This window comes from Thiocystis violacea (assembly GCF_016583575.1).
GTDB lineage: Bacteria > Pseudomonadota > Gammaproteobacteria > Chromatiales > Chromatiaceae > Thiocystis > Thiocystis violacea.
Window position 1 is genome coordinate 1 of record NZ_NRRG01000031.1, and the last position, 57,671, is coordinate 57,671.

Genomic DNA, 57,671 nt, shown 5'->3' on the forward strand with positions numbered 1-57,671 from the left:
CCAAATCAGGTGGACTTTCAAGTCATGAACAGTGTGCGATGCTTTTCTGTAAGACCTCATAAATGAGAGTATACTAAAAGTCTTGCACTAAAGTGCATAGTTTTTACTAACGAATTGATACAATAAAACGAGATTGCGCCCTCCTTTTTGAACGGCGCTTGGATAGATCATGCCTTGGACCTTTGCTGCGGAACCTTCGAAAACAGTCATGGCAAAGAATTCAGAGATGATCTGTGACGGCACATAATCGATGTGTTCATTGCCGTCTTTTTTTGTCGGCGTACTGATGTCTTTCACAAACTTGCTTATAAAAATTAGCTCTTCACGTTCCCGCTTGCGGTCATGATCGAAGATTGATGGCAAATCAGGGGGTCGGGAAAAATCAATGACCGTAAGATCGCGGTTGGTCACGAATTCTGCATAAGCTGCATCACAGGGCGGGCGAGGTAGAACTTCAGCCAATGCGGTTTCAAGGTCAAAGGAAAGGTACAGGTAGCTGATGCCAGCGGGATTCATTCTTCCGGCGCGTGCCTTGTTATTTGGTGGCGCGCCCATTTCCTTGGGGCAAATCTCCCAATTGGCATGATTTTCACGTGGCCGTACCCGATAGAATTTTGATTCCTCTGGCAATTTAAATAACAGACCATGCTCTTCTACCAAGGCACCAACACTTCTCAGGATTGCTTGCGGCGGATATTCCCACGGCTCTTTTTGATCAAGGTCATGAAAAAAATAGCGCGTTTGATGTTTGACGATGCGAGTGAATTCGTTCCAGGACCAGGATAGTTCCTCGTGCGGATGCAGCGATGACCAATTCCCCTCTACGGATGGCACCCAATCTTGGTTTATGAATGCCTCCGCAAGATCCTCGAAGAGATCTTCATTACACTCGAGCCCTAAGTGAAAGAGCGCCTCTCTTGTCTCGATGGGATCGACAAGCCAACCGCCACCATCCCGAGGTACGCCTGCGTCAGCGGGCTCTTTGAAGTAAGCTGAGATGGTTCTTGCTATGACTGGCAGTATTACATTGATTGGTGCCACGATAGGGCTTTCTGAGTTACACGTACAGTAAGAGCAAGCGCCAGGCTCGCTACTATGTTCAATCAACGATTTAAGAAACACATCTTGAACGCAATCGGAGCAGACTTTGGTGTCTAATTCATACCAGCCACGCTCCATCGTCTCGATCAGTTCGTCTTTAGCTCTTCCCATAATGATTCTCAAAGGATTATGCGTTTGATGCCAGGTGTGATTTCAACATATACAAAAATCATTCGATCTTAGCCGCATCCCGAGCGGATGAATGGAAATTGATTAGCAGTCGCTATTGATGAACGCATTCGACTCTGGCTGGGCTCGGCTAAAGAAAATCGTCTTCTAAATCAGTCAGTTCGCTAGTGGAACCAGATGGTTTTGGCTGATTTTCTTGATTCGGAAGGGCAGGCAGTGCGTCCATGAGTTCGATGATGTCTTGACGGCGCAGAAGACGCCAAATTGGCAGGTCCAGAAAAAGCAAACCTTCAAAATCCCAACGATCCTCGAAGCGCTCGATGAGATCCAGGCTCCAAGGTAAAGCTGGGTTATGGGATAGCCCATATTCTCCCCATTCCCACCGATCAGCGAAGCGTTCGATAAGATCCAGGCTCCAAGGCAAAGCTGGGTTAGTGGACAGCCCAAGTACTCCCCACTCCCACCGATCGGCGAAGCGTTCGATGAGATCCAGGCTCCAGGGCAAAGCTGGGTTATCGGACAGCCCAGGCCATCCCCACTGCCATCGATCAGCAAAGCGCTCAATGAGATCCAGGCTCCAGGGCAAAGCTTTATTACAGGAAAGTCCGTTTTTCCACATATTCCATTGATGATAAAAAAGATCCTGACCGAGAGGGTCGGTATACGAATACTCAATATCACGATCCCATCGATTAGTGAGGCGCTCGATCAACTCGGCATCAAGTGGGTGGTAATCTGATAGGTGCCTCACCAAAAACTCCGGATGCCTCCGCAGCAACGCCTTGAACCGCTCGCGCTCGGCCTCGTCCTTGGCAGCGGTTGCGACTGCGAGTATTCGATCCGTGACCTGCGCCAGAGCCCGGCCAGTGGCGGGCAATAGGGCGCGTGGGGGATGGGGTAAGTCGTCACTCATTGCATGGATTCTCCTGATCGATTCTGCTCGTCAGTCGGTGGACAGGGGCGGCTGATCCGTCGCCAGCATGATTATCGTCTCGGCCAGGTCGCAACCGATGCGCCGCGATGGACTGGGGCGTTCTGTCGATCGATCATCAATTGGTCAGGCACGTCAGAACGGGCATTCGTCATCATCCGGAAACCCGTCGGCGTCGTCCGGGTCTTCTTCCAGCGGGTCGGACAAGCTGTCCATCAACTCCACGATGTCCTGCCGGTGCAGGCGCTGCCAGAGCGCCGCGAGATGCCGCGCGACACTCGGTTGCCAGCGGTCGGCATAGCATTCGATCAGCTCCAGACTCCAGGGGAGTGCGGCATTGTCGGAGAGCGCGTCCCAGTCCCAGCGATTCGCAAAGCGTTCGATCAACTCCGGAGTCCAGGGCAGCGCTGGATTGGCGGACAGGGCTGACCAGTCCCAGCGATCGGTCAGGTGTGCAAGCAGCGCCGCGCTCCACGGCAGGGTCTGGTTGGCGGAGAGCGCCTGCCAATCCCAGCGCTGCGGATAGCGTTTGAGCAGCGCGAAACCGAGGGGGGCATGACCGGACAGGCCCGATATCAGAAACTGTGGGTGCGCGTGCAGGAAGGCTTTGAACCGGGCGCGTTCGGCCATGTCCTGACCCTCCGGATCCGCGTCCCGCCATCCCATCCGGGCCAGTTCCGCTTCGAGCTGGAAGACGGTTTCTTCGAGCGTGAGGCGCTGTTCGTCGAAATAGGCGTCCCAGTCTGTCAGCGCCTTGAGCGTCTGATAGGTGTCGGTGCGGCGCAGCGCCAGAAGCTCGGCCATGAGCTGGTCGAGGTCGTGGCGCAGCACCACAATGGCGTGTTGCAGCGTCTCGGCATCGGTCAGGGGCGCGCCGTGCGCAACGAACAGTTGCCCTTCGCGCACCCTGGCATGGATGGCCTGCACGGTGGCGAGATCGTTGTTGCGATACGCGGCCTGGAGCTGGATGAAAAGCTCGCCGGCGCGCGCCTGATCTTCCGCATGCACCTTGTCCGGGTGACAACGCTGGCTGGCCTCGCGATAGAGGCGTTTCAGTTCGCCCAGGTCTTCGGCCTTGAGCGGCGGGGGCGGCGGTGTCTCGTGGGCGCGGGCGTTGGCGTCGCGATATTGCGCGTAGTCGGCTTGGGCGCGGTCAGCCTCCGCTTGGAGGGTCGGATTAGCCGCGGCCTGTCGGCGCTGTTTCTCGGCTTGCAGCTCCAGATAACGGCTGGTCAGGTCGCCGAGCGCGTGGCTGGCGCGGAGCGAGAAGGCGTGGATCTGACGCTCGATCTCGGCCTGCTCGTCGCGCAGGGCGTTGCGTTGCAGATCCAGGGCGCGCAGGGCGAGATGCAGCAGGGCGGTCTGTTGATGTTTGACGGGCGCGCGTTCGGCGCTGCCGGTGAGATAGTCATCGATCCAGGTCAGGGCATCGTCGCTGTGCTGGTCTTGCAGGGCGGCGAACAGCGGGTCGAGCCCCAGCGCGTGGCGGGCGGGTTGGAGCTTGTCGAGCTGGGCGTTCAAGGTGTCCCAGTCTTCCAGCAGCAGAAGGTTGCGGACGATTTCCAGGCGGCGGCGGACTTCGGCGGGGTCGATGCCCTGGAAGCCGAGACCGTGGTCGCGTAGCAAGGTTTGGAAGGCGTCGAGATAGTCGGCGGCGATGGCGCGGCTGAGATCGTTGTCGCTGCCGGAACCCTTGGGGGTGTCATCCGTGATGACGAGGACGAGCCCATCCGGGTTGTCCTGTGCCGGCTGGGTCCAGGGGTAAGAGCCGGTGATGACGGTGGCCTGGTCGATGACACAGAAGTTGTGATCGAGCGTCGGGGCACGGTTGTCGTCCACGGGGAGCAGGAAGACCTCGCCGCCGCTGTCCTGCAAACGCTGGAAATTGAGGCGTCCAGGGCCGACGTTGTGCGGATCGTTCGGCACGGCCAGTTGTACCTGGAGACCACGACCGGCCTGTTTGCACAGCAGATCGAACAGGTCGCGGTCGGTGAAGCCTGCGACGGCGGCGACGATGTGAGCGGTTGCCGCGGTTAGCCGCTTGGCGATCTCTTGGGGGATGTTCTCGAAGTGGGCCGTGGTGTCCATGTTCGCTCCTTGATGACGTAACTTTCAGGCGATCGCCCGGGCCAGGATGTTCGTTAGGTCGCCGTAGTGAGGTTCTCCCGAAGTATTGTCCTCCGATCGATGGGCCTTGGGATCGCGAATCGAAAAGCCATCGGCGCCCCGGAGACCTTCAGACCTGACGATTGCGCCGATCGACGAAGCTCAATTGATCCGCGATGGTCTCGACCGCCGCGAGCCGGATGCCCCGTTTGGCCACTTCCCGCAAGGGTCGGCGGTACATGTATTCGATCTCGAGCGCGCGCCTGGCCAGGTAATCCAGCCGCATGCTGGGGGCATAGGGCTTCATGCGTTCCGTCATCGCCAGCAGCCTGGCGGTGAAGTCCGGGTCGAAGGGCACGCCACAGACCGCCGCGCCGACCGCGACTTCCTCCATCAACCGCTCCGCGACGCGCCTGGCCTGCGGGTCCGCCATGATGAGGTCGGTATTGGCGCCGAGCAGGACGGAGAGCCCGTTGAAGGGGATGTTCCAGGCCAGTTTGCGCCAGCGCGCCTGCGGCAGGGACGGCCAGGTCTCGACCTCGATGCCGCCGGCGGCGAAGGCGTCCATCAGACGCGGGATCCATTCCCGGCCCCGGTCGTCGAAGGGCGCGAAGCTCACGCGCCCATAGTCGAGGTGCGCGATCCGTCCGGGGCCGATCTTGTTCGAGCACAGGAAGCAGAGGCCGGCGATGACGATCGCCTGGGGGAAGGCGTCGGCCAGTTCGTCCTCCATGGTGAGTCCGTTCTGGAAGTTAAGGATGACCGTGCCTTCCTGGACCAGGGGACCGAGCAGCTCGACCAGTCGGTGGTTCTGGGTGGTCTTGAGCGCGACACAGAGGATATCGCTGGGAGGGATCGGATCGGAGGCGGCATGGACCTCGACCGGGAAGTGATGCTGGTCTCCGAGCGGAGACTCGACCCGCAGTCCGCGTTCGCGGATCAGGTCCAGATCGCTACGGGCGACGAAACGGACGGTCGATCCGCCCACAAGCAGTCTGGATCCATAGAAACCGCCCAGGGCGCCGGTGCCGAGAATGGTGAAGCTCGGGTGTGTCGGATGCATGGATGTGTGCCTTGCGTGCATGGCCAGTGGCCGATGAGCCCACTGTAACGGACGTCGCCGGGGATTCGCCAAGGCTTGTGAGCCAGCCCGAAACTGGCCGAGGCCGGCACCTGGAACGCCCCTTCCGGACCATCAGGACGCGAGCGCCAGCCGGCGGACGGCGCCGAAATCCGTCTTGCCGCTGCCGAGCTTGGGAATCGCCTCCACCCGCACGACCTGGGAGGGGATGCCGAGCGGGTTCACGCCCGCGTCCAGCAGCTTGCGGCGCAGCGCGTCCGCATCGATCTCCTCGACGACCAGCAGCAGGATGCGCTCGCCCTTGCGCTCGTCGGGCAGGTTCACCGCCGCGACCTCCAGATCCGCCCGGCCGAGCGCCCGGCGCACCTGCTCCTCGACCGCGCCGAGGCTGATCATCTCGCCGCCCAGCTTGGCGAAGCGCGAGTAGCGATCGACGATGGAGAGGAAGCCGTCCGTGTCCAGATGGCCCTTGTCGCCGGTCTTGTACCAGCGCGTCCCATCCAGCTCGACGATCGCCTCGGCGGTCTTCCCGGGCGCTTTCAGATAACCCTTCATGACCTGCACCCCGCCGATCAGGATGAGACCATCCTCGCCCGGCGGCAGCGCCTCCAGGCTCACCGGGTCCACCACCCGGAAGCTGGTCCCCGGCAGGGGCAGCCCGACGGAGCCCGGACGCGAGCCGGACTGGATCTTCCAGGTGGTGGTCTCCAGCGCGTCGGGCACGTTGACGCTCGCCACCGGCGTGGTCTCGGTGGCCCCGTAGCCCTCCAGGATTTCTTTATGGAACTTGAGCGCGAAGGCCTCGCGGACATCGGGGCCGAGCCGCTCCGCGCCCGCCACGACGATCCGCAGCGACTGGAGCATGAGCGGATGCACCTTGCGATTGCGGGTGTAGAGCCGCAGAAAGGTCGAGGTGCTGCACAGCACGGTGGCGCGATAACGGGCGATCGCCTTGGCGGCGCCGACCGCGTCGGTCGGATCCGGATGGCAGACCATGGGGACGCCTTCCAGCAGCGGCATGAAGGTGGTCGCGGTGAGCCCGAAGGCGTGGAACAGCGGCAGGTTGGACAGCACGACGTCGTCGCGCTCGGTGTTGAGCACATCCGAGATCTGGCGCACGTTGGCCATGATGTTGCGGTGGGTCAGCTCGATGCCCTTGGGCGCTCCCTCGCTGCCGCTGGAGAAGAGGATGGCCGCCGTGTCCTCGGGGTGGCTTGGCCGGCCGAACAGCCGCGCCAGCCAGGCTGCGGGCAGCAGCGACGCCAGCGCCAGCATGGCAAGCGCGCCGAGACGACCGATCCCGGCGCGGATCCCCTCCATCGGATGCAGGGTCACGCCCGGCAAGGCGGCGGCCATATCGATCCCGCGCGATTCCAGCTTGCGCAGAAAGCGGTCGGCGGTGATGACGTGGCGCACGCCGGCCAACTCGACGCCGGCCCGCAAAGCCTCCGCGCTGGCGGTGTAATTGAGGTTGACGACCGTCTTGCCGGCCAGCAGCGCGGCCAGATTGGCGATGGCCCCGGCGCTGCTCGCGGGCAGCAGGATACCGACGGCGGACTCGGGCGCGAGACGACGGATCCGGCCGGCGAAGAGGAGCACGGCGGTGATGAGTCGGCGATTGGAGAGACTGGTCCCGATGGAATCGGTGATGGCGACGGCGCCTGGATCGCGCTTGGCGGTCGCGAGCCAGGCGCTCGGCAGCGTCGGCAGGGTCTCGACATAGTTCCGCCAGGAGGTCACCGACAGCTCGAACACCGCCTGCTTGACCCGCTCCGCGCTGGCCTCCAGCGGCAGGGTCGGCCCGAAGGCCACGATCACCTCGCGCGCCCGGCCGTCGCGGCGGTTCAGGCGCAGCTTCTCGCTCGCGTTGGAGAAGCGGCTGCCCCAGAGCCCGCGCTGATAGAAGGGCAGGATGACACCCGCGCCGGCCGCGCGCGCCGACAGCTCGAAGCCGCGCTTGAACTCGGAGAGCTGGCCGTTCTTGCTGAGCGTCCCCTCGGGGAAAAGACAGACGACCTCGCCCGCGTCGAGCAGCCCCGTCACGATCTGGATCGCCTGACGGCTGCGTCCGCGCGAGATCGGCACCACGCCGAAGAAGTCCAGGAACCAGCGCAGATACCAGCGCTCGTAGATCCAGCGCTCCATGACGAAGCGCACCGGACGCGGGCTGGCCATCTGGATCATGGCCCAGTCGATCCAGCTCACATGATTGCCGAGCATCAGCACCCCACCCTGGGCCGGCATGTTCTCCAGTCCGATCACGCTCAGTCGATAGCGGGCCGACATGACCCGCGCGATCAGGAAGCGCAGCAGCGACTGAGGCAACTGATAGAGGGTGTAGATGGCTCCGGCCAGGGCGATCACGGCCAGCGCCAGCATCAGGAAGAGACCGCCGACCTCCAGGAAGGCGGCCACGACCGTGAGCCCGAGAAAGGCCAGCATCACCAGGTTCTGGACGAAATTGTTGGCCGCCAGCACCCGTCCGAGCCCGCTCTCTCCCGCGTTGAACTGGATCAGGGCATTGAGCGGCACTAGGAAGAGCCCGGCCAGGAAACCGAGCAGCAGGAAGTTGGCCGCGTGCGCCCAGGCCGATTCGAGCCCCGGCAGGAGAAAAAGCGCGACCGCGATGCCGATCGCCCCGATGGGGATCAGGCCGGTCTCGATGTGTTGGCGCGAGACGCGCCCGGCGACGATGGAACCGAGGATGATGCCCAGGCCCGAGCAGGCCAGCATTCCCTGGATGACCACCGTGTTGGTCTCGCCCAGGGTCTCCTTGGCGAAGGCGGGAAAGGCGGCCAGGATCACCTGCGAGATGGCCCAGAAGACCGAGAGCCCCACGATCGAGAGCCAGATCACCTGGTTGTCCCAGGCCGCGCCCAGGTTGTGCCTCAGATAGCGCCCAGTCCGGTACCGACCCCAGTCGAAGCGCAGTGCGTTGCCCTCGTTGATCCCCGGCAGACGATAGGCGACGAAGACCTCCAGGAGCGAGCAGAGCACCAGCACCCAGCCCAGTGGGGCGATCAGGTGCATGATCTCGCCCGGTGAGCCCAGGGCGACGTTGGCGAGTCGCCCCTCGAAGAGGACGGAGAAAAAGAAGATGCCGGCTAGGATGGCGGTGGTGGTGGTCGCCTGGACCCAGCCATTGGCGGACGCCAGCGCCTCCTTGCCGACCAGTTCCTTGATATAGCCGTACTTGGCGGGCGAGTAGAAGGCGCTCTGCGCCGCCAGCAGGAAGGTCATGGCGAAGGCGGGCCAGAACCAGCCCAGGTAATAAAAAAGCGTGATGCAGAGCGTCAGGCCGACCGCGACCCAGGCGCTCGCGCGCATGACGCGGTTCTTCGGAAAGCGGTCGGCCATGAAGCCCGAGGGCGTGAAGAGCAGAACGAAGGGCAGCAAGATCAGGGCGTTGACGATGGCCGTCAGCAGGATCTGGATATCCCCGTCGTAGGTTTTGAAGAGCGTGTTCTGGATGACGATCTTGTGCCCCAAGTCCACGAAGGCATTGAGGAAGATCATCAGGATATAGGGGAGAAACCCCGTGATGCGAAACAGTTGACCCATGAACCTTATCCTCGTTCGTCGCCAATCGAGCACGCCGCCCCAATGCCACGCGCTCGGGAACCGCTCGTGCGCCTATTAGGTGATTGCCTGAACACTCCGCGCCCAGTGAAAGGTCGTCAATGGACAGGATTTACAGGATTTACAGGATTTACAGGATTTACAGGATTAAAAACAGTACGTTAAAAAATCCTGTCCATCCTGTGAAATCCTGTTAATCCTGTCTATTCGACTCGGACACAGGCATGAACTTTTCAGGAAACGGCCTTGGCAATCAACGCCTCGTCGCCGTCCCGATCCCGAACCGCGACCCCAAGCGCCTCCAGATAGGCGCGCGCGCTCCGCCCCTGCTCGTATTCCGCCACCGCTTCCTGGAGCGCGGCCGGGGATGGGGGGCGATCCAGGGTCGCCAGCATGGCCTCGGCCAGCGCCTCGGCGTCGCCCACCGGAACCAGCGGCCCATGCCGGCCGCCATCCAGGATCTCGACGGGACCGCTCGGACAGTCGGTCGAGGCGACCGGGATCCCCAACGCCATCGCCTCCGTCAACACGTTCGGCGAGCCTTCCCAGGCGGACGAGAGAACGAACAGGGACGCGCGCGCGAGGTAGCGATACGGATTGGCCTGGAAGCCCGGTAGCGCTACGCTCCCGGTCAATCCCAATTCGGCGATTAGCGCCTCCAGCCTGGGGCGCGCCGACCCTTCGCCCAGGATCATCAGACGAGAGTCGCGCGCGGCGCGGACCCTGGCGAAGGCGCGGATCAGGGTCGGGAAATCCTTCTGGCGCTGCAACCGCCCCGCGCCCATAAGGACCGGCGGCTGGCCGGGCTCCAGCCAGGGGTGAGGACAGGGCTCGGCCGCCCGCGCGAAGAGTTCGGGCGTGATTACCGGGTTGCGGATGACGTCGATGCGCTCGCGCGGGATCCGCGCGACCAGCGCCGTGTCATCCGCCACGCCCCCGGAGACCGCCACGATGCGGTCGATCGCCGGATACAGCCGTCGGATCGGCAGGTAGCGCAGCCAGCGTTCGACGCCGCGGCGCTCCGCCATCGCGGTCGAGAGATTGGTTCCGAGTCGCAGCACCAGACGGGTGTCGACGCCGCTCAGGGCGCGCGCCAGGACGGCGGCGCGTCCGGCGCGATCCTTGGCCGCCAGCAGGGCGACCGGCCGGCGCTCACGCAGATAACTGGCCAGCTCGGGCACGGCCAGAAAGGTATGGCTGGCGCGCAAGCGGACAGGATTCACCCCCGCCGGCAGATGCGCCAGGTGGGGGCTGTCGGCGCGCACCAGGACCAGATCGACCGCCTGACCCAGTTCGACGAAACCGCGCAGCAGATTGACCAGCATCCGCTCGACACCGCCGGCGCCGGAGAAGGAGGCGAAGACGGCGATCGGGCGCTGTCCGGCCGACATGGCTAGCGCGACCCCATCCGACGCCTGGCGGCGCGATCGGGGAAACGCGGTTGGGCGTCGTCGCGCCGTTCGGCGAATCGGAACCCATGGCCGCCAACATCTTCCTGGATATGCATTAGAATCAGCCTGCAAGGGTTCCACGCATCGCACAGGCTCGAGAAGAAGCGGTATGCTCTCCGGCGGACGCCCGTCAAGGGATCTCGTTTCCAATGGCACACTATCGTTCACCCGGCTCAATTGCTCAAGCAGGCTACTCGAATGGCGGGCGATATCGATCGACCCGTCTCATGATTCATCGAAACCCAATGTACATGGTCGTTTTGCAGGAGTCATCGCGATGGATAGAAACCGTCTGACCGGAAGACTGATTCCGATCGTCTTACTGGTCGTTTCCGGCGCCACCCCGGCGGCCGGGGTCTTTCCGGAACAGCCACCCGCGGGCGTGGCGCAACCGGCCCTACAGCTTGCCCACCAAGCCTCGATCGAGCGACTCGACGCCATGGTCGGGCAGCGTCCGGAAAAACCCGCGACGTCCGTGGGACTGACCTCGGAAGACCGGGAGCGGATCGCCAAGCTCAACGAATCAGCCGCTTCGGGCAAGCCGCTGATCGCCGGCGCGGTCAAATCGATGGAGATCGGCATCGACTTGCGCCCGGTCGATGTCTCGGCCATGTCCGATCAGACCTATGGCTTCCAGGATGGCACGGTGCGCCGTGTGGATGGACGCCTGAACTGGGTGATTGGGATCGATGCCCCCGAATCCGCCGGCCTGAGATTGCGCCTCGACGACGTGAATCTACCCAATGACGCGAGCATCTATATCCACAATGGCGCCGGTGAAGTCCATGGACCCTATCAGGGGAATCGCACCAGCTTCTGGACCAACACCATTACGGGCAACCGTATCTATGTCCAGGTCGATGTAGCCGAGGCGGCTTCCGACGATGTCCGCTTCCGCATTGGCGCGGCGCTGCTCTTCGACCCCCGCTCCAAGGCGTTCTGCCCGACCAACGCGCCCTGCATCGAGGATGGTTCCTGCCACACCGCCGCGGAATGGAGCGAGATCGACAAGGTTCGCAAGGCCATCGCGCACATCAACTTCATCGACGACGGCTGGAGCTATGTCTGTAGCGGCGGTCTCCTGGCCGACACGGATCCCAACACGACCATTCCCTATTTCCTGACGGCGAACCACTGCATCAGCGACCCGAAAACCGCCGCGACAGTCGAAACCTGGTTCAACTATCAAACCCCCCACTGCAACGCCGCCTGCCTTCCCATTCAGCCGGGCACCCATTCCACGCTCGGAGCCACGCTGCTCCAGAACTCGGCGGTCGACGATCACAGTCTGATGGTCCTGGACGAGGCGCCACCCGCCGAGGCTTGGTACCTGGGCTGGAGCAACACGCCGATCGCCGATACCGATGGCACCATACTTTTCCGCCTCAGCCATCCGCAAGGCTCGCCCCAAGCCTATTCCGCGCACCGCATCGATCGGTCGGTCAACCCGGCCGATTACTGCGGCACATTGACGCTGCCCCGTGGGGCGTACATCTTCAGCCGCAATGTCATGGGCTCGACCGAGGGCGGCAGCAGCGGGGCACCCGTGCTGACGGCGGCGGGGCAAGTCGTGGGGCAACTCTTCGGGGTGTGCGGCTACAGTATCGACGACGTGTGCGACGCCAGCAGCAACAGCACGGTCGATGGCGCCTTCGCCAATTATTACAAGGACGTAGCGCCCTGGCTGAGCCCGGATCCGCTGCAACTCCCCGTGACCGTGCAAAAATTCGGAACCGGCGATGGACGCGTCGTCTCCTCGCTGGAGACCGACCTGTCGGCGGCCTCGCAATCGGCCGGCGCGGTCAATCCGATGTTGCTTGGCGGCACCCCGGTGGCGCAAACCGAGTGGCCGTGGCAGGCCGCGCTGGAAGTCACCACATGGCGGATCAATGACAAGTGGAAGTGTGGCGGCTCGGTGATCCATCCCAACTGGATCCTCACCGCCGCGCATTGCGTCATCGACGCTATCGACGAGCGCTACACGACGGTCTCGCCATCCAGCATCAAGGTCCGCACCGGATCCACCCGCTTCGAGTACGGCGGTCAGGAATCCAAGGTCAAGCGCATCGTCAAACATCCGGAATTCGATCCCATCAGCGGCGATCACGATATCGCGCTCCTGGAGCTCAAGAGCCCGGTCTTCGCCGATCCCATCCGCCCCGTGACCTGGGAGTACGAACCAAGCCTGGCCTGCCCCGGTACCAGCGGCTCGATCACGGGCTGGACCACCACGGAGCTTTGCGGAAACCCGGCCGTCGTGCTTTCCAAGGTGAATGCCGCCATCGTTGACCCGGATCGATGCCGTTCAACCGAGGACGCCACCATCACCAGTAACATGATCTGCTCGACCTCCACGGCTGGAAACGATGATGTTCAGTTGGACAATGGAAGCCCTCTGGTCGTCGGCAATGGACGGGGCGGTTACGTGCAGGCTGGCATCGTGAGTTGCGGCACGGCCAATCAACGCTGCGAATCGGCCACCTCGCCGACCACCCATACCCGCCTGGCCAGCCACGTCGAATGGATGGAGTCGGTGACGGGCAAGGACTTCACGTCGGCCGTTGGTCCGAACGTCATCGACTGCGGCAGCACCTGTCGCGGCCAGTTCGCCAAGGACAGCCTCGTCACCCTGACCGCCATCGCCAGCCCCGGCTCGACCTTCGGCGGCTGGGAAGGCGCCTGCGATAGCACGGAGGACACCTGTGAGTTGACCGTGACCCAGGCGCTCAACGTCAAGGCGGTGTTCAATTCCGCTCGGCTCAGCGCGCTATCCTGTAGCGGCGGTACGCGCTAAACCCTGGTCCCAAGCGAGTCAGCCCGAGCCGCCGAAAGGCGGCTCGGGCTTTTTTGTGTCCCGGACGCAGGACGCATCGCGTACCATTTCCGCTCGGGATCAAGAAAGAAGATCGGAAGGTGGATGCCCCAGTCGAGAGGATCGGCGCGTGGAGGATGAACACGTCCGGCCAACATTGGCGCCAGTCCAAACCTGGGAGCAGAGGCTTTGCCCCATTATCCTTGTATCTTGAGCCCCGGAGCGTACAGGATGGGCATCGCTCTCCCCATCCTACGAATTGGAACACTGCCGATCGAAAAGCTGGGTCCGCGCATCGGGCACCGGCACGGAGTACCAACAGGCGCGCATGAAAAAACCGCCCCGGTTTCCCGAGGGCGGTTTGGAATAGTGCTCAGACGAGGGTACGCGGCGCGTACCCTACTAGATTAATAAGGACTCGGGCGGTTCAGATAGTCCTCGTAGGCATCCGTGTCGATGGTGTTGGTCGGCAGTTGAGTCCCGTGCCAGGTGAAGTTGTAGGGACTGGAGTACTCGTTTTCCGGAACCTCCACGACTCCACCATACTGACTACAACTGCATAGAGCCTGGCTTTGATAGGTATCGCACGGCGTAACCTCGGCTTCCGGATCAGTGGGCAAGGTGCCACCAGACCAACAACCCGGAGGGGAATTTTCTATGTATTTGCAGCCCGCCTCGATACCAACCACGCAACTCACCGGAACGTTGTTGCAAAACAATCCATTCTCAGAATCACAATCGTTCGGGAGATAGCAAGAGCTTCCACTTTCACACTCGCAAAACCCCGTGAAGCCACCCTCGGCGGTGCTGGAAACAAATTGTTTAAGCAGGCAAGGCGCCGTAAAGAGCCGCTTGTGGTTTACCTTCATAAAGTAGTAACCAGGATCCTTCAGGCCAATCCTGAACGTGGCCGTGGGATCGTTCACCGTGTCCGTATTCACCGAGAATAGAGGAGTCAAGGTCTCTCGCGATTCGCCAGCCGCCCAGCGATCTGCCATCGGTTTATCGTAGACCTCCACGAACCAATTGCCGGGACCGCAAGCCTCCTTGGCACAGAACGTGAGTGTCACGATTTCATTCCCTTTCGTCTCGTAGACAAACCAGTCGTTTTCACCCTGCCCCCACACAAAGGTGTCTTCCTCATCCCCAACGCCAGGTAAGGCGACGTTAAAGGTCAGATTGATTAATCCATACATGCTAACCCCCGTGGCCAATGGGTTAGCGCGTCCCGGCACATCGTTCGGCTCCACCTCGGCGTCATAGAAACCGACGACAGGCTGCTTGTTGACAAGATCCGAGTCCTGAAGAAAGGCCGCGATCGAATAGGGATAGGCGTTGCTGGCGGTCTTGTCGGCCGGCTGAACGACGACATAATAGGTGCCCACCAGACCAAGGGTCACGCTATAGGTTACCGAGGTAGCGGTCGCTTGAATTCCGCCCACGACATTGGTGTTGACGTTCGCGAAGACGTTTCCGGCGGCATCCCGAACCGAGAGATTCCAAACGGCGGGGGATCCTCCCGGCAGATTCGCTCCTTCGATCCAATCCGCGACCGAGAAGTTGATCAGCAGGTTCTGGTTGGGTGATGTACTCGCGGTATAGAACCAATCCTGATCGGCTGGGCTGTAGAGCTGACCCCAGAAATTCACCCCCAGCGTCAGCGGATCACCGGTGATGAAGCTGTCGTTCGGCTCGGTCTCGCCGTAGGTAGCGTCCGGGATGCATGAAGCGAGCGTGATGCCACAGCTCCGCGGATCCGCGACACACTGGGCGATCTGAGCGGCGGTTCCATCACCGTAGCCAAGGCTGTAACCAAGGCTGTAGCCCCGGTTGAAGCCGTTCTCGTCGCCCGCGGCGAATCCCTGGGCGTAGCTCGCGTTCCGCTCGTCCTCGCAGGTCTTGTCCGAGGGGTATCCGCCCAGGCCGACCGCGCCAGCCGCGGCCGGGAGCAGCAGGGCGAACCCCAGGAGAGAGTAAAGGAGAGGCTTCATATCATCGTCCTTTGTACAAAGTTCTGGAAGCGAACCGCGCTCATCGACACAAGAGTGTGGCATCTAAGCGTATGATGTGAGTGCTCCCAAGTTTAGCCGAACGCGAGGGTCGATCAAGGGATCGTTCGCGGATCAAGATCGTTATTTGGTGATTCGTGTCTAGTTTTCGTTTATCCAAACCCTTTATCGGTGACCCGCGCGAGGGCCGGCTCGAAGCGCATTCCGGGCCTGACATCCGGACCTTTCGCCATCGCTTCGCGCCACGATGAAAACGCCTGAAAATTCATCCATCGCGGTCTTGATACCCGCTCACAACGAGGCCGCGACCCTGGGCGCGATCGTGCGCGACGTGCGTTGCCTCTGGGGTCATCCGGTGGTCGTGATCGACGATTGCAGTTCGGACGCGACCGCCGAGGTCGCGCTCGCGGCCGGGGCTACCCTGCTGCCGCTCCCGCTGCGGCTGGGCGCCTGGGGCGCGATTCAAACCGGCTTGCGATACGCGCGGCGCCAGGGTTACCGCCTGGCCATTACGCTGGATGCCGATGGGCAGCATGAGCCGGCCTATCTCGGTGCGCTCGTCGCCCCGGTGCGCGATGGACAGGCCAATGTCGTGATCGGCGCCTTCCCCGCGCGCGCCAGCCCCGCGCGACGAATCGCCTGGCGTTATTTTCGCTGGCTGACCGGGCTGGATCTGGAAGACATCACCTCCGGTTTTCGCGCCTACGACCAAGCCGCCATGAGACTGCTCGCCTCCAGCGAGGCCACCCTGCTCGATTACCAGGATGTCGGTGTCCTCCTGACGCTGCATCGACACGGCCTGCGCGTCATCGAGGTGCCGGCGCCAATGCAACCGCGCGCCCAGGGCGTCTCCAGGGTGTTCAAGTCCTGGTGGTCGGTGGGAAACTATATGTTGCAAACCAGTGTACTTTGCCTCGCGCGGGTCGGTCACGGCCGCGCCAAGGTATCCGCCCAAGACAGCTAACGCCCCCATCATGACCTATCAAATGACCTCGATGGTGATCGGGCTCCTGCTCGCCGCCGTGATTCTGTGGCTGGTGCGCCGCGACCATCTGCATGGCCCCTATGCCATCTGGTGGATCGGCGCGGCGGCGACGGTGTGCATCCTGGGCTTCTTTCCCAGCGTCTTCGACAGGATCGCCGTGCCTCTGGGCGTGGCTTATCCGCCGATGCTGGCCATTGTCCTCGGTTTCGCCCTGCTCCTGGTCAAGATCCTGACCATGGATCTGGAGCGCTCGCGCCAGGAGCGTCAGATTCGGAGGCTCGCCCAGCAACTCGCCATGCTGGAGGCACGCACACCCTCCCCGCCCGCTCCGGACAGACCGGGCCTCGACACCCAGGACGGTCTGGTCGAGTAGGCGACGTGCGCGTCCTGCATATAGGGAAATATTTTCCGCCCTTCGCGGGCGGCATGGAGTACTTCCTCGCCGACCTGCTTCCAGCGCTCGCGGCCCAGGGCGTTTCGGCCTCGGCGCTGGTCCATTCCGAGCAGCCTGGCTGGCGCGGATCGCGACCCGCGCCCCCGGAGGCGCCCCAGGTCCATCGGGCACCGACCCACGGGCGTCTCCTCTACGCCCCGATCAGTCCGTCCTTCCCGACCTGGCTGAATCGGATCATCCGCGAGTTCCGGCCCGACCTGCTGCACCTTCATCTACCCAACACCTCGGCCTTTTGGGCGCTGGCGCTGCCATCGGCGCGGCGTCTCCCCTGGGTGATCCATTGGCATTCGGACGTGGTCGCCTCGACGCTCGATCCGCGCCTGCGACTGGCCTATCGCCTCTATCGGCCCTTCGAGCAGCGATTGCTCGCCACGAGCCGCAAGATCATCGCCACCTCCCCGCCCTATCTGCATTCCAGCCCCGCGCTCGCGCCATGGCTGGAGCGTTGCGAGGTCGTCCCGCTTGGCTTGGATCCCGCCCGAATCCCGGAGCCCGCGCCCGAGGCGCGAAATCGCGCGGAGACCATCTGGGGCGACGGGCGTTTTCGCGTCCTCGCGATCGGGCGACTCACCTATTACAAGGGGCACGAGATTCTGATCCAGGCCGCGTCGGCGCTACCCGATACCCGCGTCCTCATTGTCGGCACGGGGGATCTGGGCGAGCGGCTGGCGGCGCTGATTCGCTCGCTCGGTCTGCAAGGACGTGTCGATCTCCTGGGGTATCAACCCGAACCGATGCTCAATGCCCTGCTCGCCAGTTGCGATCTCCTGTGCCTGCCCTCGATCGAGCGCACCGAGGCCTTCGGTCTGGTGCTGCTGGAGGCGATGCGTTTCGGCAAACCCGTAGTGGTGAGCGACATCCCAGGCTCGGGGACGGGCTGGGTTGTCGATCAGGCCGCCAACGGCTTGCTGACGCCGCCCGGCGATCCGACCTCACTGGCGGAGAGGCTCGGGCGGCTTGGCGAGCATCCGGAGCAACGGCGGCGGTTCGGCGAGGCTGGCGCGCGGGCGCTGCGGCGGACCTTTGGGATCGGCGCGATCGCCGGGGAGATGGCCAGGATTTATGCCGAGACGATCGACTCCTTCGAGCCCTCCTGATGGATTCCGGACCTGGCGTTAGGCAGGGATCCACCCTTCCACGCGGTCGCCGCCCCGAAACGCAGCCAGAGCGTCAGCAGGAAGAAGACGTACAGGGGCATGAAATGCAGGAGCAATCGACCGAGACTGGTCGCTTGCTCCGCCCAGCGGGAGGCGTCGGTGAAGAAAAAGAGCAGGAACAGCATCAGGAAGCTGCCGAATACGAAGGTCAGCGCCGCGAGCCGCCAAGGCTCTTTCACGCCCCGGATCACCAGCCCGAGCGCGATCGGACTGGCCAGGACGAGAAGATAGCCGAGCAGATGCCAGTTTTCCTGGGCGAAGAGCGCGCGCCCGAAAGCTCCCCAATTGTCGTGATAACCCAGCTCGAATCGCCCTAAAAAAGGTAATTGAAGAGCGGCCGTGGAGAACTCGATCATCCCGATGAGCGGGAGATCGATCCGCGCCCCACCCAGGACGAGCACTCCAATCCCAAGGCCAACCAAGGCGAGCAGCGCCAGGATCATCCAACGCCCACCCAGGCGGGCCGCGAGGAACGCGGGCACGAAGAGCCACAGCCAGGCGCCCCCCTCCAGCTTCAGGAACGGACAGGCCGCGGCCAACAGCAGGAATAGCACGCCCTGTCGCCGGTCGCCGTCGCCTAACCAATGCAGGAAGGCGATCGCGCTCAACCCAAGCGCGCTGGCCAGCCAGAGATCGGCGTATCCCGCCAACGCGACATGGGTGTTCAACAAAGGAAGCGACAGCAGCAACCAGAGACCGACCAGGCTCGTGAGTGGCGAGGCACCCCAGCGGCGCGCCTGGCCATAAAAGCCGAAGGCCAGCGCGATGGCGCATCCCAGCCAAGGCAGATTGGCCGCGCTCTCGTTCCATCCGCCATAGGCCAGTGTCGGCCAGAGCGCCAGGAGCGAAACGGCCTTCGGGTAGTTCCAGGCGGCGAGGCCGTAGACCGATCCGGAAGCGTCGGCCAGCCAATCAGGCGGCGCGACGAACGGCACCAATTGATGCCATTCGGACCAGACACGCGCCCTGACGGCCCAGGTTGTCCAGGCATCCCAGGGAAACAGCGGTTGCCACCAGATTTCGAGCGCCAAACCCGTGAGTCGCAGAACGATCCAGCACAGCAGGAGCACGAACAGGAGGCGCGACCCGAGCGGCATGTCGTCTCGAACGGCTAGACCCTTGGGTTCGAGGCGCCGGTCGGACAGCCGGCGAACGCCCACCACCGTCAACAAGGCGAACACCAGCATCAGGAGCCAGAACGCGGCGATCAAGCCCAGGGGAGACAGCAGATACAGCGCCAGGACACCGCCCAGCATCGCCAGCGGATAGCCGTAGCCAAGGGCCAGGGGCCAGGCGCCCGGCGAATCGCTTGGCCAGAACACTTTGAGCGTCAAGGTTCCAGCGAGCCAGGGAAGAATCAAGGCCAATCCGACGCCAAACCAACCCATGCTCAAACGCCTCCACCGACTTTGAACAACACGCCCAGGCCCGGTCTCGCCAACTCCAGGGATACAGGCAACCGATAGCCGTCGAACGACAGCGTCGACGACCCACGTTCGTAGGACACTTGATCCAGGGGCATCAGCATCAGAACGTAATCCCCGGCCTTGACTCCCATCCCTTGATCGAGCGAGGCGGCGAGATAGGCGTTATGAGGCAGGAGGTGGTACCGCGCACGGGCGGGGCCGTAACCCGCCGGATCGGGGGAGACGATGAAGAGCCTGACGACCTTGTCCGCGAGATGTCCGCGGATTTCGTGCAGAAAAGGAAAGAAGTCGCGATCAGGCCCCGCTTTCTGACGCGCGACCTCATCCAGGCCGTCGTAGAGCGATCGCGTCTGGTCGAGCCGCTGAATCAGCAGCCACTGCCAACGCGCATCCAGCATCAGCCAGCCCAGCAGAAGAATGGCGACATAGGGAGCGCTGCCCCTGAACCCGCGCCAGGGCGGATTCAGGAGGAGATACAGCAGGCCGGCCATCGCGCACCAGATGGCCACCAGAAGCGTCGGCGTCAAATGAACCGCGCTTGAGGCGGAATCGGTGAAGTTGATCGAACGTCCGGACCACCCCTCGTCGTGCATCCAATCGCGCCAGGCCTTCGGGAGGATTTCCCGAAGCATCGGGATCTTTGGCTGCAACATCATTTCCTGGAGCAGGAGCGGCTCGCTCAGTGGACCAACGATGGCCAGACCGACACCGACAACCAAGCCGTCCCAATTCGGATCGGCGGTCAAATCCAGGAAACCGGATTCGCGCTCTCCGGCGGACACCACTCGGTCGAATGGCTTTCTGGTGTTGGCGGCCGTCGCCCAGATGATCCGCAGCTCCTGGTCGGTACTCAATCCATCCAAACGCCAGCCGATGCCCTGATAATCCTTGGCCTCGAAGGCGCGAATCGCGCCCTGAATCACGATGGTGGCATTGGCCCCGGATCGAACGACCGAAATCCCACCATCGGCAGGCCCGCCCTCGCCATTGACGAGTTGGAGATCCTGACCCTGCAACCGGACCCTCGGCGCGGCCGGATCATCGACCCAGCGGCCGATCACGCCCAACAACAGGATCAGACCAAGAAACCCGCCGAGAACCGCGAGCACCAGGCCGATCGGTCGACGCCAGCGAGATGTCAGTCGTCGATGTTCCATCAGAGGATTCCTCGTCAACGCCAGGAGGCGCTTGGTCGTCGCTCAACCGCGCGCGGCCAGCTCCATGAAAACCGCCTCGTAGCCCCGCGCCATGCGCTCGATCGAAAGTTGCTCGGAGCGTTCCAGCCCCAGGGCGACGAATGACTGCCTTCGACCCCGGTCGGCCAACAATCCGGCGATCGCCGAGGCGAGCGATTCGGCATCGTCCATGGGCACGAGCAACCCGTACCGGCCGTTGCCGAGCACCTCCCGCGGCCCATGGGGACAGTCGGTCGCGACCACCGGCGTGCCGCAGGCCATGGCCTCCAGCATGGTATAGCCAAACCCCTCGAACTGGCAGGTATGGACATAGAGATCGGCGCGACGGATGTAAGGATAGACATTCTCCCGATGCCCCACGAAGAGGACGCGATCATTCAGATCCCATTCGGCGACCTGGCGCTCAAGCGCGCCCCGATCAGGCCCGTCGCCAACGACGATCAGGGACGCGGGATAGCGATCCTGAAGGCGACGAAAGGCCGACAGCAGCAATCCGAGATCCTTCTCCGGCGAAAGACGCGCCGCGACGCACAGACAAGGCCGGTCGCCCGGGAGTCGCTCCAAGCCCGGCGCGGGCTCTTGCGCGGCCAGGATCACGCTGGCGCGATCGATTCCGTTTGGAATGACCCTGGTTCGATCAAAGGGGCCGAGAAAGCGTCGCCGCAGCTCAAGCGCCGTGCCGTGCGAGGGCACGATCATCCGATCGGCCAGCCGAGCGGTGCCCCCGACGGCCAGGCGCAGGAAGAGGTGTCGCCCGAGGCCATGCTCGTAGCGGCGCATATGCTCGTACACCGGCCCACGAAAACTTCCGACCGTCTTGATCGGCAGGCGAGCGAGCCGGACGCCGAACACGGCTAGGGCGGACGGATAGTGCATCATGCCTAGGACCAGATCCGGACTCGTCTCTTGGATCAGCGCGCCGGTGACACGGGCGTCCTTCAACAACCCGTTCGGCGTACTGAACCAGCCGCGCGACAGGTGGGAAGAGGTGTCGATGAATGAATCGAAGGCTTGGGGCAGAAGACCGCGAAGCGCGGCGGGCGCGGCCAGGGTAATACGACGAACGAGACCCCGGTCGAGATGAGAGAGCAGGTTGCTCGTGGTTCGTTCGGCGCCACCGAAAACAGTCGCGAGATGCAGAATCAGTAGATGCATGAGCCGATGGAGTCGCGCGAACGGCCTGTAAAAATAAGGGAATCGGGGGATTCAGCCGGAGGCGATCTCCAACGCTGGATCCTCATGCCGGTCGTGGCGCGCGCGAACGGGTTGCCCACGCCATACAAGCCGCCGGCGATGATTCATGGAATCACCGCCGGCCAATGGACTCCTGGATCCAGGGAGTCGAATCAATAGCGTGTAAAGACGATGTCCTGCGATTCGATGACGAACTCGCTCACCCATTCGCCATCCAGCCACAGCCACCGATTCGTCACCGGAACCTCGCGCTCGGGTTGGCTGACGATCTCGCCGGTTGTCGGCACCTTGAATTCCGGCACCGAGGCCCGGATCGTCGTGATCACTTCCGCGATGGGGCCTTTGATCTTGATCGAATCGACCTTGGCTTCGCTGTACTTGATCTTCCCCATATTGGAAAGGTAGATATTGAGCGGCATGCGCGCCCTGAAGAAGGGGTCAAGATAGGCATATGCCTTGGTGAAGTCCGCCTGCGTCATCGCGCTCCAGTATTCCTCGGCGCGCTTGCGCAGGACATCCTCTCGAGTCTCCATCTCCTGCGAGCGCCGCGCTTTGGCCGCGTCCGCGAGATCGGCCAGAGCCTCTCCACCGATGTCCAACTGGATCAGTTGCTTGGATTCCAGACTGTCATCCGTGTATTGCTCGGCGATCACATGAAAGGTATCACCCGACGCATAAACGGCATTGGGCTCATACCTCAAGCCAAGATTGATCCCGCGCGGACGTGGCAGAGGCACATCGCTGAGCGCCCAAGTCTGACCATAGTCGTTCGATAGACTGGCGAACAGACCGGAGCGGATTTCACGCCAATCCTCCCAGACAACCAGCACCTGACCCGGTTTTCCGCCGAAGGCCACCGACGGATTGCGAGCATGGAAAAGAGCCAGTGGATCCTCTCGACCGTCCCCGGCATCCGCGCGGGCACGCAGCGGAGCGGCCTTCGACCAGCTATCGCCGCGATCGGCGGAACGGATCAGGTAGACATCCTGTTTGGCCTTGTCGTTCGTCCGACGATCACGCCCACTGACAGCGATCAGGATGTGACCCTCGTCATTGGCCGCCAGTTGCAGGCTCGAAATGTCGAAGCCACGAAGATCATCGAATGAAAAGCGAGTCCAGGTCCGACCATTATCGTCCGAGCGTACCCCTTCGAGACGGAAATCACGTCGGTCGGCACCGTACTGGCCGAGCCAGACAGCGAACCATCGCGAACCCGAATGGAAGGCTTGAAAAATTGGCGTGACCTCGGGAACCTCGGCGATTTCAACCAGATCGTTAAAGCTACTCGCGGAACTTCCCGAAGCCGTCTCGGCCGAGCGAAAACGCGAAACGATCTGTTTAGTCTCACCGCTCGACCGCCAACTGAAGGCAATCAGATTACCCTTGGCATCGGTCGCCATGACCGGATAGATCCCGGCCATCACCAACTCAGTCGGAGAGAGTTCCTGGGTGGCTCGATTCAGGTTCCTGTAATAGAGGTTATGCACCTCGCCTGTCGGCTGACCGGATTTTTCGCCATACCACAGCAGGTGGGTCCGACCGCTGTCGTCGGTATCCGCCAGGAATCGGGCCAGGGGCTCCGTATCGCCGCCGATTTCCAATGGCTTGATGGTCGCGGTGTCGGCCGCCAGTGACTCCGTATCCAGCAGGTAAAGTCCTTTCGCGGGATGTTTATCGCGCCATAGAGCAATGGCACCCTTGCTAGATGCCGCTATCGCAAGCCCCGAGGGAGCCTGGGCGCGCCCTTCGGGAACCAAAAGGCGCTCCAAGCCCTCGGGATCGAGCAAGCGGAGCAGACGGTTCTTGTCATAGTAGGCTAGCCAACGTCCGCCAGCCGTATCCAGTCTGTACTCCCAGGCACCGGTAGCCTCCATAACCGCGGATGTCACGGGCTTAAAGGAAGCGGATTTCTCTTCCTGACCCACCGCATACAGCGGATTAGAAGCTAGAAGAGCGCCGAGTGCGCAGCCCCAAACAAGGCTTTTGAACCTTTTTAAATTCACTGAAATCCTCGACATCAACTCTGAGTTCAGACGACCCAACTGAATAGACTGGGCGATCAATCAACACACATGCGCAAAAAAGCCGCCCGGAGGCGGCCTTTTTGCGTGTGACTCTTTGGCTACGACTAGGAAGCCAAAGTATCACATCCGATGCGGAAATTGCTCAAAGAGCAAACGCATCAATCACTCAGGAGCGAACATGATGGCGTTGTTGTAGGTGCCACCGACGGCCTCGCCATTGATGGTCGCGCCAGCGTTGTACTCAAGCTTGATCACCACGGCGCCGTCATCCCAGTCGCTCCTAATCGCGCTAGCAGATGGAACCGCACTGTTGGTTGCGTCGAATACAGCGGGAACCCAAGCCGTAGCGGTCGCGTTAGGCACGACTCGATAGTTATGGACCTTAGCCCAGCCACCGTCACCGAGGCGCGCCAAGGTGCCATCACTCAACATATCCGCCGCGTTAACACGAGCGACACAAACCACATCCTGAGGAAGCGTGCCGGAAATCAGATTCTCATCACGGTCGAACATATCCCCACGACTGGAGGTCACGAACTCAACGCGCGCGCGATAATTATTCTGGAAGTCAGGGGCCTGCTCGCCATCCACAGGCGTCACGAAAAACGCGGTCGTCACCTCGGTGAAAGGCATGATGGCGACATTCGACGGACTTTCGGAGGCTTTGGTGATGTAGTTCTGATCGTTCGAGTCATGCGCTTGATAACCCCAAGCCGCACCACTTCCGAATTCAAAAATGAACGCCTCACCAGCCAGAGTTTGCCCACTGTCAGCTACCGGAGCCACGCCATCGCTGTTGTCGACGAAGAGATAGCCACGAGCTGGCAGTACGCTGCGGCCAAGCGCGTAGTCCCGACCGGACGCCACCCACTTGTTGTTGATGCTTGGGTCGTTGAAGAGCACGCCTGCGGTTTCAGCCCCGAAGACGCCACCAAGATCAATCGTCTGGATATCGTTCTTACTGGTAGGCAGGTACTCGTCGTACTCCTCGCACGGGGCGAGCAGATCATCAGCCGCCGCACCAGACTTATAATAAAAGCGATAGTGCAGAAGGTTGGCTGTTGTACTTGCGATACCGGATTGGTCGTAATTATTACTGGTTGTGTTGATGACGCTGACGATCGTGGTGACGGTCGTGCTCAGAGCGGCATAGGGAAAGAAGACGCTGTCGGCCTGCGCAATACCAACCGCCGAAACGCCGATGGCTGCCGCGACCGCGGATGCGAGTGTGTTTTTTGCGAACATCGCTGGAGTTCTCCTGTGATTCACACGTTACAAACTGATCAAATTTTTGAGTATTCCGGATCTCGCGGGATACTCGATGATGGAGTTAGCGGGAGCGCCGCCCATCCGAAACGCATGCCACGCTGGCTCGCGGCTCGATCAGGAGTCTACACCACAAATTGTTGTTGTCAACCCACATCCATCGATTTAGCGACGCTTCCATAAGCAAATCGGGCCGGGACACACCGGAAAAAGCCCGCGAAAGCGCTGCTTTAGCCGACTTTTCAAGACCCTTGCCGCGACATGTTGCATATTGACAACATTTGACGGAAATGTCTCTGGCCAGGCTCTTTTCGGTCTTCTCGCTAGCACCGCACTCGATAAATCGACTCTTTCCAGCCAGATCGAAGTCACCGGCCGCTGATCCGGCCACTGTCGCGATCGCTCGGGGCGCATCGGCTCAGTGGATATCCACGTCGCCCATCGTATAGTACAGAAGATTCGCGGCCATCTCAGTGTCGATGGCGCTGGCCCAGCGCATGTTGGCCACCACGACCGGCGTTTCCAGTCCCGGCGAGCCTATCCCCGAGCGGTAATCCCGAGGAAGCCAGACTCGCAACGCCTTCCGATCGAAAGCGACCTGGGGATCCGCCGCCAGCGCGCCAAGCGCTCGCGCCGCGGAAGCCCTGGGCACCAGAAAGTCGACGACGCTCGGCCCCGCTCCGCCCTCGGAGCAGACGGCCCAACCGCCGAGCCGGCCAAGACGTGTCAGCCCGTGGAGTCGATAACGATGGCTGGGATTCTCGGCATAGCGCCACCGGAGATAGGCACGGTCGCGGATCAGGCTCAGGCGACACTGGTCGCGCGAACGGTCCCAGATCGAATCGATCCGAACGTCATCCCAGGACAGCGGCCCGACACGCCAGGGATTCGCGAAGCTCCGGGGGCCTGAGAGGAGCGACTCGACAGCCATCTCCATGGATGCATAGACGCCCGATCTCTCGCCGATCAGGTACGGACGGCGACCCGGAAAACCATAGCGAAAGGCCGTCGGAAGCCGTTCCGCGATACGCGACAGGAGATCGCGCAACATAAGGGTGAACAGATTGTTTCGGCCCAGGCCACCTCGGTGCCTTGGGTGCACCATCACATCGCAGACCTGAACGAAAGGAATCGGCGAGCCCTGGAAGCATCCAGGCAAGGTCAGCGCGCCCGCATGACCGACGATGTCGCCGCGCCCATCCACGGCGACGAGAGAATCGGCGGGCGCGTAGCGAGCGGCGAGCGTCCGGCTGGCCCCGTATTTCCAGTGCCACTCCTCGGCGGTCCTGGTCTCCCCGAACACGGCGGCGAACAACTCAAGAAGCGCCGCTTCGTCATTGGCCCCGGCGACACGCAGTTCATATTGATCCATTTACAAATTATCCAGCGAGGCGAAGCGATCCCGCAAGATCTTTTTCGTTCGTCATCCGTGTTCGGCATCACATCCGTCAAGCGATTCCGCCCCGCGCCTCCGGCGTTCGCTCATCGTTCAGTCTCCCCCCATGCATCCCGCGCCGGCTTGAATCGGCTCAAGCCGACAGGGTTCCAACCCATCCATATGCCGCTCCCAGATACGCCGGTAGAGCGCTTCGAGATTGCGCGCGAAACGCTCGCCGTCAAAGAATGGAGCCCGATCGCGAGCCTCGATCAGGCGCGCCTTCAGGTCCGCGAGCCGCGCGGGATGGGTCGCCAATTCAAGCGCCAGCGCTTGATACTCATCGAGATTCGCGGCGATCAGCTCCCGGACTCCCACCGCGGATAGCAGGCTCGCGGCCACGCGGGACTGGAACGTCTCTCCGAGGCAGGTCACCAGGGGCACCCCCATCCAGAGCGCGTCCGATGCCGTGGTGTGCGCGTTTACGGGAAGTGTATCGAGAAAGAGATCGGCCAGAGCAATCCGCGCCAGGTGTTCGGCTTGGGGCCGTCGGTCGGCGAAAATCAGCCGATCCTCCGAGACGCCTCGATCCGCCGCCGCCCGCGCAAGATTAGCTCTCACGGCGGCCGTTCGCGCATAGAGCCACAGAACCGAATCCGGAACGGCCTGGAGCAGGCGACACCAGCGATCGAAGACATCCGGGGTAATCTTGTAGGGATCGTTGAAACAGCAAAACACGAATCCGGTATCCGGCAGCCCGACCGCCGCGCGGGTCGGTGTCTCCGCGACCCGACGACGTTCATCCACGGGGGCATAGGCATCGGGCAGATAGGCGATGGCTTCGTCGTAATGGGCGGTCTGGTCGGGCGGAAGCACGATCGGATCGGCGATCAGGTAATCGATGAATGCGGCACCCAGCCCCCCCGGAAATCCCAGCCACGTTACCTGAATGGGGCTGGGACGCAGCGCCAGGATCTCGATGCGGGCGTTCTTGGTGTAGCCCTTGAGGTCGACGAGGATATCGATCCCATCCTCGCGGATGCGGCGCGCCGCCTCAAGCGGACCCATCGGGCGGATATCGACGAAGTGCTCGAAGGCCGCCCGAAGACGCCCGCGCATCGGCCCGCCGTCGTCATGTCCGCTGGAATAGGCGAAGACCTCGAACCGGTCGCGATCATGGCGCTCGAACAGCGAGGCCGTCAGGTACGCCGTGGCGTGCTCCTGGAAATCGTCGGACAGATAGCCGATCCGCAATCGCGCGTCCGCCGGTTTGGAAGCGCGGGCCTGAAGTTCATCGGCGCGGGCCGACCATGGAGCGTATTCGCTCGCTTGCAGGCGAGCCACCCGCCGCAGATCGGACGCCTCCAGGCCGGTCAGCGCTATCGCCGTGAAGGGTTTGACGACCGGCCGGTCGGCACGGCGGATCAGATCGAGGAGCGCCGTCTGGCGTTCGGCCAAGTGGTGCCAGTCGCACACATGGAGTTGGTTGCGCACCAGATCGCCGAGCAAGCTGGCCGGCTGGTTGCCGAAACGCTCGAAGCTGTTCCCAAGCACCTCCACCGCATCCTCGAACCGACCAATGTCGGCCAGCAGGGGGGCGACCGAGATGGCGCGCTCGGGACTCGTGGCGCGCTCCTTGACAACCTTCGCGGCGAAATCGAGCAGGGGGAACCGAGCCTCGGCGGAGATCCCGCCGGCCGGCCCATCCTCGGCCAGTTTGTAGGCGGCCTGTAACAGACAGTAGTTCGCTGACGTCAGGTCGGGGGCGAGCCTCACCGCCTGAAGCGCATACTGAAAGGCGCCTTCGAGATGATCCTGGGTCAAGGCCGCGTCGGCGGCGTTGTTCCAGGTCTCCGCCCGGAGGGGATTCAACATCAGGGACTGCTCGAAGGTCTTGCGCACGCCCTCGACATCGCCAAGTCTCGCGCGAACCACACCCAGGTGATCCCAAAGCTCGGCGCGACCGGGGATGAGTTCGCAGGCACGCGCCAATGCATCGCCAGCCTGGTCGAAGCGTTTCAGGGCCATCCAGCCCAGGCCACGCAGGTGATGCCCTTCGCCCCAGGATGGCTGTTCCGCGAGCCAGCCATCCAAATCGGCGAGCAAGGTCTCGATTCGTCCCGACTGGTAGTCCCTCAGCGCGCGGGCAAAGGGTTCCTGGAGTCGTTCATGGACGGCCGATCCCTTGGGCATCGCCAGGGGGCTGTCCGGTGGCTCATGCGACGCATCCGCCACGGCTGGCGAGAGAAAACCATCGCCTGGCCCCGGCTCGCGACCCGCGGCTTGGGCGGCGATCCAGGCTCGCCATCGCGCCAGGGTATCGGCCGACACCCCCGCGCGCTCGCCCTCGGCCACGAGAGGCTCGGCCTCCATCCAGCGACCGGCGCGAAGCCAGGCATGCAAGAGGGCCGCGCGAAGCACCTCGGATGTCGGCCACTGCCTCACCGCCCGCCCGAGAAACGGCAGCGAGGCCAGTCCCATCCCCGAGTCGATCAGGGCGACACCCAGGTTATAAGATGCGACGACCCGATCCGGCCGAGCCCGCAGGGCGCGAACATAAGCCTCGATGGCCGGCTCGATCTCACCTCGGCGATGCGCGGCGATCCCCTCGACCAGCGGATCGCCAGGCGTCGAGGCAGGCGACGGCGGCTTGGATGACCAGGAAATCGAATAATTGATCAAGACGGCACCTGATTGAAATGAGCGTTTCGGAACACGAATTCGTCCCCTATCACGCCGAAAAATCACTCGTGGAAAAAGGATCCGCGCTGGTCCTGGCCCCGCACCCCGATGACGAGGTGTTTGGCTGTGGGGGGGCGATTATGCGGCATATCGAGGCGGGAGACCCAGTGCGGGTGGTCATCGTCACGGATGGCGCCTTTGGCCGCGAGGCCGACAAGGGCGACCTGGCCCGCGAACGCCAGCGGGAGTCCCGATGCGCCGCCGCCGTGCTCGGCTATGGCGAACCGGTCTTCTGGGGATGGCCGGACCGGGGTCTTGAGTACGGCGAGGGACTGATCGGACGAATCCTGGAGACGATCGAGGAACAGGCGGCGGAACTGGTCTATGCGCCTTCCTGGTGGGAGATCCACCCGGATCACCTGATTCTGGCGCTCGCGGCGGCGGAGGCCGCGCGGCGCGTCCCGCGCCCTATCCGACTGGCCATGTACGAGGTCGGGGTTCCGCTGCCTCCCAACCGATTGCTCGATATCACGGATCTGCAAGGGCGCAAGCAGTCCGCCATGGCCTGTTTCACGAGCCAACTGGCGCGGCAGGACTACGACCGGCATGTCGCCGCCCTCGATACGTTTCGGACCTATACCCTGGCCTCCAGCATCCGGGCGGCGGAGGGCTATCGATTGCTGACCAACCAGTCCTTGCGCGAGAGTCCGCTGGACGCCATGCGCCCCTCGCCCCGGACATCCTTGAAGGACCTGGCCCAGTCGCTCCGGGTTCCACCCGCCCCGGAGGCGAAAGCCGAGGAAATCCAGCGGCTGACGACCCGGCTCCAGGCCCAGCGCCAGGAAATCGAGGCCATCCATCGCTCGACCTCCTGGCGGATCACCGCGCCCCTGCGCTGGCTGGTCTCGCGCCTTCGAGGAAGAGCGAACCATTGACGGCACTGGTCGAGTGCTGCGGCTCCTCAGCGGTATCAGCGGTAATAGATGTCCCGATAGGCGGCGTAGATGGAGATGGTCAGGATCGGCAGGACCAGGAGCCATCCCAGGAAGAAGGGCAAGGCGCCCACCACCACCATGACCAGGGCGACGAGACCGAAGACCAGGAAGGGCAGGATGTTCTTCAGGCAACCCATGAAGCTGAGCTTGAAGGCGCGCATGACCGGGACATCGTCCAGGGCGACGAGCGCGGGAGCGAACACCATGGCCATCGCCAGGGGCATGCCGAGCAGGAGCGCGAACAGCACCGGCAAGACGAACACCGGCCCCATGGCCATGGCGTCCAAACCCGGCTGGCTCATCATCGAGTCGCTCATCATGAATCCGGAGCTACCCAGCACGGCCAAGAAGAGCCCGCCGATCACCAGGCCGATCAACACCGCGAAGACGAGGTAGACGACCCCCACCAGGGCCAGTGGCCCAGGCTTTCGAGACAGTCCCGCGAAGAGCTGACTGACGGCGAAACCCTCGCCCCGGTATTGGGAATGCGCGCCCATCATGAGGCCGGCGCTGAGCATCGGACCCAGGAGGCTGGTCGCCAGACCACCGAGGATGGGAACCAGGCTGATCACGATGATGATCAGATAGAAGATCAGCAAGGCGCCGATCCAGGTCCCCGGCGCCTGCTTGAACAGTTCCCAGGCTTCGAGGATCCAGGCCCAGCCACGACCCGCGGCAACCGGCCGGGGAAGATTGAACGCGTCCGCCCCGGTGTCGAGCGAGGGCGGCGTGAGGTCCGCTTGGGGCGGGGCGTAGGGGTTGCCCTTGGTCGGGGTCTCGCCGCCACCCTGGCCGTGGGAAGCCAAATAGCGCTCCACCACCACGCCGCACACCTGGCAGACACCGGTGAGATCCGAGACCTCCTTGGCGCCGCACTTGGGACAGCGCGACCAGGTGCCATCGGACGTCGCGCGCGGTTTCGCCTTGACCGCGGTCGATCGCGCGTGAGCGCCGGCGCCGGCTGGCGCCGCCGGAGGAATCGGATAGGCACTCAGCTCGGATTCCGCTTGCGTGGAGGCGATGTCCTGGGGCTCGATGCTGATCATCATTCCGGCGGCCGTGAGGGCCGCGCGGTAACGTTCCGCCTCCTCGGCGGTCAAGCTCTGCTTGAGAACCCGTCCGCTGCCGTTCAACACCAGCTCGCGCGCCGTGTCCTCCCTCATGCGGAACTTCCTGGCCAGGCGATCCACGACGTCGGTCGTCTCCTGGCCGGGCATCAGATGTCCGGAGTACAGGATTCGATAGCGTGCATCCATGGTGATGTCTCCTCTATTCGGTGGAGCGATTTCAGACCGTGCAGCGCTTCAACCAGGCCAGGATGCCAGGCTCGGACGCCCAGACGTCGAGCATGGCCTCCCGATACAGCCAGGCCTGATCCTCGCCGCCAGGCGTGACGCCGAGCGGACTCAGACGCGGTTGTTTGATCCGTTTGCGTGTCAGGTAACGCGGGATGCCCGGCAAGCGCCGAATCGCCGTCTTGAGAACCGAATGCGCCCGGTCCTCGCGGCCAAGCCGGTAGAGCGCGAGCACCTCGCCATAGGCCAGATCGGCCAGCAGGTCGTCCGGAAAGCGGTGCGCCAGGGCCAGGGCCCGCTCGTCCTCGCCGTCACGCAGATAATGGTTCATCAGTTCCGCGCGCGCGCCATGGTTGTCCTGGGGGTTGAGACGCAGCAGGGTCTCCAGGGTCCGAACCGCGTCCTCGGGCTGGCCCTCCTGAATCTGGCGTAGATAACGCCGAAAGAGCAGGCGCAGCGCGGGGCGATTGGGGGTGGCGGACCAGGGAATATGGCGCCCGTCCTCCGGGGGGAGCGCCCGCGCCAGGATCGACCAGGCCCGGTCGAGCAAGGGCCTGAGCAGGGCATGCGCGATCCAGGGCAGGGCGCTTTCCGGATGTTCGTAGAGCGCGGTGACCAGATCATCGAGCACGTCGAGGCTATCGGCCAACTCGGGATGGCCGAGCAGATACTCCAGCCATTCAGGCTCGGACCAGGCATCGGCCCCCTCGCTCAGGGCCAGATGGGTCGAATAAGGCTTGGCGGCCGGATAGAGCGATCGCCAGATGGACTCGGATTGTCCGACCGACACCGGCGGACTTAGCTCGACGGGGATGCCGCCGCGGGCCGACGGCCCGGCGGTCGGGATGTCGAGCGCTCCCGCCGCGACGTGCGATTGCCGGCTCGCTCCACCCGTTCCCTCGAAGAGATCGAGCTGACCGGCCAGAACCCGCGGCCCGCCTTGGCCGCGGAGGCCGACGAGCCCATAGTCGGGCAAGGGTCGGGCGCCGATGAGCGCGATCCAATCGTGGAGATCCACCAGGAGCGGATCCAGGGCGTCGGCATGGCTGTTCACCATGGCCTCTTGCGGATCCACGACGGCCCGCTCCAGGAAATCCATGAAGCTCTCCTCGCCGAATCCCAGCCGCCGGAACTTGTGCCGCCAGAAACGCGCCCGTTCACGCGCGAGCCAGTCCTTATGCTGGGCCGCCAGCAGGGTGATTTCCAGCAGGGCGATGCTCGGATTGTCCGGATCGCTGCGCAGGGCGGCGGTAAAGGCCGTCTCGGCCTGGACGTAATCGCCTTCGTCGATGTGGATGGTGCTGCGCCGCTGCCAGGCCGCCGCCCGCATCGCACGACTGCCTTCCGCACAGATCCGGTCGAGGAAGGCGAGCTTCTTGCGCCAATGATCGAGACGATCGTAGGCATCGCAGAGGATGTCCAGGGCCGGTTCGTAGCGCGCGTCCAACGCCTCCAGGGAGTTGGCGAAGATCGGCTCCAGAAGCGCGACGACGCGGCCGGGCCGGTCCTCGTCCAGCCAGCGATCGGCGATCTTGGCCAGCAGCGGCCCGGGAACGGCCTTGCGGTCGAGCGCCTCGCGCAGGACGCGCTCCGGCAGTTCGTCGAGCAGGATCTCCCAGACCAGATCGCTCGACAGCTCCGGCATGTCGTCGAGGTTGCCGCAACAGAGGCCATGGCGCAGCCCCGAACCGCAGGAGCAGGGCGAATCGGGCGAGGGCGCGGCGATGGGGAGCGGCTGGAAGGCGTTGGAGGGGAGCGGGGTCGCGTTCCAGATCAGGGTCGCGAGCAGGGTCGTCAGCCGGGCGACCTCGACCGGATCCAGATAGGACTCCGACAAGCCCAGCGCGTCCGGGATGTATTCCCGCGCCCAGCCCAGATACAGCGCCGCGTCCGGCGCGGCCAGGATCCGTCGGACCGACTGCACAATGACCTGCTCGAAATGCTCGGCATCGGCGGTCTCGTGTTGGACCATGACAGATTACTCCGCTCATAATGAGGTCGGCGAGTACGCCCGACCATCGCGCGGGCTGGAGCGGAGCGGGCTGGACCACATGAGCTCCAAGTGCGCGACGTCCCGCTCCGAATTCAACCCGTTTCATTGTAACCTGCCGCTTGATTCTTGTGTCGATCCGGGATGTGAACCGGATCGCGCCATCGTGGCTCGGGGCGCGGATCCGCCCCGGCGACCGACTCCGGAGCGCTTTCCAGCCATGACCGAACACCAGGTTCGCATCTTCGTCTCCTCGCCCTCCGATCTGGAGCACGAGCGCGCGCTCGTCAAGGACATGATCGCGTCCCTGGCCCAGGAGTACCGGCCTTATTTCAAGGTTCAGGCGGTGCTCTGGGAAGAGGAGGCGCTGACCGCCGCCCAGAGCTTCCAGGCCGGTCTCCTGCGTCCCGCCGAGTGCGAGATCGTGCTGGTGATGCTCTGGACCCGGCTCGGCACCCCGCTCGCCGACGATCCCTACGGTGGCATGACGGGCACCGAATGGGAGTTCGTGGACGCGGTGGAGGCCTCGGCGCGGCACGGCAGCCCCGAGGTCCTGGTCTACCAGAAGACCTCGCCGCGTCTGGTCGATATCAACGATGCCGAGGTCATCCGGCGCGCGGTCGCGGATCGGGATCGGCTCGAAGGCTTCTTCCGACGCCATTTCTTCAATCCGGACGGCAGCTTTCGCCGCGCCTTCCGTCAATTCGGCAGCGACACGGTCTTCCGCGACCTGGTCGAGACCCAACTGCGCAAGCTCCTCAACCGACGCATCAGCGCCGAGCGCCGCTTCGCCGGCGGGCTCGCGGACTGGCAGGGCTCGCCCTTCCGCGCCCAGCGCCCCTTCGACAGCGGCGACGAGCGGGTCTTCACCGGACGCGAGACCGAGACCCGCGAGCTGATCGCCCGGCTCGACGCCCTGAGTGTCCCGGGCCAGGGCCTGCTGTTGCTGACGGGGCCGAGCGGGGTCGGCAAGTCCTCGCTGCTGCGCGCCGGAATCCTGCCCCATCTGGCGCGGCCCTATCGGTTCGCCGGGGTGGCCGGCTGCCGCTGGAGCCTGATCGAACCCGATCGCGACGACCCGCTCCAGACGCTCGCCGGCGCGCTCGCCGCCCCCGGCCTGCTGGGCGGGGCCTTGAGCGCACTCGGACTGGACGCCGGTCGCCTGCGGGGACTGCTGGCCAGCGCGCCCAAGGTCGCGGCCGGACAGATCCAGGCCGCCCTGGAGCAAACGGCGCGCGACCTCCGGGGCGCGGCGGCCGAGGCCGAGGGACGGCTGCGACTGGCCCTGCTCCTGGATCCGCTCGATGCGCTCCTCGACCCCTCGCGACCGCTCTCCGAGACGACCCGAGCCTTCGCCACGGCGCTGGTCGCGCTCGCCGAGCGCGACGGAATCTGGGTCATCGCCACCCTGCGCGACGACCGCCTCGTCGCGCTCGAACAGCTTCCGGAGCTGGCGGCGCGACTTGAGGCGCCGAGCTGGTATCGGCTTGAACCGCCCGCCCCGGCGCGGATCCGGCAGGTGATGGAGATCCCCGCGCGGGTCGCCGGGATCGAGTTCGAGGAGCGGAGCGCCGCAGCGGCGCTCGGCCTGGTCGAGGCGCTGGAGTCGGAGGCGAGCCGCGCGATCCACTGGCCGCCCCTGCTGGAGCAGACCCTGGAGGACCTCTACCGGCAAGCACTGGCGCGCGCCGAACCGGACCTGGGCGCGAGCGGCCTCAAACTAACCCTGGCCGACTACCAGAGCCTCGGTGGACTGAGCGGCTCGCTGCCGCGGCGCGCCCGCGCCCTCTGGTCGAGTCTGGATCCGGCTGTCCGCCAGGCCCTGCCCAGGCTCTGCCGCGCCCTCGTCGCCTTGGAGGGCGCTCGCGCGCGCGCGACCGAGCGGGAAGGCGACCTCGCGACCCTGAGACGCGATCCCGGAGGCGCGGACCTGCTTCAGGCCCTGATCGAGGCGCGGCTGGTGGTCGCCGCGTCCATACCGGAGGTCGCCGGGCGCATCCAAGGCCCACCCGCCGGCCAGGATCCCTGGGACGCGCCGAGACGCCTCATCGGCCAGATCCGCGAGGAGTGGCGCGCGCGCCGAGCGCGCGGACGCGCCGAGAGCGCGCTCGCGACCCTACTCGCCGAGCCGGATCGCGCGCCGCCCGAAGACGAGGAGCCGCCCCCCGGCTGGCGGGATCAGCGAGCGGTCGCCTATTTCATCCATCCCGCCCTGATCGAGCAATGGGAGCCGATCGGGACCTGGCTCGCCGACCCGAGCAACCGCGCCGAACTCATCCTGCGCCACCAGATCTCGCGCCAGGCGCGTCTCTGGAAGCGCACCGACGGCAATCGCGAGCATCTGCTCGGCGAGTCCGGCTTCGCGGCGGCGCGGCGCTTCGCCGAGGCGCATCCCAGCGAACTGGAGCCCCTGGAACAGAGCTTCCTGGAAGCCTCCTGGTCGCGGCTCCGGCTCCAGCGACGACGCAACCGCACCGCCATCGGCGCCGGCCTGGCGGTGATCCTGATCTTCGCCGGGATTGCCCTCGGCGCCCTGATGGACGCCTCCCGCGAGGCCAACCTCAATCTCCAGAACGCCCGGCTCCAGGAGGCCCAGGTCGCCATCGCCCGGGGCAACACCCCCAAGGCGCTGCGGCTGGCCTGGGAGGCCGGCCGCGACCTGCCCGACGCGGCGACCAACACCCTGACCCAGGCCATCGCGAGCAATCGGCTGCTCGCCATGCTCCAGGGCCAGGGCGACACCCAGGCGCTGACCTTCCGCGAGGACGGCAACGAGCTGATCCGCCTCGGCGCGGAGACCGGCGCCCAACGCTGGCGCTTGAGCCAGGACCACTTTCTCTTGCAGGAACCCCTGACCCCACCCGGATTTCCGATCCAGCGCATCGAGTACATCGGTCGGGAGGGGGAACAAACCATCATAGGACTGGGACCGCAGGGTGCCTGGAGACTGCCGGCGAACGCGGATCGCCCGCCCGACTGGCCCTGCGGCCTGGGGGATGACGATGGCGCCATCCATGTACTGGACCCGACCGGCCAATTCCTGGCCATCGCGCAACGGAAGACTTCAGAGACCTCGTCGCTCTGTCTCCTGGATCCGACGCGACCGGGCGCGCCGCTCTGGAGCCAGCCGGAAACGCCGGCGGCGATCCGCGGCCTCGCCTTCTCGCCCGACGGTCGGCGGCTGGTCACGGCCTCGCGCGATGGCGTGGCGCGCGTCCTGGACAGCCGCGACGGCGAACAGCGACTGCGCCTGCCGCGCGAGGGCTCGCTCGGACGCCCCGCGAGCCTCGCCATCTTCAGCCCCGACGGCCAGCGCATCGCCGTCGCGACCCTGGATGAGCGGGTGCGGCTCTTCGACCCGAAGGGACGGCAACTGGCCGAACTCGGCGTCATGCGGCGCGGCCAGCGGGTGCTGAGGATCCATCAATCCGCGGTACGCGCCCTCGCCTTCTCGCCGGACGGTCATTTCCTGGTCGCCGGGGATGGCGCCGGGCAACTGGTGCGCTGGGATCTGCGCACCCAAACCGCCGAGGTGCTCGGCCACCACGACCTGGGCGTCGACCTGATCCGCATCGCGTACGAGCCGGACCCCTTCCTCGCCGAGCACCTGGTTCTCAGCGTCTCCCAGGACCGCACGGCGCATCTCTGGAGCCTGGAGACAGGCAAGGAGCTGGCCGTCCTCAGTCACGAGACCAACCTGAACGACGCCCGTTTCAGCCGTGACGGGCGGCGTGTCATGACCACCGCCTCGCGCGAAGGCGGCGCGCGACTCTGGACGGTGGAGCCGCGCAGCCTGCCGGCCTTCGCGCTGCCCCAGGAGGATCACGTCCGTCACCTCGCCATGGCCGAGTCGCCGGCGAGCCAGGATGGCTCGCGGGATCTGCTGATGGCGACCGCCTCCGATGACGGCCAGGTGGAGCTTTGGGTTCAGGCGGGCGGAGCCGAGTCCGAGCCCCCGGTCAGACGTCGCGCCTTCGACGCGCATGAAGGGCGGGTACGGCAGGTCGAGTTCTCGCCCTCGGCCCGTTGGCTCGCGAGCGCCGGCGCGGACAGCGTCGCCAGGATCTGGGATCTGGCCGCCGAGACGGACTGTCGGATCCGGGTCGGTCCCGAGTCCGAGGTCTGCGCGACGGATGGCGGCACGGACTGCCCGACCCTCTACGACCTCCTGTTCGCGCCGGACGAGCGCGAGCTGGTCACGGCCTCCAGCGATAGCCGCCAGCCGGTCCGCTTCTGGGATCCCGCCACCTGCGCCGCCCTGCCGCGACCCGAGGCCTTCGGCGAGATCGGCGTCGCGGTTCGCGCCTTGGCCCTGGGTCAGGGCGCGGAGACCGAACGGCTGCTCGCCATGGGGGCGAACGATGGATCGCTGCGGCTGATGCGGCGCGCGCCCGACGGGGACTGGGTCTTGCACTGCAACCTCAAGGCGCATCGCGCGAGCATCGTCGCGGTGCGGTTCGCGCCGGATGGGCGCTGGCTCGCCGCCGCCAGTCGGGACGGACGGGCCTCGCTCGTTCGGATCGACGCGGCGGGCTGCGGCGAGCCGCGCTATCTGGACGGGAAGGCCGGAAGCCTCTACGACGTCCAATTCGCCCCCGATGGGCAGGCGTTGGTGACCGCCTCCTTCGAGGCCGCGGCCCATGTCTGGTCGCTCGACGGGCGGCGGCTCGCGGAGCTGACGGGGCACGGCAATCGCGTCGTCTCCGCGAGTTTCAGTCCGGACAGCCGCTGGATCCTGACTGCCTCGCGCGACGGCTCGGCGCGGATCTGGAAGCGCCCGGACCGGGCGCTATCGCAACCACTCTCGGCCTACCTCGTCCTGCGGGCCGATCTGGGCGCGGCGACCCAGGCCCGTTTCACCCCGAACGGGCGCTCCATCGGCGTGGGTTACTGGGGGAATGCCGCCCTGCTGTGGCGGCTCTGGAACCAGGACGCGGACCCGGAGCTGATCCCGACCTGGGGCCGGGAGCGCGCCCGTCTGGTCCCGCTCGTGGAGGCGCGCCGACTTCAGCGCGTACTGGAGTCGGGGGCGAACGCGGCGGCGGCTCAGGTTCCCGCACCCGACTGAGCCGGGGTTTGCAATAGCGGCCTCGACGTCCGCAGGTCGCTCAAGACCTCGGCGGCCAAACGGGCGGCCAACCGATTGAAGGCTTCGGCCATGGCGTCCGGCCGGTTGGCGGCCAGCGGCTCGGTCGCGCTGTACTGGCGGGTCCAGAGCGAGCGGCGGTCATCCGCCTTCACCAGCGACAGACTCAGGGTCGCCGCGACCACTGGGGGCCGATCCGTGGGCCGGTGCTCGAAACGGATCAACTCGCCGCCGAGCAGGAAATCCGCCCTGGCCCGATCCGCCGGAATGATCACCTGAGTGAAAAGACCCGCCTCGCGAATGGCCCTGGCCAGGACGCTCGCCATGGCGCGCGGCAAGGGTTCGTCCCACAGATAGACCTGGTAGCGATCCACCGCGAGCGGCCGCTCCTGGGTGCGGTAGAGGATCTGGCGTCCACCGAGAAAGCCGCGCGCCGCCAGGTCGTTGACCAGCAGGCTGGCCGCCAGCGGCGGTCCGCCGGCCGACGTCTGGAAGTCCGGATCCAGCGTGTAATAGCGATCGCGCGGCACGGGAGGCGCGGTGCCGCATCCACCAAGCATCAGGCTCAGCAGCAGGCTCAGCGCCAGGAACGGCCTCGGATCGCGCTTGAATGGGGATCTACTCATTGGAGTCCGTGCTCATTGGAACCAGGGCGTCCGCTCCTCGACGGCGCGCGGCTTGAGGATGGTCGTCGGGTTCTGGCGCAGTTCGCTCGACAGCGCCGAGAGATCGCGGGTCGCGTCCTCGATGTTGGTCAGGATCGGCGTCAGCGCGGCCGAGAGTTCCTGGAGCAGCAAGCGGGTATCGTCCATGGTCCGCTGGAGCGCGGGCCGGTTTTCCCGGACCAGGCCGCGGATGTCGACCGCCAACTCGCCATACTGGGTCACGGCCCGCTCGATGTCCTGGGTGCTACCACTCAGCTCGGCCGTCATGCGCGCCAGATTGTCCGACATCGTCTTGACCGATCCCAGGATGGCGGCGATCGCCTTCGGGTCGACCGACTCGTTCAGACGTTCGGAAAGCAGACGCAGATTCTCGAAGGTCCCGGCCAAGCGCTCGCGGTTCCCGGACTGCTCGCCACTGGTCCCGATCAGGGTCTCGATGGTCTTGATCTGATCGCGCAGACTCACCAGCGTCGGAGTGATGGTCTCCTTGATGAGCGACTTGAGCATCTCGGTGAGGCCGCCGAGCTGGGCCAAGGGATCCAGCTCGCGCTCGAGCGACTGGATCCGCTCGCCTGGGCCGAGCCGCTCGGAGGCCAGACCAGGGTGGATCTTGATCACCTCGCCCTGCAAGAGACCCGCGGACCCCAGTTGCGCCAGGCTGTCGCGCGGCACCGGCCAGGCCGACTTGAGACGCAGGCTGGCCCTAAAGCAGGGCCGGTCCGGGTGACGCGGCGGCGCACCGGCGGGCGGGCGCGGACAAGGCCCGGCGGCTGGATCCCGCCCCGGGAAGATGGGCGCGACCCGCTCGACCAAACCGATGACATAGCCGTCCTGAACGACCTGGATACCGGCATCGAGCCCCTTGGCGTCCAGGAAATAGGCGTCCAGGCGGTAGGCGCGTCCGAACAGACCGGGCGTCGAGAGGGTCAGCGCCGCCAGCGCCACCAGGGCCATGAGCAGCACGAAGAGACCGGCGAACAGCAGATCGCGGCGTTGCGCGCGTCCATGCCGCTTGCCAGGTCCGCCGATTTCAGGTGGCGAATAGAGACGATCAAGACGCCCCCAGGAGCGATCCTCATCGCGGCTCATGCCATCACCCCAAGGGCGGCGCGAAGATCCAGGCGCGCTTGAGTCTCGACCTTGAGGTCCTCGGGATCGCCGTCGAACAGGGCTCGCCCCCGGTCGAGAACGACCACCCGATGCCTGGCGCTCGCCAGGATCTCGGCCCGGTTGTCCGTGGCGACCAGGGTGAGTCCGCGATGCTCGCGCAGCCCGCCCAGCACATCCAGGATTTCACGGATGGCGGCTGGATCTAGACCATCGGAGAAACCATCCCAGACCAGCAGACGCGGCTGGTGAACCAGGGCGCGCGCCAGCTCGACCTGTCGCCGCTGTCCGAGCGAGAGGGCGCGTGGTCGATGGTTTTCCAGTCCGTCCAGCTTCAGCAAGGTCATCACCAATCGCGCGGCGCGCGCCATGTCGGCGCGACTCATGGGACGCTCCCGCAGCGGCAGGAGCAGGTTCTCCAGAACGCTGGCGCTCGCGAGCAGCGAGCCGCCCTGGAGCACGGCGCCCACCTGACGCCGCCAAGGCCCCAGGCCCGCTCCATCCAGTCGCCCGAGATCCTGGCCCAGCACCTGGATCCTCCCAGCCGAGGGGGCGTCCAACCCGAGCAGCAGACGCACCAGGAGACTCTTACCGGCCCCGTTGGGTCCGACGATCAGCAGCCAGTCGCCCTGGGCCAGATCCAGATGGATGTCGTTCAAGGCCATCCGCCCGTTGACATGCTGATAGACACGCTCGAGCCTGAGCGCCTCGGCGGTCGGCTGAGTCTCGGCCGGGCCGATCATTGGCCCCGGACCAGCAGAATGACCGCGAGATCGGCGAGCAGGATGCCCGCGACCGCGCCGATCATGGTGCCGGTCGCCGCCCGCGAGATCCCCTCGGGATCGCGCCCCGCCGCCATGCCGTTGACCGTCGCGATGAGTGCGATCAGCACCGCGAACAGCAGCGGCTTCGACAGCGCCTCCAGCAGATCGGTCGGGGCGAGGGCGTGTCCCAGCGCGTCCAGGAAGAGCGCGGGCGGCAGATTCGCCATCAGCCACAGCCAGAGGGCGGCCGCGACCAGGGTGGTCAGGGTTCCCCAGACCGTGAAGGCGAAGCTCATCAGCAGCATGGCGAGCAGCACCGGGCCGAGCGTGAAACGAACCGGGTCGATGCCGCTCACCAGCAGGCCGTCCAGTTCGCCGCTCACCGCCAGGGTCGCCTGCCGGACCGCCAGGGCCACGCCCGCGCGACCGGCGACCAGGATCCCGACCAGGATCGGCACCACCTCCATCACCGCCGTGGAGACCAGCGAGAGCAGGACCAGGCCGGGCAGATCGATCTGGTCCAGGATGCCCTGGGTCTGACGTCCGAGAATGAGACCCAGCGCCAGGCTCACCAGGGTGATGGCCGGCAGGATCGAGAGACCCGCCTGACGCAGGGCGGCCGCGAAGGCGGGCAGATCCAGCCGGGAAGCGCCGACCAGGATCCGTAGATAGAGCCCGAGGCAACGCAGCAGAACCAGCCAGCCGAAACCGATCCCCGCGATCCACCCGGACGGACCCTCGAAGGGTCCGCTCGGAAGGGTCCGACCCTGGATGGGCGGACGCGGATCTCGTTCCATGGGGCGACTCAATACTCGAAGCTCCACTCGGGCGGCTGTCCGGCGGAGGACAGCACCACCTGCTTGGCGGGCCGCCCCGCCGGGCGCGGTTCACCAAGCACCAGGGCGATCTCGGCGCGATCGGCGATCCAGCGCTCCAGTTCGGCCTCGCCGCCCAGACAGACGCGACGCTCGGCCCTGGCCCCGAGCGCCAGCAGATCGCTCCGCGCCGCGCGATCCGGCAGGGACTCCAGCAAGGCGTCGAGCCGGCCCGGCAGGAGCCAGAAGAGACCGGCGTCCGCCACATCCAGCGACAACCGCGCGAAGCGCCGCGCCTCCGGATGCCGCAGGCTGGTGGCCAGGATGAGCGCGCGATCCGGATAGCGGGAGACCAGACGCTCCAGGATCGAACGCATCCGGGACGCGGCGGCGGCCCCCTGGAACTGGTCTGGATCGGTCTCCGAGAGTCCGACGATCAGCCTCCGCACCAGGCCCAACCCCGAGCGCGCCAGCAGGCTCGGGACACCGCGCACGGCGAAGCGGTCGAGATCCTTCATGGGCTCGGACAGGTCCGCGTAGGGGATGAGCTGAGGATGATGCTTGAGCCGGTTGTCGCGCGTTGGGGCCTGGATCCAGCCGTCCAGATAGCGATCGGCGGCCCAGCGCTGGTGCTCGATCGCGGCCAGGCGCTCCACCTCCAGGGGCGTGAAGGCGAAGGACTCCACCATCTCCTCGGCGACCGCCCGACAATCCGTGACCGCCAGCTTCGCCCAGAGATGATCCGCCTGGTAGCGGTTGGCCTGGCGGTAGGATTCGTCCAGACGCGCCCAGGGCCGGCCGGCCGGCTCCAGTTCCGGATCGCGCCCCTGCGCGGCGATGGTGTCGCGATAGTGGTCGTGGATGCCGCGCGCGACCGCGTCGCCAACGCCATCGAGCAACACCTCGGGCCGGCAGGCCAGTCGCACATGGGAGACCGGGACGATCTGGCCGTCCCAGTCCCCGACCTCGCCCCTGGGCTCGCACAGCCCCGTCTCCAGCAGGATCGGCGGAGAGACCCCCTGCGTCCCGGCGATGGCCCGGCCGAGCGCGCGGGCGAGGTCGAGCCCATCGGCCCCCGGATCCGCCACGCAAACCAGCGCCAGCGTCACCGGCGGCAGACCGGCGAGAGGCGGCGATGTCCCAAGCGCGGCGAGACGCAGATCGGCGATCTGGCCGGCCTGGGGATAGTCGGTCGCGAGACGCGCGGCCAGCCGCTCGGGATCCTCGGCGAGGAGCGTGACCATGGGTCGCCGCTCCCCGTAGGCCATCAGCCGCAGCGCCTGGGTCAGGAAGGCGGCGGCGGGCGAGGCGGATCCAGCGATCAGCAGATGCGAGGGCTGCCCGAACAGCGGGTCCATGCCGGCGTGCAGCGGCCAGCGGGCGAGCAGAGCACGCGCGGCGCGGCGCTCGATGGCAAAGGTCTCGATCCGCACCCGGTCGGCGAGATCGAGGGGCGGCAGCGCGGGAGGCGCGTCGCCCTGGTGCATCAGGATCCAGCGCGCCGTGCCGCCCCAGAAACGCCGCCGTCCACGCGCGCGCTCGCACAGATCCTTGAGGAGAGCCGGCGCGTCGGGCGGGTCCGCGAGGATCAGGAGGCGCGCACGGCCGGGGTCGAGCGTCTCCGCCGTCATCAGCCGAACCGGACGCCCGCCGGCCCGCATCCCCGCCGCCACCTGCGCGGCCAGGGGCGAGGATCCGAGGACATGAATGGGTGGCGAACCGAATCCCATGCGGAGGTCTCCTTCAGCCCCCGAGGACGTCCTGGAGGATCGCCGGCAACTGCTCGGCCGCCTCCGCCAGCTCCAGCACCTGGATCAGGTCGCGCTGGGCCGCGTCGAGCGCCAACCCCGGAACCGCGTCGCCCGTTCGCCACCAGGCCGCCAGGAGATCCGAGACGCCGCCGGTCCCGGCCAGGACGATCGTGGGCCGACCGGCGTCCAGACCCGCGACGACATCGAGCCGGGTGATCTCGCCACCGGCGGCGACCAGGGTTAGGCTGGGCCGGTCCCCGGCCAGGGCCGCGGCGGCGGCGCTGATCCAGGGCGACTCATCGCCCCAATGCGCGCCGGGGACCAGCAGGAAATGCGAGTGATTGGGATCGAGCCTCGCGCCGGGCTCGCCGCCCGGAGACGGTTCCAGCATGACCCGACGCGCCTGGGCGGGGAGACTAGCCAGCGCGACCGTGCCGAGCGCCGCGACGCCGATCAGCGGAAAGCCCGCCCGCGCACGGCGGCGCGCCTCCCCCATCGCGGCCATGACCCCGAAGGCCGTGCCCCCATCGATCACCGCGCCTCCCAGCCGATCGAGATGGGGCGCCAGCCCCTCGAAGAGCCGCGTCAGGTCCACGCCGACGCCAGGAGCCATCTTGGACGCGCCGCCGACCAGCACCAGCACCAGAACGGGCCGGGGATCCGCCAGGCCAAGGTCGGCCAGCGCGGGCTTCAGGTCGATCGAGCGGATCCGATCTCCGTCCATGGCCCGCTCCCCTACTCGGAGGAATGGAGGACCAGACCCTGCTCGTCCTCCACCGTCACCCGCATCGGAATGCCCTGGCGGATGCTCGCGGAGACCACGCAGAAATCCTCGAAGAGTGTCTTGCAGCGGGCGAAACGGGCGGACTCCTTAACCTGGTCGTTCACGATCAGCCGGATCTCCATCCCGCCGATGCGCAAGCGCTTGCGCTCGTTGCGGATCATGATGCAGGTGGCCTCGGCCCTGAGACAATTCTCCGGCGGCTCCTCCTTGAAGACGCAGTAGAGCAGGCTCGCGCTCAGACAGTTGGCGGCGGCGGCGGCCAGCATCCGCGAGGCGTTCGGCCCCTGCTGTTCGCCAAGCGGCGGCGGCTCGTCCATCAGCAGATCGGGGACGCGCTTCCAGTCGAAGGCGACATTGATCAGGAAGCCTTCCTGCTGTCGCAGATGGATGGTGAAACGGCCTTCCTCGGACATGCGGACTCCTCGGCTTTGTCGGTTTTCAGTTGTCAGTTGTCAGTTGTCAGTTGTCAGTTGTCGGAAAATCTGGGTTTGTATCTATTTCTGGATCAGTGCGCCGATCCTGGCGTCGGGCCTGGGTCTTGGGGTCGCGGAGATGGCGGATGCCGGCGGCGCGGGGTGAGTCGGGATCGGCGGCGAAGGCGCTCCAGTCGCCGCCCTGGATGACCGCCCGGCCATCCAGACGACCCCGGTAGAGGTAGATCCAGGCCCGACCATGAGAGGTCGGGATGAGCCGCCGGTCATAGAGCCGCGGATAGTCCTCGAGCCGGTCGATCCGGCGCAGACAGGCGCTGTCCAGAGCGTAGACCTCGCCGACGATGGGCGTGGAGCCGCCAAGCGTCAGGCCCGGGTAGGCGCCGACCAGGAACAGGGTGAAACAGGGCCGGGTGCGATGCGCCCCGAGCCATTCCGCCCCGTCGAGCCGGAAGTGATTGACCTCGCCGCGCCGCAGGGTGCCGTAGACGAAGAGACGATGACGCATCCTCGCTATCAGGGCTCGATGCGCGTGCCCAGGATCTCCAGGAACTTGCGCATCCATTCCGGATGGGCCGGCCAGGCCGGGGCGGTGACGAGCTTGCCGTCAACATAGGCGTTGGAGACCGTCTCGTTGACCTCGCACCAGGTTCCACCGGCCCGCTCCAGCTCCGGACGCACGGCGGGATAGGCGGTGCATTGCCGGCCTTCCAGCACGCCGGCGGCGGCCAGGATCTGCTGACCGTGACAGACCGAGGCGATCGGCTTGTCGCCGGCCGCGAAGTGCCGGACGATCTCGATCACGCGCGCGTTCAGACGCAGATACTCCGGGGCGCGCCCGCCCGGAATCACCAGGGCGTCGTACTTGGCCGGGTCGACGGTGGCGAAATCGGCGTTGATGGCGAAGTTGTGTCCAGGCTTCTCGCTATAGGTCTGATCGCCGTCGAAATCATGGATGGCGGTGCGCACATGATCCCCCGGCATCTTTCCAGGACAGACCGCGTGGACGCTGTGTCCGACCATCTGTAGCATCTGAAAGGGCACCATCGCCTCATAGTCCTCGACATAGTCGCCGACCAGCATCAGTATCTTTTTCGCCGCCATGAGATGGTCCTCCAGGGGATCGCATCGATTGGAAAAATCAAACTATAGCATTAGGGACCGCCTCGATTAGCCATCGGAGCCATCCCGCCCAGCCTCCAACCCAGCCTCGACAGGAAACCCCGCCCCATGCGCGCACCCGATCCCTGGCCATTTCTCAGACCCCTGGCCTTCCGTCTCGATCCGGAACTGGCGCATCGGCTCACGCTCGGACTGCTGTCGCGCTGGTCGGCGGTCTTCGCGGGTCGGCTGGACCGGCACGACATCGCGCGCCATCCATCCCTGAGCGTCGAGGCCATGGGGCTGAGCTTCCCCAACCCCATCGGTCTCGCGGCCGGACTGGACAAGGACGCCGAGGCGGTCCCGGCCTGGCAATCCCTGGGCTTCGGCTTCGTCGAGATCGGCACCGTCACCGCCCGGCCCCAGCCCGGCAACCCGCGCCCCCGGCTGTTTCGACTGGTGCGCGACGAGGCGCTGATCAACCGCATGGGCTTCAACAATGCCGGCGCGGAAGCCGTGGCGCGGCGGCTGGAGCGGCTGCGGGCGCGCGGACTGCCCGAGGTTCCGCTCGGCGTCAATCTCGGCAAGTCCAAGGTCACGCCGGCCGAGCAGGCGGCCGATGACTATCGTCAAAGCTTCGAGCGGCTGGGCGAGCTGGCCGATTATGTGGTGGTGAATATTTCGAGCCCAAACACCCCAGGGCTGCGCGATCTGCAACGGGTGGACGAGGTCGCGCGCCTCCTGGAGGCGATCCAGGGGCCGAATCAGCGGCTGGCGCGCCCCCGGCCGATCCTGGTCAAGCTCGCCCCCGATTTAGCGGACGCCGACGCCATCGACTGCGCGCGCGCCACGCTGGAGGCGGGCGGCGCGGGGCTCATCCTCACCAATACCAGCATCCGTTTCGAGGGACTCATCAGCCCCACGGAAGGTTTGAGCGGCGGACTCTCCGGCCGCCCCCTGCTGGCGCGAAGCACCGAGTTGCTGGCCAGTGTCCGCGAGGCGATCGGACCCGAACCGGTCCTGATCGGCGTGGGGGGCATCATGGATCCCGAGGACGCGCTGGCCAAGCTGAAGGCCGGCGCGAATCTGGTCCAGATCTATACCGGTCTCATCTACCGGGGACCAGGTTTCCCGCGAGCACTGCTGCGCCGGCTGATGCTGGAAAAGACAGGGCCGCATTGACCCCAGAAAGAGCAAAAGACCGTGGTCAATGGCCGGTCGATCCCTGACAACTGACAACCGAATCATCGCTCCTCCAGCCAGGTCGCGACCAAATGCTCCGCGGCTAACGGGCGACTGTAGAGATACCCCTGTCCTTCCCCGCATCCCTCGCGAAACAGAAACTCGGATTGCTCGGGTGTCTCGACGCCCTCGGCGAGCACCGCCAGACCCAGACTGTCCGCCAGCGCGATGATGGCCCGCACGATCGCGTCGTCGTTGTGGTCATGGGTCAAGCGGTCGATGAAGGAGCGATCGATCTTGAGTCGGTTCAAAGGCAGGCGCTTGAGATAGGCCAGCGACGAGTAGCCGGTTCCGAAATCGTCGATGGCCAGGGTCACGCCCAGAGCACGCAGTGACCGCAGGATGCTGGTCGCCGCCTCGGCGCGACGCATGATCTTCGATTCCGTGACCTCCAGTTCCAGGCGCGCCGGGTCGAGCCCCGTGCGTTGCAGGATCTCCTGGATCTGGGAGACCAGGCGCGGTCGCTCGATCTCCCGGACCGAGAGATTCACGGCCAAACGCGGCACCCGGAATCCGGCGCGGTCCCAGTCGACGATCTGGCGGCAACCCCGATCCAGCACCCAAAGTCCAAGCTCGTCGATCAGCCCGATGTCCTCGGCCAGCGGGATGAACATCTCGGGCGGCAGCAGGCCCAACTGCGGATGATTCCAGCGACAGAGGGTTTCGACGCCCCGCAACTCGCCGCTGTCCAGCGCCAACTGCGGCTGATAATGCAGAACGAATTCGTCACGCTTGATGGCGAGGCGCAGATCGTGCTCCAGGTGCAGCCGCTCGACCGCGCCCTCCGACATGGATGGCTCGAAGAAGCTGAAACCGTTGCGACCGCCGTTCTTGGCCTGATACATGGCGATGTCGGCATGGCGCACCAGGGTCTCGATCTCGGCGCCGTCGTCCGGATAGAGACTGATCCCGATGCTGGCGGTGATGAACAATTCCCGGCCCTCGACCAGGAAGGGGCGGGCGAAATCCTCCATCACCCGGTCCGCGAAGGTCGCGGCGAAACGCGCGGCGGGGATGTCCTCCAGGATGATGACGAACTCGTCGCCACCGAGCCGGGCGATGGTATCCACCTCCCGCACCTGTCTGGACAAAACCTCGGCGACCTGCTTCAGGAGGCCGTCGCCGACGTGATGACCCAGGGTATCGTTGACTTCCTTGAAGCGGTCCAGATCGAGGAACAGCAGCCCGACCCGCCGCCGATAGCGCTTGGCGCGCTGAATGCACTGCTCCAGACGTGTCTGGAACAGACTGCGATTGGGCAGGCCGGTGAGCGGGTCATGGTGGGCGAGGTATTCGAGCTGTTCCTCGGAGTGCTTGATCTGGCTGATATCGCTGAAGACGGCTACGTAATGGGTCAGCTCGCCGGCGCCATCGAGCACGGCGCTGATCGTCAGCAGCTCCGGATAGATCCGCCCCTGCTTGTGACGATTCCATATCTCGCCGCGCCACTGACCGGTCCGCGTCAGATCCTCCCACATGGCCCGATAGAAGGATTCGCCATGACGCCCCGAACGCAGCAGGCGCGGCGAGCGACCCAGGGCCTCCGACTCGTCGTAGCCGGTGATCTCGGTGAAGGCGCGATTGACGGCCAGGATCCGCCCCTCCGGATCCGTGATCAGGACGCCCTCGGCGGTACTCTCGAAGACCCGCGCCGCCTGACGAAGCGATTTCTCGGCCTCCACGCGGATGGTGATGTCCTGGGCCGCGCCGAGCAGCTTGATCGCGCCGTCCTCTTGCCGAAACGGCTCGCAGGTGATCTGAACCGCGCGTTGACGATCTCCGCCCGGAGCCAGGCGGGCCTCCATGTCGAAGGGTTCGCCGAGCGACAGGGCGCGCTCGAGCGCCGCGCGCAACCCGCTCTGGTCCCTGGGATGAAAGAGCGTGAGAACGTCCTCCAGCCCTGGTGTCTCGCCCAGTTCGACGCCGATGAAATCGAGCGTACCGGAGGTCCAGCGCAGTGATTTGGTGGCCGAGTCGTATTCCCAGCCACCGACCTTGGCCATGCGGCCGGTGGCCAAAAGCAGACCCTCGCTCCGCTTCAGCTCATCCTCGAAGCGCTTGCGCTCGGTGATGTCGCGATTCACGCCGCGGCGGCCAAGGAAACGCCCATCCTCGCGGATCACCGGATTGCAGATGTGCTCGATCCAGTGCTCCGCGCCGTCGCGCGACTGGATGCGGAACTCCAGGCACTCCAGATCCGCGGACGGCTCCATCTCCAAGGCCCGCGCATGGTCGTTCCACCGTTCCTGGTCCGCCGGCGGGATCAGACGCCGCAAGAGATCCGGATCGGCCATGAAGTCCTCGGGCGGATAACCCGAGATTCTCGCGCAGGCCGGCGAGATATAGATGTAACGTCCGTCGGGACCGAGCCAGAACTCCCAGTCCGAGCTGAAATCGGCGAGTACCCGGTAGCGCTCGCGACTGTCCCGGAGCCCTTCCTCGTCGCGCATCCGAGCGAGATAGACCGAGACATGCGTGGCCACCGAATCGAGCAGTTGGCCTTCCTCGACCAGGAAGGGATCGCCGCCCTCCCCCGGAGGGAGTTCGCGATAGAGCACCGTGACATCCCCGACCGAACCGCCGGCCAGGGGAATGGGGACCGTGCGCATCCAGGCGCTCTCGGTGAATCCAGGCGTGGCCGCGGAGACCTCCGGCAGACGGATGCGGGCCTCGACCAGGCCAGGGTGCCGCCATCCGGAGGGCAGACACTCGACCACCCGTTGCAACACCTCCCGAAGCGGGGCCTGGCTCTCGCCGGTCAGGGTCAGCACCTGGTGCAGGGTGGCCAGTTCCTTGAGGCGATCGCGCAGACTGGTTTCGCTGAGGCGCAGACGCTCGCTGGTCTCGAACAGGGACTGGCGCTGCCGCACCGCCTCCGTCCGGTCGACGATGGCGCAGACATACTGGTGAAGCTCCGGGTCGAGACCCGGAATCGGGGCGATGTGCAGATCGCCGATGAAACCGCCCTCGCGAGAGACCCGGAACCGGACCTCCGGGATGACGAGCGATTGATCGCCGAACAAATCGCTCCAGGCACCGACGACACTTGAGCGATCGGCCTCGTCGATCAGGCGGATGAAGAAGTGCTGGTTGAAATGGGCGGTCCTGAGATTGAACAGCCGTTGCGCCTCCAGGTTGGCTTCCCTGACCAAACCCTTGCGGTCGATCACCAGCTCGGCGACGGGCAGGGTATTGAAGAACGAGGTAAAGCGGGCCAGCGCCTCCTGAACCTGCTGCTGCCCGCGCACCAGCTCCTCGTTCTGGATCTCCAGCTCGGCCTGATAGACGCGCAGGTTTTCGACCATGGCGTCGAGCCCAAGGTCGCCGCGGCGCAGCAGCTCGTCCGCCAGATTGAAGCGATGCTGACGCAGGGCGACGAGCGCGCGCTCGCGCAGTTCCTCCGGCGAGAGCCCGAGGAGGTCGATGACCGGCTCCTCGGCGTCCTCCTCGCCCTGACTGGAAACCAGCCCCTCACTCATGGGATCGATTGGCCCAGTGCGTGATGTTGATATGGCTGACCACGACCCCCTCGGTCGCGTGCTTGATCGGCGCGACATGCATCAGGTACCAGCGCTGCTCGTCGGACGAATGGCAGGGGTACTCCATGCGGAAGGAAGGCGCCGTGCCCGCCATCACCTCGCGAATCCCATTGAGCGCCTCGGCGGCCTCGGGCTCGCCCCCCAGCCGGTCCGCCCCGCACGCCGCGAGATAGTTGGATCCGACCCCGGTCTCTTTAAGTTCGGGATCGCCGTTCTCGCGCGCGAATTCGCGCCAGGCACGATTGACCATGGTGATGATCCCCTTGGTGTCGAGCACCGCGACATGCTCCAGCAGGGAGTCCAATACCGCCTGAAGGTGCTCGATATCGCGCAGGGTCGTGATGTCCACCAGGGTCGCGACCGCCCCGCGCGGCTCGCTGGCGCGCACCGAATAGGGCAGGATCCGAATCAGATAATGCCGGCCGTTGGCGGCGTTGATCTCGTGCTCCAGCATGTCGCCGCTGGCGATCGTCTGGCGCAGATCCGTCATGAACTCGGGATACTGGAGGAGATTGGTGAAGTCGTCGATGCGCCGCCCCAGATCGCCGTCGCGGATCTTGAAGAGCGTCGTGGCCTCGGGCGTGAACCGGGTGATGCGCAATTGGGCGTCGACGAAGACGGTCGCGATCGAGGCCGCCTTGGCCATGCTGTCGAGGTCCGCGTTGAGCCGGTTGAGGATCTCGATCTTCTCCTGATTCTCGGCGTTGACCGTGTAGAGTTCCTCGTTGACCGATTGCAGCTCCTCGTTGGAGCTTTGCAGCTCCTCGTTGGAGGCCATCAACTCCTCGTTGGTGGCCTGCAGTTCCTCGTTGGCGGTCTCCAGTTCCTCGATGGTGGCTTGCAGGCTCTCGCGGGTCGCGGCCAGCTCGCGCTCCAGGTTCTCCATCCGTTGGCTGGTCTCGCGGTCGAGACTGATGGTCTCGATCGAGGCCGGCGCGCCGTCGACGGTCATCCTCAGACTGGTCGATTCGGGCGGCCGCACGTCATCGGGTCCGGGCAAGGCGACCGGCTCGAACGACAGCAGCAGATGCAGCTCGCCCTGAGGCGGCTCGACCGGTCGCGCGACCAAGCGCAGACGCAGGGTTCCATCATCGTTCGCGGCGAGACCGATCACGTCCGAGCGCAGCGGTGTACGGTCGCGCGCGGCCTTATAGAGCAGCGCCTTGGCGATCGCCACCAGGGCGCTTGGCAGGAGCTTGGACAGATCGAGACTGACGCTTCCCTCGCCGATGCGCAGATAGGGGCCGACATCGCCGAACACATGCAGCAGGTCATGATGCTGATTCAGCAGCAGGCTGGTCGGCGCGTAGCCATGCAGCAGCAACCCCTGTGCCGTGTCGATGGCGGCGGCATCGGTCGAAATGCCCTGGGCGCGCATCCCCACGCGCGTCTGCACGGGCGCGAGCGGATGGCGCGAGGAGCGTGGCACCTTCGCCGCGTCCAGTGGCAGGGAGACGTGACGCAGGATGCGGTAGATCTTGTGCTTGGAGCTGACGGCCGTGAAATCGGTGTGCAGATTGGCGATGGTTTCGCTCGGCCCAAGGAACAGGAAGCCACCCGGCGCCAGGGCGTATTGCAGCCGGCGCAGGGCGCGCTCCTGGGCCTCGGGCTTGAAATAGATGAGCAGATTGCGGCAGGAGACCAGATCCATCCGGGTGAAGGGCGGATCGTCGAGCAGATTGTGGCGGGCGAAGACGATGCTCTGGCGGATCTCGGTCTTGACCAGGAAATGATTGCCGCGCTTGACGAAGAACTGCTCCAACCGCTCCGGGGAGATCTCGGCCGTGATCGCCTCGGTGAAGACGCCCGCGCCCGCCACCTCGACGTTCTGCGGCTCCACGTCGGTCGCGAACAGCTTGAAGTTCGGCCAGCGCCGCGCCTCCTCGAACGCCTCCGCGAAGAGGATGGCCATGGTATAGGCCTCCTCGCCGGTGGCCACGCCCGGCACCCAGACGCGGATCGGCTGATTGCCGCTGTGGTCGGCGACGATGGTGCGGATGGCGGTCTCCGCCAGCACGTCGAAGGCGTCCGGGTCGCGGAAGAAGCTGGTCACCGGGATCAGCAGCTCGCGCCTCAGGGTCGCCAGCTCGGCCCGGTCGGCGCTGAGCAGGCGCACGTAGTTGAGCAGATCGGGGGTCTGGCGCACCGTCATGCGCCGCTCCATCCGGCGCATGACGGTCGCGGGCTTGTACTCGCGAAAATCGATGCCGCCGGAATGCTGCAACAGGTGCATGACCTCCTCGTGCGCGCTGTCGCGATCGATCTCGATGGACATGGACGGCGTGCGCGTCTTGGGCTGCGGGCGCTGGTGGATATGGTCGACCAGACGCGGCCCGATCTCCTGTGGGCCGAGGATGGCGTCCACCAGACCGGTCGCGATGGCGCTGCGCGGCATGCCGTCGAACTTGGCGGTCTCGGGATCCTGGACCACCAGGAAACCGCCGGCGTCATTGATGGCCACCGAGCCCCGGGTCCCGTCGGAGCCGGTCCCGGAGAGGATGACGCCGATCGTGTGGTTGCCGAACTCCTTGGCAAGGGAGCAGAAAAAGAGATCGATCGGGAGCGTCAGAGCGCGTGGATTCTTCGGGCTCAGACGCAGCGAATCGCCGGTCGCCGTCATCAGGGCGGCGGGCGGAATCAGGTGGACGCGGTTGGCCTCGATCCGCATGTCGTGCTCGACGGTCACCACCGGCATGGAGGTATGGCGCGCCAGCAGATTGCCCATCATGCTCTTGTGATCGGGCGAGAGATGCTGAACCACCACATAGGCCGCACCGGTATCGGCCGGGACTCCCTGGAAAAACCGCTCAAGGGCGTCGAGACCGCCCGCCGAGGCGCCGATGGCGACCACATAGCCCTCGAATCGCCCGGGCGTCGCTGCCCTGTCGGCCTCATCCGTGACTTTTGGGTCGTTGGACATGCTGGATAGGCTCCTGTCTGAGTTTCGCGTCGAATATGTCTATATGGTTATTGGAACCGTAAAGCCCCAGGGACGCAAAGGCAATCGTGACCGAAGGAGGTCCGCGAGAAACCGACCAGGAACCTGAATCCGCTCATTGGAACCGCGAAGACCCGAAAGACATGAAGGGATGGAGGTCTCGCCGATACCTCCGGTTTCAGGCCGCGCCGAGCGCGTCGACGGGTCCGGGACGGCCGATGAGATAGCCCTGGAAGGCATCGCAGGCGTGCCGCGCGAGCAAGGCGCGCTGCTCTTCGGTCTCGATGCCCTCGGCGAGGATTTCGAGACCCAGACCCCGTGCCAGATCCATGAAGGACCGGGTGACGACCTCGCCATTGGGATGCTCAAGGATGTGCCGAACGAAGACGGGGGCGATCTTGATCTGATCGAATGGAAGCTGCCGAAGGAGGGTCAGCGAACAGGAGGAGGTGCCGAAGTTGTCCAGGGCGAAGCCGACGCCATGGGCCTTGAGCGCCACCATTCTGGCGGCCGTTTCAGCCAGATCGCCCTGCGCCAGGGACTCGGTGATCTCCAGCATGAGCCGGCCCGGAGCCACGCGATGGCGCGCCAGCATCTCCTGAACATCCGACAGGAATTCAGGATGGCGGAATTGCGCCGGGCTGATATTGATCGCCAGCCTCGGCGGCGTCCAATCCGGCCGCTCGGCCCAGTACGCCAGTCGCGCGCCGGCGCCGTCCAGGATCCAGAGACTCAGCGCGCGCCGCTGGCCGGTCGCCTCGGCGAGTCGCAGGATCTCGCCGGGAGAGACCCAGCCATGGCTCGGGTGCCTCCAGCGCACCAGGGCCTCGGCCCCCACCAACCGGCCCCGGTCGTCGACCTGGGGCTGATAGTGAAGCATCAATTGACCCGTCTCCAACTCCCGGCGGAAATCCTCCTCTAGGCCGGCGCGCGCCGCGAGCACGGACGGCCTGTCCGGGTCGAAGAAACAGAGGCGGTTGCGACCCGCCGCCTTGGCCTGGTACATGGCCAGATCGGCGTGACGCAACAGCGCGTCGATGGAATCGTCCGGTTCGCCGAAGAGGATGACGCCGATGCTTGGCGTATTTCCGTGGGTCAGGTCGCCGAGCGCGTAGGGACGGTTGAGGCTGGCCTGGATTTTCTCGCCCACGGTCCGCGCCGCCTGGGCCGCCTCCTCGCGCGACGCGCCGAGCCCCTGGAGCATGACCACGAACTCGTCGCCACCCAGACGAGCGACCGTATCGCCCTCCCGCACCCCGTCGCTCAGGCGCCGCGCCACCTGCTGGAGCAACTGATCGCCGACGGCGTGACCATGGGTGTCGTTGAGGGTCTTGAAATTGTCCAGGTCGACGAACAGCAGGGCGCCCCGCTGGTGATGGCGGATACTGTTGGCGAGAGTCTGGTTCAGACGGTCCATCAGCAGGCGCCGATTCGGCAACTGGGTGAGTGGATCGTAAAAGGCGAGGTGGCGGATCTCGTTCTCGTCGGCCTTGCGTTGGGTGATATCCGTGTGAGTGCCGACGAAGTTGGTGATCCGGCCCCCGGCATCCTTGACCGCCGTGATGGTGAGCCATTCCGGATAGATCTCGCCACTCTTGCGACGATTCCAGACCTCGCCCCGCCACCCGCCGTCGCGTGCGACGCTATCCCACATGATCGCGTAGAAGGCGCGATCGTGACGGCCCGACTGAAGGAAGCGCGGCGTCCGGCCCACCACCTCCTCCGCCCCATAGCCGGTCGTCACGCAGAAGGCGTGATTCACGCGCAGGATGACATTGTTGGCGTCCGTGACCAGCATGCCCTCCTGGGACTCGAACACGATGGCGGCAATGCGCAATTCGCGCTCCGCGGCCTGGCGCTCGGTGATGTCGCGCAGGGTCACGATCACCCGGCTCGGCGAACCATCACCCGCCCGTTCGATCTCACCCATATTTCGGACCCAACGGATACGCCCCTCGCGCTGAACGCGATGCTCGATCTCGTAGGCCCGCCCCTCAAGCGCGCCCTGCCAGGCCCGATCGACCAGTTCGCGATCGGCTGGATCCACCTGTTCGCGGAACCGCCCGACACTGAATGGCTCGCCAGGGGGCAATCCGATGAGACGGTAGCCCTGCGCCGACGCCCTGGACGCGCCCGAGCCGAGGTCATGGATCCAGCTTCCAATCCCAGCGACCGCCTCGGCGTGACGCAGGTCGGACTCGCGCGCCAGGATCTCCCCGGTTCGCTCCGCGACCAGCGACTCGAGCGCCTTCGCGTGGCTCCGCGCCTCGATCAACAGCTTCGCGAGGGTCGCGACCAGAAGACTGAAGGCGAGTCCCAGCGCGACCTTGAGGCCCAGCCCCAGCGGGTCGTCCCAACCTCGGACCGGGGATACGTCCAGGAACCAAAGGGCATTGGGAACCATCAGCGGCCGGACGACCGGCTCGATCGGCGCCTCGGAGGAGGTCGCGATGACGTCTATTCCCTGGGTGGTGGGATTCAGGCGCCAGAGGCGATAAGCGTAACCCTGCTCGGTCAACCGGGAGAGACCTCCGGGGTCGGGCGACCGCGGAAAGCGCGCCACACCGGAGGGCGCGAGATGCCGGGCGACCAGCCCCGGATGGAAAGGCAACAGTTCTCGGGGGAAGACCGCGAAGCTCTCGGGATGGCCCCGCGCCTGCCGAACGAAGGCGGCGGCGGTATCAGCGGCGAACCTGTCACGCTCAAGATGGCGTTGCAGCCGGTCCGCGTGGACAACCGCCAAATGCTCAACACCCACCCAGAGCGCCTGGAAACGCTGGCGTTCGGACAAGCCAACGACGACAGCCGCCAGGAGTCCAGTCAGGAGGAACACCAGCCCGGCGAGGATCAAGGGCGGCGCCCGTCTCCGGACACTCAGCCAACGGATGTAATGGGACCGACCCGCGAGGACGGGACCAGTCATGCGTGATGATCCCTTCGACGCGACGCGCGACGAGCCCCGGCGAACGAACAGGGGTCTGGACAAGGCCGCACTTACTCACCCACCCGTCGCCCAAGGCGGCGACCGTCGATCCGACTGAAGAATGGCTCCCCGCCTATCGATCGCGCGCCGCGAGTCCAGCGGCACGCTCAAGCGCCGATCCGCTAACGCAAGGCGAATCCATTCACTCCGTCAGCGGAGACGGCCCAGCCAGGGCCGAGCGACGCTTCCCGACTCAAGGCCGAGTGATCGTCGGCCTCGCCAGCGCCACGCCGTCGAGCATCTGCATCGCCCCGACGCCGACCAGGCCACCGATCAACATGGCCAGATAAAGCACGGCGAAGGGCTGCTCGATCAGGACGAATCCCAGCAGGCCGAGACCGGCGCCCAGCTCCAGGATCCCGCTACGCCATTGCAGGACGCGCGCGGGCTTGCGGTCGCGCCCCTTGGGCGTGCGCACGAACTCGGTCCGGTGACCCAGAACGGCCTCCAGCCCGCCGCGCGCGTTCGAAAGCAAGAGCCCACTGGTCAGCGCCAAGGCCCCCAGCACCTCGGTGGCCGTCCGGCGCGGACCCGTGCTCCTGTCCGCGAGCGTGAGAAAAGCGATGGGGGCGGCAAAGCCCAGAACCGAGGTCACGACCGCCAACAGTCCCAGGGCCTCTCCGGCGCTCGCGGCACCGGCCATGAAGGGCAGCCCCAGGATGAGACAGGCCACGCCCACCAGGAAGGCCAGGGGTTGACCGATCTGGAAGCTGATCATCAACTTCCGCCAGAAGGCCAGGCTGGGGCTGCGCCAGATCATGGGGATGAGCTTGATGAAACACTGCACGAAACCCTTGGTCCAGCGGAACTGCTGGACCCGCCAGGCACGGGCCGAGACCGGAAGCGTCCCCGGAACGACGAGATCCAGCATGTAGCCCGAATGCCAGCCACGCAGACTGGCGCGCAGACTCAGATCCAGATCCTCCGTCAGGGTGTCGCCATCCCAGCCGCCGGCGTCGTCGATCGCGGCGCGGCGCCAGAGCCCGCAGGTGCCGTTGAAGGGCACCGGCAGCCCGAGCCGCCAGCGCGCCTCCTGCTCGACCCGGAAGTGCGAATCGAGCAGACGGGCCTGAATCCGGGTCAGGAGGCTCTCCTCGCGATTGAGATGTCCCCAGCGCGTCTGGACATAGGCGAACTCGGGATTGGCGATCAAGGCGCCGACCGTCTGGCGCAGAAAGTTGGCCGGCGGGATGAAATCGGCATCGAAGATGGCGACGAAGGGCGCC

36 protein-coding genes (1 of these 36 running past the window's edge) are annotated in these 57,671 nt (G+C 65.2%); 7 read left to right on the forward strand and 29 right to left on the reverse strand.

The window, feature by feature from the left end:
- Nucleotides 1-87: 87 nt before the first annotated feature.
- From CKO27_RS14705 to CKO27_RS14730, 6 genes are all read right to left on the reverse strand, one after another.
- Entirely contained in the window at nt 88-1,212 is a 1,125-nt protein-coding gene (locus CKO27_RS14705; protein ID WP_200375659.1) for a HEPN-associated N-terminal domain-containing protein, read from the reverse strand.
- A gap of 148 nt (nt 1,213-1,360) precedes the next feature.
- Nucleotides 1,361-2,143 (reverse strand): hypothetical protein, encoded by a 783-nt coding sequence (locus CKO27_RS14710; RefSeq protein WP_200375660.1) that lies wholly within the window; start codon nt 2,141-2,143, stop codon nt 1,361-1,363.
- A 153-nt stretch (nt 2,144-2,296) separates the two neighbouring features.
- Entirely contained in the window at nt 2,297-4,249 is a 1,953-nt protein-coding gene (locus tag CKO27_RS14715; RefSeq protein WP_200375661.1) for a phospholipase D-like domain-containing protein, read from the reverse strand.
- A 148-nt stretch (nt 4,250-4,397) separates the two neighbouring features.
- Nucleotides 4,398-5,330 carry a 2-dehydropantoate 2-reductase gene (locus CKO27_RS14720; protein ID WP_200375662.1) on the reverse strand — a complete coding sequence of 311 codons (933 nt, stop codon included), beginning with the start codon at nt 5,328-5,330 and terminating at the stop codon, nt 4,398-4,400.
- 132 nt (nt 5,331-5,462) lie between these two features.
- Entirely contained in the window at nt 5,463-8,909 is a 3,447-nt protein-coding gene (locus CKO27_RS14725) for an acyl-[ACP]--phospholipid O-acyltransferase (RefSeq protein ID WP_200375663.1), read from the reverse strand.
- A gap of 251 nt (nt 8,910-9,160) precedes the next feature.
- Complete coding sequence (locus tag CKO27_RS14730; protein WP_200375664.1) at nt 9,161-10,318, reverse strand: glycosyltransferase; 1,158 nt, start codon at nt 10,316-10,318, stop codon at nt 9,161-9,163.
- Between the two features lie 337 nt (nt 10,319-10,655).
- Here CKO27_RS14730 and CKO27_RS14735 point away from each other — a divergent pair, with 337 nt between their 5' ends.
- Nucleotides 10,656-13,172 (forward strand): serine protease, encoded by a 2,517-nt coding sequence (locus CKO27_RS14735; RefSeq protein WP_200375665.1) that lies wholly within the window; start codon nt 10,656-10,658, stop codon nt 13,170-13,172.
- A gap of 425 nt (nt 13,173-13,597) precedes the next feature.
- Here CKO27_RS14735 and CKO27_RS14740 read toward each other — a convergent pair whose 3' ends face one another.
- Complete coding sequence (locus CKO27_RS14740; protein WP_200375666.1) at nt 13,598-15,181, reverse strand: hypothetical protein; 1,584 nt, start codon at nt 15,179-15,181, stop codon at nt 13,598-13,600.
- A gap of 265 nt (nt 15,182-15,446) precedes the next feature.
- Here CKO27_RS14740 and CKO27_RS14745 point away from each other — a divergent pair, with 265 nt between their 5' ends.
- The 3 genes from CKO27_RS14745 to CKO27_RS14755 are packed head-to-tail and all read left to right on the forward strand — an operon-like array spanning nt 15,447 to nt 17,735.
- Nucleotides 15,447-16,163 (forward strand): glycosyltransferase family 2 protein, encoded by a 717-nt coding sequence (locus CKO27_RS14745; protein ID WP_200375667.1) that lies wholly within the window; start codon nt 15,447-15,449, stop codon nt 16,161-16,163.
- A 10-nt stretch (nt 16,164-16,173) separates the two neighbouring features.
- Complete coding sequence (locus tag CKO27_RS14750) at nt 16,174-16,557, forward strand: DUF2304 domain-containing protein (RefSeq protein WP_200375668.1); 384 nt, start codon at nt 16,174-16,176, stop codon at nt 16,555-16,557.
- 5 nt (nt 16,558-16,562) lie between these two features.
- A complete protein-coding gene (locus CKO27_RS14755) occupies nt 16,563-17,735 on the forward strand; it encodes a glycosyltransferase (protein ID WP_338116055.1) in 1,173 nt (390 codons plus the stop codon).
- Here the strand turns inward: CKO27_RS14755 and CKO27_RS14760 are convergent.
- The 7 genes from CKO27_RS14760 to CKO27_RS14790 all read right to left on the reverse strand — a co-directional run bounded on the left by CKO27_RS14760 (nt 17,699) and on the right by CKO27_RS14790 (nt 28,959).
- Nucleotides 17,699-19,183, reverse strand: coding sequence for a hypothetical protein (locus CKO27_RS14760; protein WP_200375669.1), 1,485 nt, complete (start codon nt 19,181-19,183; stop codon nt 17,699-17,701). The two genes, CKO27_RS14755 and CKO27_RS14760, sit on opposite strands and share 37 nt — an antisense overlap.
- Nucleotides 19,184-19,185: 2 nt before the next feature.
- A complete protein-coding gene (locus CKO27_RS14765) occupies nt 19,186-20,379 on the reverse strand; it encodes a hypothetical protein (RefSeq protein WP_200375670.1) in 1,194 nt (397 codons plus the stop codon).
- Nucleotides 20,380-20,421: 42 nt separating this feature from the next.
- Nucleotides 20,422-21,573 (reverse strand): glycosyltransferase, encoded by a 1,152-nt coding sequence (locus CKO27_RS14770; RefSeq protein WP_200375671.1) that lies wholly within the window; start codon nt 21,571-21,573, stop codon nt 20,422-20,424.
- Between the two features lie 191 nt (nt 21,574-21,764).
- Nucleotides 21,765-23,675, reverse strand: a complete 1,911-nt coding sequence (locus tag CKO27_RS14775; RefSeq protein WP_200375672.1) for a sialidase family protein — start codon at nt 23,673-23,675, stop codon at nt 21,765-21,767.
- A 123-nt stretch (nt 23,676-23,798) separates the two neighbouring features.
- Nucleotides 23,799-24,881, reverse strand: a complete 1,083-nt coding sequence (locus CKO27_RS14780) for a hypothetical protein (RefSeq protein WP_200375673.1) — start codon at nt 24,879-24,881, stop codon at nt 23,799-23,801.
- Between the two features lie 439 nt (nt 24,882-25,320).
- Complete coding sequence (locus tag CKO27_RS14785) at nt 25,321-26,274, reverse strand: GNAT family N-acetyltransferase (protein WP_200375674.1); 954 nt, start codon at nt 26,272-26,274, stop codon at nt 25,321-25,323.
- A 117-nt stretch (nt 26,275-26,391) separates the two neighbouring features.
- The gene (locus CKO27_RS14790; protein ID WP_200375675.1) at nt 26,392-28,959 is read right to left on the reverse strand and encodes an O-linked N-acetylglucosamine transferase, SPINDLY family protein; all 2,568 of its coding nucleotides are present in this window, start codon (nt 28,957-28,959) and stop codon (nt 26,392-26,394) included.
- Nucleotides 28,960-29,027: 68 nt separating this feature from the next.
- Here CKO27_RS14790 and CKO27_RS14795 point away from each other — a divergent pair, with 68 nt between their 5' ends.
- Entirely contained in the window at nt 29,028-29,894 is an 867-nt protein-coding gene (locus tag CKO27_RS14795; RefSeq protein ID WP_200375676.1) for a PIG-L family deacetylase, read from the forward strand.
- A gap of 35 nt (nt 29,895-29,929) precedes the next feature.
- Here the strand turns inward: CKO27_RS14795 and CKO27_RS14800 are convergent, their stop codons facing one another.
- Together CKO27_RS14800 and CKO27_RS14805 are read right to left on the reverse strand one after the other, a co-directional pair.
- Nucleotides 29,930-31,210, reverse strand: coding sequence for a BPSS1780 family membrane protein (locus CKO27_RS14800; RefSeq protein WP_200375677.1), 1,281 nt, complete (start codon nt 31,208-31,210; stop codon nt 29,930-29,932).
- A 31-nt stretch (nt 31,211-31,241) separates the two neighbouring features.
- Complete coding sequence (locus CKO27_RS14805) at nt 31,242-33,221, reverse strand: tetratricopeptide repeat protein (protein WP_200375678.1); 1,980 nt, start codon at nt 33,219-33,221, stop codon at nt 31,242-31,244.
- 238 nt (nt 33,222-33,459) lie between these two features.
- Here CKO27_RS14805 and CKO27_RS14810 point away from each other — a divergent pair, with 238 nt between their 5' ends.
- Nucleotides 33,460-38,307: an nSTAND1 domain-containing NTPase gene (locus CKO27_RS14810; RefSeq protein WP_200375679.1), complete on the forward strand. Its 4,848-nt coding sequence runs from the start codon at nt 33,460-33,462 to the stop codon at nt 38,305-38,307.
- On the opposite strand, the gene CKO27_RS14815 is transcribed toward CKO27_RS14810, so the two are convergent.
- The 9 genes from CKO27_RS14815 to CKO27_RS14855 are packed head-to-tail and all read right to left on the reverse strand — an operon-like array spanning nt 38,286 to nt 45,746.
- Complete coding sequence (locus CKO27_RS14815) at nt 38,286-38,951, reverse strand: ABC-type transport auxiliary lipoprotein family protein (protein ID WP_200375680.1); 666 nt, start codon at nt 38,949-38,951, stop codon at nt 38,286-38,288. The genes CKO27_RS14810 and CKO27_RS14815 overlap by 22 nt on opposite strands.
- A gap of 12 nt (nt 38,952-38,963) precedes the next feature.
- Nucleotides 38,964-40,079, reverse strand: a complete 1,116-nt coding sequence (locus CKO27_RS14820; protein WP_200375681.1) for an MlaD family protein — start codon at nt 40,077-40,079, stop codon at nt 38,964-38,966.
- Nucleotides 40,076-40,840, reverse strand: a complete 765-nt coding sequence (locus CKO27_RS14825; protein ID WP_200375682.1) for an ATP-binding cassette domain-containing protein — start codon at nt 40,838-40,840, stop codon at nt 40,076-40,078. The genes CKO27_RS14820 and CKO27_RS14825 overlap by 4 nt, the downstream gene beginning before the upstream one ends.
- Nucleotides 40,837-41,658 carry an MlaE family ABC transporter permease gene (locus tag CKO27_RS14830; protein WP_200375683.1) on the reverse strand — a complete coding sequence of 274 codons (822 nt, stop codon included), beginning with the start codon at nt 41,656-41,658 and terminating at the stop codon, nt 40,837-40,839. The genes CKO27_RS14825 and CKO27_RS14830 overlap by 4 nt, the downstream gene beginning before the upstream one ends.
- Nucleotides 41,659-41,666: 8 nt before the next feature.
- Nucleotides 41,667-43,406 carry a RyR domain-containing protein gene (locus CKO27_RS14835; protein WP_200375684.1) on the reverse strand — a complete coding sequence of 580 codons (1,740 nt, stop codon included), beginning with the start codon at nt 43,404-43,406 and terminating at the stop codon, nt 41,667-41,669.
- 13 nt (nt 43,407-43,419) lie between these two features.
- Entirely contained in the window at nt 43,420-44,151 is a 732-nt protein-coding gene (locus CKO27_RS14840; RefSeq protein ID WP_200375685.1) for a hypothetical protein, read from the reverse strand.
- Between the two features lie 11 nt (nt 44,152-44,162).
- Nucleotides 44,163-44,624 carry an OsmC family protein gene (locus tag CKO27_RS14845; RefSeq protein WP_200375686.1) on the reverse strand — a complete coding sequence of 154 codons (462 nt, stop codon included), beginning with the start codon at nt 44,622-44,624 and terminating at the stop codon, nt 44,163-44,165.
- A 46-nt stretch (nt 44,625-44,670) separates the two neighbouring features.
- Nucleotides 44,671-45,150 carry a gamma-glutamylcyclotransferase family protein gene (locus CKO27_RS14850; RefSeq protein WP_200375687.1) on the reverse strand — a complete coding sequence of 160 codons (480 nt, stop codon included), beginning with the start codon at nt 45,148-45,150 and terminating at the stop codon, nt 44,671-44,673.
- A gap of 8 nt (nt 45,151-45,158) precedes the next feature.
- Complete coding sequence (locus tag CKO27_RS14855; RefSeq protein ID WP_200375688.1) at nt 45,159-45,746, reverse strand: DJ-1/PfpI family protein; 588 nt, start codon at nt 45,744-45,746, stop codon at nt 45,159-45,161.
- A gap of 126 nt (nt 45,747-45,872) precedes the next feature.
- Here CKO27_RS14855 and CKO27_RS14860 point away from each other — a divergent pair, with 126 nt between their 5' ends.
- A complete protein-coding gene (locus CKO27_RS14860; protein WP_200375689.1) occupies nt 45,873-46,925 on the forward strand; it encodes a quinone-dependent dihydroorotate dehydrogenase in 1,053 nt (350 codons plus the stop codon).
- Between the two features lie 62 nt (nt 46,926-46,987).
- On the opposite strand, the gene CKO27_RS14865 is transcribed toward CKO27_RS14860, so the two are convergent.
- The 4 genes from CKO27_RS14865 to CKO27_RS14880 form a co-directional block, all read right to left on the reverse strand.
- A complete protein-coding gene (locus tag CKO27_RS14865; protein WP_200375690.1) occupies nt 46,988-50,464 on the reverse strand; it encodes an EAL domain-containing protein in 3,477 nt (1,158 codons plus the stop codon).
- Nucleotides 50,457-53,444: a chemotaxis protein CheB gene (locus CKO27_RS14870; protein ID WP_200375691.1), complete on the reverse strand. Its 2,988-nt coding sequence runs from the start codon at nt 53,442-53,444 to the stop codon at nt 50,457-50,459. The genes CKO27_RS14865 and CKO27_RS14870 overlap by 8 nt, the downstream gene beginning before the upstream one ends.
- Nucleotides 53,445-53,640: 196 nt before the next feature.
- Nucleotides 53,641-56,385: a putative bifunctional diguanylate cyclase/phosphodiesterase gene (locus CKO27_RS24990; RefSeq protein ID WP_200375692.1), complete on the reverse strand. Its 2,745-nt coding sequence runs from the start codon at nt 56,383-56,385 to the stop codon at nt 53,641-53,643.
- A gap of 253 nt (nt 56,386-56,638) precedes the next feature.
- Nucleotides 56,639-57,671 carry the 3' portion of a glycosyltransferase gene (locus tag CKO27_RS14880; protein ID WP_200375693.1) on the reverse strand. Its footprint extends 413 nt past the window's final position, so the window shows 1,033 of its 1,446 coding nt (coding positions 414-1,446); the start codon falls outside the window, past its right edge; its stop codon occupies nt 56,639-56,641.

Excerpts from the sequence above, each read along its gene's own strand:
- CKO27_RS14735 (WP_200375665.1), top strand. The coding sequence starts at position 10,656 with ATGGATAGAAACCGTCTGACCGGAAGACTGATTCCGATCGTCTTACTG.
- CKO27_RS24990 (WP_200375692.1), bottom strand. The coding sequence starts at position 56,385 with ATGACTGGTCCCGTCCTCGCGGGTCGGTCCCATTACATCCGTTGGCTG.
- CKO27_RS14835 (WP_200375684.1), bottom strand. The coding sequence starts at position 43,406 with ATGGGATTCGGTTCGCCACCCATTCATGTCCTCGGATCCTCGCCCCTG.
- CKO27_RS14720 (WP_200375662.1), bottom strand. The coding sequence starts at position 5,330 with ATGCATCCGACACACCCGAGCTTCACCATTCTCGGCACCGGCGCCCTG.
- CKO27_RS14725 (WP_200375663.1), bottom strand. The coding sequence starts at position 8,909 with ATGGGTCAACTGTTTCGCATCACGGGGTTTCTCCCCTATATCCTGATG.
- CKO27_RS14865 (WP_200375690.1), bottom strand. The coding sequence starts at position 50,464 with ATGAGTGAGGGGCTGGTTTCCAGTCAGGGCGAGGAGGACGCCGAGGAG.
- CKO27_RS14750 (WP_200375668.1), top strand. The coding sequence starts at position 16,174 with ATGACCTATCAAATGACCTCGATGGTGATCGGGCTCCTGCTCGCCGCC.
- CKO27_RS14780 (WP_200375673.1), bottom strand. The coding sequence starts at position 24,881 with ATGTTCGCAAAAAACACACTCGCATCCGCGGTCGCGGCAGCCATCGGC.
- CKO27_RS14740 (WP_200375666.1), bottom strand. The coding sequence starts at position 15,181 with ATGAAGCCTCTCCTTTACTCTCTCCTGGGGTTCGCCCTGCTGCTCCCG.
- CKO27_RS14745 (WP_200375667.1), top strand. The coding sequence starts at position 15,447 with ATGAAAACGCCTGAAAATTCATCCATCGCGGTCTTGATACCCGCTCAC.
- CKO27_RS14870 (WP_200375691.1), bottom strand. The coding sequence starts at position 53,444 with ATGTCCAACGACCCAAAAGTCACGGATGAGGCCGACAGGGCAGCGACG.
- CKO27_RS14805 (WP_200375678.1), bottom strand. The coding sequence starts at position 33,221 with ATGGTCCAACACGAGACCGCCGATGCCGAGCATTTCGAGCAGGTCATT.
- CKO27_RS14710 (WP_200375660.1), bottom strand. The coding sequence starts at position 2,143 with ATGAGTGACGACTTACCCCATCCCCCACGCGCCCTATTGCCCGCCACT.
- CKO27_RS14825 (WP_200375682.1), bottom strand. The coding sequence starts at position 40,840 with ATGATCGGCCCGGCCGAGACTCAGCCGACCGCCGAGGCGCTCAGGCTC.
- CKO27_RS14845 (WP_200375686.1), bottom strand. The coding sequence starts at position 44,624 with ATGTCCGAGGAAGGCCGTTTCACCATCCATCTGCGACAGCAGGAAGGC.
- CKO27_RS14860 (WP_200375689.1), top strand. The coding sequence starts at position 45,873 with ATGCGCGCACCCGATCCCTGGCCATTTCTCAGACCCCTGGCCTTCCGT.
- CKO27_RS14830 (WP_200375683.1), bottom strand. The coding sequence starts at position 41,658 with ATGGAACGAGATCCGCGTCCGCCCATCCAGGGTCGGACCCTTCCGAGC.
- CKO27_RS14810 (WP_200375679.1), top strand. The coding sequence starts at position 33,460 with ATGACCGAACACCAGGTTCGCATCTTCGTCTCCTCGCCCTCCGATCTG.
- CKO27_RS14730 (WP_200375664.1), bottom strand. The coding sequence starts at position 10,318 with ATGTCGGCCGGACAGCGCCCGATCGCCGTCTTCGCCTCCTTCTCCGGC.
- CKO27_RS14820 (WP_200375681.1), bottom strand. The coding sequence starts at position 40,079 with ATGAGCCGCGATGAGGATCGCTCCTGGGGGCGTCTTGATCGTCTCTAT.
- CKO27_RS14785 (WP_200375674.1), bottom strand. The coding sequence starts at position 26,274 with ATGGATCAATATGAACTGCGTGTCGCCGGGGCCAATGACGAAGCGGCG.
- CKO27_RS14770 (WP_200375671.1), bottom strand. The coding sequence starts at position 21,573 with ATGCATCTACTGATTCTGCATCTCGCGACTGTTTTCGGTGGCGCCGAA.
- CKO27_RS14815 (WP_200375680.1), bottom strand. The coding sequence starts at position 38,951 with ATGAGTAGATCCCCATTCAAGCGCGATCCGAGGCCGTTCCTGGCGCTG.
- CKO27_RS14800 (WP_200375677.1), bottom strand. The coding sequence starts at position 31,210 with ATGGATGCACGCTATCGAATCCTGTACTCCGGACATCTGATGCCCGGC.
- CKO27_RS14855 (WP_200375688.1), bottom strand. The coding sequence starts at position 45,746 with ATGGCGGCGAAAAAGATACTGATGCTGGTCGGCGACTATGTCGAGGAC.
- CKO27_RS14715 (WP_200375661.1), bottom strand. The coding sequence starts at position 4,249 with ATGGACACCACGGCCCACTTCGAGAACATCCCCCAAGAGATCGCCAAG.
- CKO27_RS14840 (WP_200375685.1), bottom strand. The coding sequence starts at position 44,151 with ATGGACGGAGATCGGATCCGCTCGATCGACCTGAAGCCCGCGCTGGCC.
- CKO27_RS14705 (WP_200375659.1), bottom strand. The coding sequence starts at position 1,212 with ATGGGAAGAGCTAAAGACGAACTGATCGAGACGATGGAGCGTGGCTGG.
- CKO27_RS14850 (WP_200375687.1), bottom strand. The coding sequence starts at position 45,150 with ATGCGTCATCGTCTCTTCGTCTACGGCACCCTGCGGCGCGGCGAGGTC.
- CKO27_RS14765 (WP_200375670.1), bottom strand. The coding sequence starts at position 20,379 with ATGGAACATCGACGACTGACATCTCGCTGGCGTCGACCGATCGGCCTG.
- CKO27_RS14760 (WP_200375669.1), bottom strand. The coding sequence starts at position 19,183 with ATGGGTTGGTTTGGCGTCGGATTGGCCTTGATTCTTCCCTGGCTCGCT.